We start from the raw sequence: 49,489 nt of genomic DNA, 5'->3' as shown, positions 1-49,489 counted from the left end.
ACCTGTTCCCATGCCGAACACAGCAGTTAAGCTCTTCAGCGCCGATGGTAGTCGGGTTTACCCCCGTGAGAGTAGGACGCTGCCACGTTAACGTAAACCGAAAGCATATGCTTTCGGTTTTTTTGATGGATTTAAATAAAATCTGCATTTATTTCCGTTAGGCAAATGGGATAGAAACCTCATCCTCTGACATCTTAGTAGACTTCTTCTATTAAGTTTTAAACTCTACTATAAAATTTTTAAAAAAATATAGTATAGGATTCATAGATTAGGAGAGACTAAGAGTATAGTAAGCTTGTCTTATAATAGACAGCGTGAGGAGGCTGGAGAATGAAAAGTACAGACTGTTGCAGCATTTGTTCAAAACAGACAGACGATGGCATTTATTTACTCCGTATTTATATTTGTTCTTCTTGTGAAAATGAAATGATTCATACTTCGACGGAAGATCCTAAATATAAGTTTTATATTGAACAAATGAATAAAGCTCATCGAGCGATAATTTATTCATAGTTTCTACCTTCCACTTCTATAAAAATAGGAGTGGTTTTTTTTTGTTTCCTTCGTGTAGCATATAGAATAGATAATGAAAGTAGAAGGTGATGGCTATGCAACATAAAGGACAGAAAACTCCACTATACGATCGGCTGATGGAACATATAAAGCAAGATCCTCTATCGTTTCATGTTCCGGGGCATAAGTTCGGTGAAATATTTCCTTTAAAAGAAAAGAACACGTTTAAAGAAATTCTTTCTATCGATGCGACGGAGATTACGGGTATGGATGATTTACATGCGGCCGAAGAAGTAATCGATGAAGCTCAACAGTTAGCTGCCGATTTTTTTGGTGCTGATGAGACTTATTTTTTAGTGAATGGAAGTACATCAGGAAACTTAGCTGCTATTTTAGCATCGTGCCGGCCCGGGGATCACGTACTTGTCCAACGTAACTGCCATAAGTCTATTATGCATGGGATTGAATTAGCAGGAGCACATCCTGTTTTCTTTACTCCGGAATATGAGCACGAAACGAAACGTTATACGTGGATTGATGAAAGTATAATCCAAGAAGCATTACATCATCATCCGCGAATGGCTGCCGTCATATTAACGTATCCTGACTATTTTGGTCGTACCTATCCGATTGAAAAAGTGATAGAGGCCATTCATGCGTACAATATTCCTGTTATTGTAGATGAAGCTCACGGAGTACACTTTTCGTTAGGAGCTCCTTTTCCTAAGTCTTCATTACAGGTGGGAGCTGATATTGTCGTGCAGTCTGCTCATAAAATGGCGCCCGCTATGACCATGTCTTCTTTTTTACATACGCTTGGCTCTCGTGTAAATAAATCTCGTTTAACGTATTATTTACAAGTATTTCAATCGAGCAGTCCTTCCTATCCGTTAATGGCTAGTTTAGACGTGGCACGGGTGTTTTTAGAATCATTTAAAGAAAGAGAGAAAGAAAAGCTGCTTCCTTATATAGCTGAAATAAGGGAAGCTTTCAATGAAGTAGAGGCTCCTTTCCGCGTGCTTCCTCTAACAGAATGGGATGATATATTAAAACTCACTCTTGAGACGAAAGAAGGCTGGACGGGCTTAGAAGTGGCAGAAGTGTTGGAAGCTGCCGGCATTTATCCCGAGCTTGCTACTACTGAACATGTTCTGTTAGTTTGCGGACTTGCTCCAAGCTTTGAGATAGGGCTTTTAAAGAAACGGTTGGAAGAGGTGAATTGGCAATTAAAAATTGATAAGGAGCATGATACAATAAAGAAAGAACAACTTTCATTTCCAAAGCTTCAAGCCTTGGATTTAAGTTATCAAGATATGCAGCAGGCCGCCCCTGAATTTGTAAACTGGTCTGCAGCTGCTGGACGCATCTGTGCAGAGGCTGTGGTACCTTACCCTCCAGGAATTCCTTTTATTTTAAAAGGAGAGCGCATGACGGAGCAGCAGGTGAGAAGCGTTCGTGCATTATTAGAGCATAACACACGCTTCCAGAACACATATATTAAACAGGGGACTTGGGTGTTTTAAAGGAGAATGGTTTAGTGAAGGGACTTTTTGTGACATTTGAAGGCGGCGATGGAGCCGGTAAATCTTCTATTTTAAAAATCATAGGCGGAGAATTAAGAAGACAAGGGTTATCCGTGTTAGAAACGAGAGAGCCGGGCGGCATTCACATTGCTGAACGAATTCGCCAAGTGATTCTAGATAAAACGCACACAAGCATGGATGGGCGAACAGAAGCTTTATTGTACGCAGCAGCGAGAAGACAGCACCTTGTTGAGAAGGTGATTCCTGCTTTGAATGAAGGCAAAGTTGTCTTATGTGATCGATTTATAGATTCTAGTCTAGCTTACCAGGGGCATGCTCGCGGTTTAGGTATGGAAGAGGTTTATCGCATTAATAAGTTTGCTATTGAAGATCGGATGCCGGATATCACCTTATTCTTCAATATTGAACCTTCCAGGGGACTTCAACGTATTGCCAGTAATGAGGAAAGGGAGAAAAACCGACTGGATTTGGAGGAGCTCGATTTTCACGAGAAGGTGTACGAAGCGTATTTACAACTGCTTCAACAGTACCCTGAGCGTATGAGATCGATCGATGCTGATCAACCTATAGATAGGGTGAAAGAAGCTGCAATGACCGAGCTTCAGCCATTTTTATCAAATAACTAAGTTTGATATAATAGTAAAAAAATCCTATAGGAGGTTTTCTTCTCATGAAGATGATCATTGCGATTGTTCAAGATAAAGATAGTAACCGTCTGACAGATGCTCTATCAGAGAATAATTTAAAAACCACCAAATTATCAACTACAGGCGGTTTTTTACGAGAAGGAAATACAACGTTTATGATTGGCTGTGAGGATGGGGATGTAGATGATGCGTTAGAGATCATTCGTAAAAATTGCAGCCAGCGTGAACAAATGGTGGCTCCGATTTCTCCCATGGGCGGCAATGCTGATTCCTACATTCCGAAGCCGGTGAAAGTAGAAGTGGGCGGAGCTACAGTATTCGTCCTGCCAATCGATTCATTTTTTCAGTTTTAAAAAGGAGTTCACTTATGAAAATCACGCAGGATGTACGGGCGCAACTCGAAGGAACGAAACAGCAATCTCAAGTAAACAATAGAGGACGGCAAAGCTTTGACTCTATGGTTCATTCTCAAACGAAACAGCTTCAAGCGAATCAATTGAACCAGTTAATGCAGAGTATTTCAACCCAGGGAGAAAAGGTTGCCCGCTTTCGTTCGTTTCGTGATTTAGCTAAGTACAAACGATTGATAAAGGATTTTCTTGAAGAGGCTGTACAATATGGCTATCACATAAAGCAAAGCCACAGCTTTAATATCGAAGGCCGCGGTCGAAAATTAACGATTGTCGAATCAGTCGATGATCGTTTGGCTGAATTGTCTGAAGCTGTAATGGACCAAGAAAGAAATTCCATTGATCTACTCGGCATTATCGGAGAAATTAAAGGGTTGTTAATTAACTTGTACACGTAAGGACGGAAAGCTAATGTCAACATGGACAGAAATAAAAGAAGTACAGCCTTTAGTTACTCAAATGCTTACGAACAGTTTTAAAAAAGATCGAGTCTCGCATGCGTACCTTTTTCAAGGTGACCGAGGGACAGGAAAGCGTGAAATGAGTACCTTATTTGCGAAAAGTATTTTTTGTAGAAACAGAGACGGCGTTGAGCCTTGCCAGCATTGTCTCGAATGTAAGCGGATTGATTCAGGCAACCACCCTGATCTGCATTGGGTGGAGCCTGACGGTCAATCCATAAAAAAAGAACAAATCCTTAATTTACAAAAGGAATTCACATATACTGGACTTGAATCCAATCGAAAAGTTTATATTATAGTTGATGCTGATAAAATGACAACCAATGCTTCTAATCGTCTGCTTAAATTTTTAGAGGAACCGAGTCAGCAGACAACGGCCATCCTTTTGACAGAAAACAGCCAGGCGATGTTGAACACGATTCGCTCCAGATGCCAGCTGCTTGCCTTCCAGCCTTTACATCCTGAGCGAGTCGAGCATCAGCTTGAGGAGCAGGGGGTCTCGCAATCCAATGCTAGAATTCTTGCTGCTTTGACAAATAATTTAGTTGAAGCTCAAGAATTAAATAACGATGAGTGGTTTGCTAATGTGCGAAAATTAGTGATACAATTAGTTGAAGTGCTTCTTCATAAACCTAACGAAGGACTTTTATTTATCAACCATCAGTGGATGCCTCACTTTAAAGAAAGAAAACAGTTACAGATAGGCTTAGATGTTCTGATGCTTTGGTTCCATGATATCATTCATTATAATTTGGACCGGGAACAAGCGATTGTTTTTCAGCAAGAGAGAGAAAAAAGGGAACAAGCCTCATTACACTGGTCACGACAATCTGCTGCTCATTCTTTAGCTTTAATTTTAGAGGCGAAACGAAAAATAAATCAGAATGTCCATCCAACACTCGTGATGGAGCAACTTACACTTCAACTGCAGAGGTGATTATATAGTGATCGAAGTTGTAGGTGTCCGATTCAAACAGGCGGGAAAAATATATTATTTTGATCCTGGCACACTTCAATTAACGACAGATGATTATGTTATTGTAGAAACAGTGCGCGGGATCGAATTTGGTAAAGTCGTTATAGCTAATCGAGAGGTAGACGAAGAAGATGTCGTTCTGCCTTTGAAAAAGGTTATGCGTACAGCCGATGAGAAAGATAAATTGTCAGTAGACGAAAATCATGAGATTTCTCAAGAAGCTTATCGAGTTTGTGTAAGTAAAATTCGTGAACATAAATTAGACATGAACTTAGTGGATGTAGAATATACGTTTGACCGTAAGAAAGTGATTTTTTACTTTACCGCAGACGGTCGAGTAGATTTTAGAACATTGGTAAAAGATTTAGCATCTGTATTTAAAACGCGGATCGAATTGCGGCAAATTGGAGTACGTGACGAAGCGAAAATGCTGGGAGGCATCGGCCCTTGTGGACGAATGCTTTGCTGTTCTACTTTCTTAGGTGATTTTGAACCTGTATCCATAAAAATGGCAAAGGATCAGAATTTATCATTAAATCCAGCTAAGATCTCCGGTCTATGCGGCCGTCTCATGTGCTGCTTGAAGTATGAAAACGATGAGTATGAATCCGCTAAACGAGATCTTCCAGACATAGGGGAAAACATAGCCACTTCTTACGGTAAAGGTAAGGTTGTAGGTCTTAATATGTTAGAGCGTCTTGTTCAAGTTGAATTTCGTGAACAGGAGCGGACGCTGGAATATTCCTTACAGGAGCTGATCGATGAAGGTATCGTTCAAACCGAAGCCACAGAATGACGGGGTGGAGTCAAGCGTGAACAAGAAAGCCATATTTGAACAAGTATCTCATTTAGAAACGCAGATTGGCGAGCTCTATGAACAATTAGGTGATTTAAAAAAGCAGCTTGCTTATTTACTAGAAGAAAATCAGCACTTGTCGCTTGAAAATCATCATTTACGTCAACGTTTAGACCGGGAAAATGAAAGTGTTCAACAGGATGATTCTAAAGCAAAAAGCGAAAAGGGGGCCGTTGTCGGCGAAGGATATGACAATTTAGCCCGCTTATACGAAGAAGGCTTTCATATTTGTAATTTGCATTTTGGCAGTCCACGTGATGAAGATTGTTTGTTTTGCCTCTCCTTTTTGAACAAGAAATAATAATTTTGGTCCAAGCCTTTCCTTAAGCATCATGAGGAAAGGCTCTCTTTTTCGGTAAAATACAGATTAAATAAGGATATTAGTAGTAATTAGTAGTAAACACAATTAGAAAAAAGGTTTCGTTATTCTTGAATAGCGAACGATCTAGATTGCTCTTTTTATGATTGTAATCACGTATGTAGGCTGCTATTTCCTGCGGCAAGCATCCACCGAAAAGCGATTCATGAGGCTTTTTAATATTAGATAAGACTTTTTCAGTTGCCTCAATCGTTCCTCCTTCTCCACACAAACTTAAGTAACAAATAGAAGACCGTTAACATTAAAGGAAGTGCAGATTTATGGTGAATTTAAAAGGCGATGAGCGTATTGACTTTTTATTAGCAGAAGAGAATATGAGGATTATCCAGAGTGATCAAGTTTTTGCATTTTCCATTGATGCCGTATTGCTGGCTCGGTTTACTTCCGTACCTAAAACACGTGGGAAAATATTAGATCTTTGTACGGGCAACGGTGTGATTCCATTATTTTTATCAAGAAGGTCCTACGTTTCCATAACAGGTGTAGAGATTCAAGAACGTCTGTATGATATGGCTGTTCGAAACATTGAACTAAATCAGCTGGAGAATCAGTTGGATATGGTCCATGGGGATCTTAAAGATATGCCTAAGAGGCTGGGCAATGGGAAATACGACCTTGTTACTTGTAATCCTCCTTATTTTCCAACGCCAGCGAACGATAAACGAAACAGCAACGAGCATTTAGCTATTGCGCGTCATGAAATTTACTGCTCCCTGGAAGATGTGGTTAAGGCATGCAGCCGCCTGTCTAAATCAGGAGGAAAAGTTTCAATGGTTCATCGACCGGGAAGACTTGCGGATATTATTCATTTCTTTCGAAAGTATCAGCTGGAACCGAAGCGTATTCAACTGGTTCATCCTAAACAAGGAAAAGAAGCGAATGTAATTTTAATTGAGGGAACTCGTGATGGAAAACCTGATTTAAAGATTTTACCTCCTTTATTTACCCATAAAGAAAATGGCGAGTATAGTGAAGAATTCAGGGAGATTCTATATCATGGAAAGTAATTATTATGTTTATATCATTCGTTGTAAGGATCAATCCCTCTATACAGGCTATACAAATGATATAGCCGGCCGCCTGCAGAAGCATGCGCAAGGTAAAGGAGCAAAGTATACAAGAGGGCGCGGGCCATTTATCTTGGAATATTGTCAGACCTATGAAACAAAGGGTGAAGCCATGAGGCAGGAATATCGGATTAAACAGTTATCTCGTCTAAAGAAGGAAGCCTGGATAAGAGAACAGGAGGGAGGTTTACAGCATGAATATTCAAAAGAGCTATACGAATCATGAGGGTGTGGGAACCTTGTATATTGTTCCTACACCCATAGGCAATTTGGATGATATGACTTATCGGGCAGTTGCAGTTTTACATGAGGCAAAAGCTATTGCAGCAGAAGACACACGAAATACAAAAAAGCTTCTTCATTATTTTGAAATAACAACTCCGCTCATCAGCTACCATGAACATAATAAACAAGCGAGAGGAGCTCAGCTGATCAGCCGTCTGCACGAAGGAGACGATTTAGCGGTGGTCAGCGATGCAGGAATGCCGGGAATATCTGATCCCGGATCTGATCTTGTACGAATGGCGACGGAAGAAAATGTGCCGGTCGTAGTTCTTCCCGGTGCAAATGCTGCGCTTCCTGCCCTCGTAGGATCAGGACTTTCGACTGATCAATTTTTATTTTGTGGCTTTTTGCCACGTAAGAAAAAAGAGCGGCTGGCCGTCTTAGAATCATTGCAAAATCATGAAGCTACGCTTATCTTTTATGAATCTCCACATCGATTAAAAGAGATGCTGCAGCACGTACATCAGCAACTTGGAAACCGTCGCGGGGCACTCGTCAGGGAGTTGACGAAAAAATACGAGGAATATATCCGCGGCACGCTCGAAGAATTAGTACAATGGTCGGTTAAAGAAGAAATTCGAGGAGAATTTTGTGTCATTGTTGAGGGAGCGGAGGAAGTCGAAGAAAAAGATGCATTCTGGTGGACTCATTTATCTATTGAAGAGCACGTAGATTATTATGTGAAAATTAAAGATTTAAAGTCCAAAGATGCGATTAAACAAACGGCGGTCGATCGTAAAATGCAGAAACGTGAGGTTTATCAGGCGTATCATGTTGATTAAAAAAGATGCCCTTACTGCTTGATGCAGTAAGGGCTTTTGTCCGAGCATATGTCAAATGAATGTAATTATTAATTAACCAGTAGTGTTATAGAATCTCTTTATTTATTGTCTAATTGACCTTGAATTTCTTGAAGAAGCATTTGGGCTCCTTCTTTGCTTAATACAAGATTGCCATTGGCAAGCTTCAAGTTTTCGTCAGACACTTCCCCAGTGACGTGACAAGTCATGTTCGGCTTATATTTTTTTAGAACAATGCGGTCATCGTCAACGTAAATCTCTAATGCGTCTTTTTCGTTAATTCCTAGTGTGCGACGGAGTTCAATCGGGATTACTACGCGACCTAACTCGTCGACCTTACGTACAATACCTGTAGATTTCATTATTTTTGTCTCCCCTCAATCAAAAGTTATTCGTCAAATATCGACATATGTCTCGCACTTTATAGTACCAACGTTTCCCAAAGCTGTCAATTCACATATTTTCCAAAACGCCTTTTAAAAATATACCGTTACAGGTATATAAAAATGGATACAAAATCACTTTGGAGAAGATTAAATTCTATCTCTGTTAGTTTCATACATTCCATAAATGGTTTATATATCCAGTGGAATATATGTGTAGTTTACCAGATTATTACTTATCTTTATACAAATATGCACCATTAAAATGACAGATTTTTTGACATTTTCGTGAAGGATTCGGTATATTTTAGAGTTAGATATGGATATACAGAAATTAACCAAAAAGAATGGTACAATACACTGTATGAATGTTGAAAACAAGGAGGGCACATGATGTCAGAAGAGAAAAAGACCTTTTACATTAGTACACCAATATATTACCCAAGCGGTAACTTGCATATAGGCCACGCATACACTACAGTGGCGGGAGACGCAATGGCACGTTATAAGCGTCTACGTGGATATGATGTCATGTATCTGACTGGAACGGACGAGCACGGACAAAAAATCCAGCGAAAAGCTGAAGAGGCCGGAGTGACCCCGCAGGCTTATGTGGATGATATTGTATCAGGCATTAAGAACCTTTGGGACAAACTTGATATCTCTTATGACGATTTCATCCGTACCACTCAGGATCGTCATAAAAAAGTAGTCGCTAAGATCTTCGATTATTTATTACAGAAAGGCGATATCTACCTGGATGAATATGAGGGATGGTATTGTACGCCTTGTGAATCATTTTTTACGGAAAGACAGCTGGAGGATGGGCATTGTCCAGACTGTGGAGGTCCAGTAGAAAAAGTTAAAGAAGAATCCTATTTCTTTAAGATGAGCAAGTATGTCGACCAGCTTCTCGAGTTTTATGAAAATAACCCGACGTTCATTCAGCCGGAAAGCCGTAAAAATGAAATGATTAATAACTTCATTAAACCTGGATTAGAAGATTTAGCGGTCTCTAGAACGACGTTTGATTGGGGCGTGAAAGTTCCATCCAATGAAAAACACGTGGTCTACGTGTGGATTGATGCACTGAGTAACTATATCTCTGCCTTAGGATACGATAGTGAGAACGACGAACTTTATCAAAAGTACTGGCCCGCAGATGTACACCTCGTAGGTAAGGAGATCGTTCGTTTCCATACGATTTACTGGCCTATTATGCTGATGGCTCTTGATTTGCCGTTACCGAAAAAAGTGTTTGCCCACGGCTGGATTCTTATGAAAGACGGTAAGATGTCTAAGTCAAAAGGGAATGTAGTAGACCCTGTTCAACTAAGCGACCGTTACGGTCTTGATGCGCTGCGTTACTACCTGCTGCGTGAAGTACCGTTTGGTTCTGATGGTGTCTTTACCCCTGAGGCCTTTGTCGAACGTACGAATTACGACTTGGCGAACGACTTAGGAAACCTTCTAAACCGAACCGTAGCCATGATAAGTAAATATTTTGATGGAGAAATTCCAAAGCTTACTTTGTCTGAGGATGAATACGACAAAAACTTAGAAAACTTAGCCGCAGAGACGAAGGCAGCTGTTGTAAGCTCGCTTGAACACATGGAATTCTCCGTGGCTCTTGCAGATCTTTGGAAATTTGTAAGTCGAACAAATAAATATATTGATGAAACACAACCATGGGTGTTAGCAAAAGATGAAGCGCAAAAAGATCGTTTAGGAAATGTGATGGCTCATCTTGCTGAATCACTTCGCCATATCGCGGTTATGCTTCAGCCATTTTTAACAGAGACGCCAGAGAAGATCTTCTCTCAACTCGGCATTTCTGACGCTAAGGATAAAGAATGGGGCAGCATTGCAGAGTTTAACGGCCGTCCTGCCAACGTTCAAAAGGATCAACCCATCTTTCCACGGCTAGAGGCTGAAGAAGAAGTGCAAATTATTAAGGATATGATGAAGAAGCCTGCAGCACCTGCGCCGGAAAAGAAAGCAGTAGAAAAGAAAGCTCAGCCGGAAGAAGTAACGATTGATGACTTCATGAAGCTGGATTTCCGTGTGGCAGAGGTTACTAAAGTGGAAAAAGTTAAAAAGGCGGACAAGCTTCTTAAGCTTCAGCTGGATCTCGGTGAAGAAAAACGTCAGGTGGTTTCGGGCATTGCCGAGCATTACGGAGAAGAGGAGCTTACAGGTAAAAAGGTGATTTGTGTGACAAACTTAAAGCCTGTAAAACTGCGTGGAGAACTTTCCCAGGGCATGATTTTAGCTGGGCAGGATGATCAAGGGAAGCTGGCGTTAGCTTCTATTGACCAAACCCTTCCAAACGGTGCAAAAGTTAAATAATAAAGCCTGTGAAAACAAAAGGGGAAAAGCGAGCATAAAGCTTTTCCCTTTTCTTATCATGTGAATGAGGAGGATAATCATGTTATTTGATACACATGTACATTTAAACGCCGATCAATTTGCTGACGATTTAGAGGAAACAATCGCAAGGGCCCATGAAGCGGACGTGAAGTATATGACCGTCGTTGGCTTTGATCGAAAAACCATCCCATTAGCGATTCAAATCGCTGAAGATTACGATCATATCTACGCAGCCGTAGGCTGGCACCCAGTAGATGCGATCGATATGACAGAAGAGGATTTACAATGGATTGAAGAATTGTCTTCTCACCCTAAAGTTGTTGCTATTGGAGAAATGGGGCTCGACTATCATTGGGACAAATCACCAGCAGACGTGCAAAAAGAAGTATTCAGAAAACAAATCCAACTCGCTAAAAAGTTAAAGATGCCCATCATTATTCATAACCGCGAGGCAACGGATGATATTGTAGAAATTTTAAAAGAAGAAAACGCAGCTGAAGTTGGAGGCATCATGCATTGCTATAGCGGACCGGTCGAAACGGCAAAGGAATGCATCGATATGAATTTTATGATTTCCCTTGGAGGACCTGTAACCTTTAAAAATGCGAAGCTGCCTAAAGAAGTAGCAGAGGCCGTTGATTTAGAACATTTGCTTGTCGAAACCGACTGCCCCTTTTTAGCTCCACATCCTAATCGCGGCAAACGTAACGAGCCTGCCTACGTTAAGCTTGTGGCTGAACAAGTTGCTGAACTTAAAGGATTAACGTATGAAGAAGTAAGTAAACGTACAACAGAAAATGCACTGAAATTTTTCCGAATTAAGTCGTAAATTGGAGGACTTTAGCACTAATGTTACAGCTCCCCTTTCATCTGTATAGGAACTGTAACATGTCTGTTATGTTAATCGTCTAGGTAAAAGTGCATAATATTAAGAGTCAGCAGTTGAATGCTGACTCTTTTTTATTTGAAAGAAACAAGTTGAAAAATGACTGTCATATTTTTAGTAAAACGTGGACGAAAGAAAGGAGGAAAAGGAACTATGAAAATTATGAAAAAGACGAAAGCAGTAGCAAGTTCTATGATACTGTGGACATTTATAATTTCAGCCTTTACGATTACTTTTCTAGGATTCGTTACGTATGAAGCAACGAAAGCTTCGGTTAAGGTGACACAAAACGGGGAAACTCAAGTAATTCGCACTCATGCCCATACTTTTAAAGATTTATTACAAGAACTTGATGTAAACCCGAAAGCACATGACCGCCTTTCACACGAATTGTCTGAACCCATCGAATACGGAATGGATGTCGAATACATAGCATCTAAATCCATCAATGTAGCTATAAATAACGATACTAAACAATTTCATACGACCGCTTCCACGGTTGGAGAATTCTTTGATGAACAAGGATTCGAGTGGAAAGCGCATGACGAAATCTCGCATGCATCAAATGCCCCGATCGAGGATGATATGGGGATCTCGATCAACAAAGCCATGCAAGTGACAGTAAATGATGGCGGCGATGAAGAGAAAGTGTGGACAACCGCTTCCACAGTAGCTGAATTATTAGAAGAAGAGGGTATCCAACTTTCTAAACTGGACGAATTAAATAAAAATGAACAAGACTCTTTAAAGCAGGATTCTCACCTGACGATTACTCGAATCGAAAGAAAGACAGAAACGATAGAAGAGGACGTAGAATATAAAGTTGTTAAAGAGAAGGACGACTCTTTGTTAAGTGGCGAAGAAAAAGTAGTTACTTCTGGAAAAGACGGGAAGGTAACGAAAGAATATGAAATTACTTTTAAAAATGGCGAAGAATCTGAGCGGAAACTGGTTAACGAAGAGGTAGAAAAAGAAAGTATTGATGAAGTTGTTGCCTTAGGCACTAAAAAGGAGCAGTCAGAGTCTGAACCTGAACAGCCAGTTGCTGACAAACCTGATGAATCCGATTCGTCTAAACCTACTCTCGTTTCAACTTCTTCTAACTCTAAATCTTCAAATGATACAGTATCAAGAGGAGAAGAAAAAAAATCTGAGACATTACACATGAAAGCAACTGCTTATACTGCGGATTGCACGGGATGTTCCGGTAAGACCGCAACAGGCGTTGATTTAAATGCGAATCCTGATAAAAAAGTAGTGGCTGTAGATCCAAGTGTTATTCCTTTAGGGAGTAAAGTTTGGGTAGAGGGGTATGGTACAGCAGTTGCTGCAGATACTGGCGGTGCAATCAAAGGAAATAAGATTGACGTGCATGTTCCTTCTACTGCTGAAGCTCAAAGCTTTGGAAGTAAAACGGTTGAAGTAAAAGTGTTAGATTGAGATGAATGATATGTAAGCAGAGGAAGGGCGTTTCCTCTGCTTTTTTTCTATGCTATGCTATGAAAGATTATATGAGTTTTTTGGAGGAAATACGATTGAAAATAAAAGAAGTAATCGTTGTGGAAGGCCGGGATGACACGGCAAGGATTAGACAAGCTGTAGAAGCGGATACCATAGAAACCAACGGCTCTGCTATTGATGAAGATGTGTTAGAAAGGATTGCTATCGCTCAGCAAAAAAGAGGCGTCATTATATTTACGGATCCTGATTTTCCAGGGGATCGGATCCGCCATATCGTATCAGAGTACGTTCCTGGATGTAAGCACGCTTTTTTACCTAAAGAATTGGCGAGAGCCAGACGAGATAAAGGGGTCGGTGTAGAGCATGCCGGTATTGAAGATATAAAGCAGGCTTTACAGGGCGTTTATGAGTTGACGGATGAGGAAGAGGGAACAATAGAAAAAGAGGAACTCATCGCCTATGGCTTGATCGGCGGCCCTAAAGCAGGCCAGCGCCGTGAGAAACTCGGAGCCGCTCTTCGAATAGGTAAAACGAATGGCAAGCAGCTTTTGAAGCGCTTGAACATGTTTCAAATATCTAAAGAGCAGTTAAAAGAGACAATGAATCAAATAGTTCAGGAGGAAAAAGATGAAAAATAAAGCAGTGGCTACCCCGACACGGACGAAAGAAATTCTTGAAACGTACGGCTTTGCGTTTAAGAAAAGCTTAGGACAAAATTTTTTAATCGACGTCAATATTTTAAAAAATATTATCGATCACGCAGGCATCGATCAAGAGGCCGGTGCTATTGAAATCGGTCCAGGTATTGGGGCTTTGACGGAACAACTGGCGATTCATGCCGATCGAGTAGTGGCGTTTGAAATTGATCAACGTCTTCTCCCAATCTTAGAAGACACACTAGCTGATTATGATAATGTAACCGTGATTAATAAAGACATTCTCCAAGCTGATGTCAATGAGGTAATCGCTGCCCAATTTAACGAAGGACAGCCTATTAAAGTTGTCGCTAACCTTCCCTATTACATTACTACCCCAATCTTGATGAAACTGTTAATGGGACGACTGCCGGTTGAAAGCATTACAGTTATGATTCAAAAAGAAGTGGCTGAGCGGATGGCTGCTTCTCCAAACACAAAGAGTTACGGGTCTTTATCGATCGCTGTGCAGTATTATACGGAAGCTGAAGTCTCTATGAACGTGCCTAAAACCGTGTTTATGCCTCAACCTAATGTAGATTCTTCAGTTTTACACTTAAAGATGCGCAAGGAGCCGCCTGTCCAAGTCGAAAATGAAGAATTTTTCTTTAATGTTGTGCAGGCTACGTTCGGACAAAGAAGAAAGACTTTAATGAATAACTTAGCTCGCCACTTTAAAGATACAATGGATAAGCAAGAGATTAGAAAGCTTATCGAAGCCGCTGAAATCGATCCAGGCCGTCGAGGAGAATCGTTATCCATAGAAGAATTCGCCGTACTCGCTCGCCACTTTTACGAAAAGTAACAGGAAGAGAACTCCCACATAGACTAATGTAGTGCTTGCTGTAAGGTGGGATGCGGGTGTTAACACATGGAGACCTAGTAACAAGAAAATCTTATAATCACGACGTTTTATTTCGAGTGTTCTCTATAGAAGGCTCGACGGTTAAATTAATTGGTGAAGATATACGTCTTCAAGCAGATGCTCCTTTAGAGGATTTAAAAAAAGTCTCAGGATCTGAATACGAAGAGAGAAAATCACATATAAATAAACAAGAGGCTTGTTCTTATCGTCTCTTTCGTCAAGACTACCGCCTTCTTAAGGAAAAGCGGGAGGTGGAAGCAGGAGGCGGGTATGAAGAACTTGAAGAAAAATCAAATTATTTTCAAATCTCCCCAAGAATCCTTCACATTGACGGTGATCCGTTATTTCTAAAGAAATGCGTTCAATTGTATGAGCAGCTCGGTCTACAGGTTCATGGGCAGTACATTCAAGAAAAGAATATGCCTTCTGAAGTTCCTGCTCTCGTACAGAAAATTCATCCCGAAATTGTGGTGTTAACAGGTCATGATGCCTATTCAAAGGCAAAAGGTTCTGTAAGGGAACTGGACTCTTATCGCAACTCCAAGTACTTTGTTGAAGCGGTACGCAACTTAAGGCAGGACTATCCTCATTTTGACCACTTAGTAATATTTGCAGGCGCATGTCAATCTCATTTTGAGTCCATTATTAAAGCAGGAGCAAACTTTGCAAGCTCGCCGGCAAGGGTCAATATCCATGCTATTGATCCAGTATATGTAGCAGCACGTGTTGCTTATACGTCTTTTATGGATCATATTAATATTTGGGAAGTTGTGCGAAATACCATTAGCGGAGAAAAAGGCTTAGGTGGTCTTCAAACCAGGGGACTTCTTAGAATAGGAATGCCTTATTCAGAGGATGTCGAAAAGTAGCGCAATATGACGGAGTTTAAAGGGTAATACCGACGATTGTCTACTGACAAAAGAATTTACTGTAAAAATTTATAAATAACCTCCAATCCATGAACTATTGTATTGACATTGAATTTAGCATACTGTTATAATTAAATATTTTATTTGACTTTGGCTGGAGAAAATGATATATTTATCATTAGTGAGGTGGAGTATAGTGGCTAAAACGTTAGTAGAAATCAAACAATCCCTTGAGGGGCAAATTGGAAAACGTTTAACATTAAAAGCGAATGGCGGACGCCGTAAGACCATTGAACGTTCTGGTGTTCTTGCTGAAACATACCCAGCCGTTTTTATTGTTGAATTAGACCAAGACGAAAATGCTTTCGAACGTGTATCATATAGTTATGCAGATGTACTCACAGAGACCGTCGAACTTAGCTTTGACGACCTATCAACAATGGCTATGGAGCAGTAAACCTACGGGGTTGCTGCTTTTTTTCTTTTTAGCTTTCATTTTAAAGAAAAGAATAAAAGGTTATTTCTTCTAACATTAAATGAGCATTTGGGTACCAGGTACCGGAATACATACATTTGCTTTCTAAACCACATTTAGCTTTCCGGTACCTGGTACCCTGAGCACCAACCAATGATAGAGAAGGTACCCTGAGCGCCCACCAATGATGGAGAAGGAGCCATGAGCAAATAAACCTCCCTCTCTTTCCTTTTTCTACATCACATTAAATTTTCATTCATTCACATACTAACCGTGTCGTAGCTAAGTGATGGCGAAAGGAGCTGAAGGCGGTGGGACGTAGAAGTATGATGTCCGATTCGTTGAAAGAAGAAATCGCAAAAGAACTTGGGTTTTACGACAAAGTCGAAAAAGATGGCTGGGGCGGCATTACAACTCGTGATGCCGGAAATATGGTGAAGCGTGCCATTCAGATGGCTGAAGAGCAAATGATGAAAGATCAGCAGTAAAAGAAGCAGCTCAGCGAAAGGTTTTCGCTGAGCTGTTGTTGTGCGATTTTAACTCTCTTTATTTAAAGGGAGGACAACGAGGTACCAGGTACCGGAATACATATATTTGCTTTCTAAACCATTTTCAGCTTTCCGGTACCTGGTACCACAGAGCACACACCATAGGAAGAGAGACCATTGAGCGCTACCTCTCTTCATTTATAATGTGGTACAATGCTGAAAGAGATAATGAGAGAAGGGGGTGTCCGTGTGGTTGTTTTAGAGAAGGCACCGGCCAAAATTAATTTGTCACTTGATGTGTTACATAAAAGAAATGATGGATTTCATGAAGTGGAAATGGTAATGACTACTGTCGATCTTGCCGACCGCATTGAATTAACACTGTTAGATCAGGACGAAATTAAAGTCGTTTCTGAGAGCAGATTTGTACCTAATGATGAACGAAACTTGGCATACAGAGCGGCAAAGCTGATGAAAGAACACTTTCAAGTAAAACAAGGTGTAAGAATCTTTATTGAGAAAAACATACCTGTAGCGGCTGGCTTAGCTGGCGGAAGTAGTGATGCAGCTGCAGTACTTCGTGGAGTCAACAAACTGTGGCGTCTTGAAGCTGACTTTGATGAGCTTGCTGAATTAGGGGCAGAAATAGGCTCAGACGTATCATTTTGCGTGTATGGAGGAACTGCACTGGCAAAAGGACGAGGAGAAAAAATAACGCATTTACCTTCTCCACCACCTTGCTGGGTCGTTTTAGCCAAGCCGGCAATCGGGGTTTCCACTCAAGCGGTTTATCAAAAATTGAATATTAAGCGAGCGGAGCACCCTGATACACAAGCGATGATTAAAGCGTTAGAAGAAAAAGATTTTACAAGCATTTGTACACACGTCTCCAACACATTAGAAGGAGTCACCACCAGGCTTCACCCGGAAGTAAATCAAATAAAAGAAAAAATGAGCGAGGCCGGTGCGGACGCTGTATTAATGAGTGGCAGTGGTCCCACAGTTTTTGCACTCGTGGCTCAAGATGCAAGGGTTCATCGCATTTATAATTCGTTAAAAGGCTTTTGTCCGGAAGTTCATATTGTACGAATGTTGGGAAATCGAGAAACCACTTGCTAAAATCCGTACAAATCTGATATATTTTAATAATAACATTCGGATTTCGGGGTGTCTTTTTTATGAAAAGAAGTGAACGATTAGTAGCGATGACCCATTATGTGCTCGAGCGGCCTCGGGAATTAATTTCTCTGCCTTTCTTATCAGAGAATTACCAAGCGGCTAAGTCTTCTATTAGTGAAGATTTAGGAATTGTGAACAAAATCTTTCAGCAAGAAGGTGTCGGGTATTTAGAAACTGTTTCTGGAGCAGCAGGTGGAGTGAAATATATACCTGCTTTTTCTACGGACTACAGCGAACAATTCGTCCTTGAATTATGCCGACGTTTGGAAGATCCAGAAAGGCTCCTTCCGGGCGGGTATTTGTTTATGAGCGATTTACTTGGCGAACCGGATACCATCAGAAATATTGGTCGTTTGTTAGCCTCTGCATTTGCCGACAGAGAAATTGATGCGGTAATGACAGTAGCCACAAAAGGCATTCCTCTTGCTTATGCCGTGGCCTCATATCTAAATGTTCCAGTCGTCATCGTGAGACGGGATCCAAAAGTGACAGAGGGTTCAACAGTAAGCATAAATTATGTGTCTGGTTCAACAAGAAAAATTCAAACGATGGTTCTGACTAAACGGTCTTTAAATGAAGGGTCTAAAGTTTGTATTATAGATGATTTTATGAAAGCCGGGGGCACCATTAATGGGATGAAGAGCCTCCTGAAAGAATTCAACGCAGAAGTAGCGGGGATCGGTGTTTTAGCTGAAGCAGAAGATGAAGAGGAAGACCGGGTGATTGACGATCACGTGTCCCTCGTTCAAATCATGAACGTAGACGATCGAAAATCAAAGATAGAGGTACATCCGGGCAACTTTTTAAAGGAAATAAAATAAAAAATATAATAAATTCTTCCAATAAAAGAAAGCCGTGAACCGTTGGTGTAAAGGCTTTCTTTTTGCGTATCTAAAGACTTGTAATACTTCAAAAATCCTGATCGCTAATTTTTTTTGGAAATTAAGCAGGAATTTTTGGTGGTTTGTGGAATTTATTTAGTAAGTTCTTTTTGGGAAAAGGTGGTGAACTTTTAATGGAAGTAACTGACGTAAGACTGCGACGCGTAAATACCGAAGGAAGAATGCGAGCAATTGCTTCTATTACCTTGGATCAGGAGTTTGTTGTCCATGACATTAGGGTGATTGATGGCAACAACGGCCTGTTTGTAGCTATGCCAAGTAAACGTACTCCTGATGGGGAATTCCGTGATATCGCACACCCGATTAATTCGGGGACGCGTGGTAAGATTCAAGATGCTGTTCTTGAAGAGTACCATAAAGTAGGGGAATCGGAATCAGAAGTTGAATATGAAGAAGCAGGCGCTTCGTAACCGCTTGTCAAATAGAAGTCTGACCTTCAAGGGGGGGTCTGGCTTCTTTTTTTGTATACATAAAAGATACCGGACATGAGAATTTTTGCCTGCTTGCTTTTAAAGGGATGTTTGTTGAAATTACGCCTGTTTTAAGATATTATTCATAGTGGATAAATAGGATGGAGGTTGCTTCATGACCCAAAAATATGCAGTTGTATTAGCCGCTGGCCAAGGGACGCGAATGAAGTCGAAACTATACAAGGTTCTGCACCCTGTTTGCGGCAAACCGATGGTTGAACATGTGGTTGATCAATTAAATAAGCTTGAATTAGATGAATTAATTAGTGTTGTAGGTTTTGGCGCTGAAAAAGTCCAGGATCAGCTTGGTGATAAAAGTCAGTATGTCGTGCAAAAAGAACAGCTTGGTACAGGCCATGCGGTTCAACAAGCAGAAGACATTCTGGCAAATAAAGAAGGTGTAACGATCGTTGCTTGCGGTGATACTCCTTTACTAACAAAGGAAACACTGCAAAATATGATGAATCATCACATTGAAACAGGAGCTAAGGCAACGATACTAACCGCTCATGCTGAAGATCCAACTGGATATGGCCGTATTATTCGCGGCGGCAATGGACAAGTAGAGCGAATTGTTGAGCAGAAAGATGCTTCTGAAGATGAGCAAGCCGTTCAGGAAATTAATACAGGGACGTATTGCTTTGATAACAAGGAGCTATTTGAATCGCTTCAAAATGTGTCTAATGATAACGCTCAAGGAGAATACTACCTGCCAGACGTTATTCAAATCCTTCAAAGTCAAGGCGAAGTTATCAGTGCCTATCAGACAACTGATTTTTCAGAATCATTAGGGGTAAATGACCGTGTAGCACTGTCAAAAGCTGAGAAAATGATGAAACAGCGTATTAACGAAACGCATATGCGTAATGGTGTATCGATCATTGATCCAGATAATACTTATATTGGACCTGACGTCACATTTGGCCAAGATGTGACCGTGTATCCTGGTTCTATTGTTGATGGGGATAGTCATATTGAAGATGATGCCATCATTGGACCACATTCGAACATTACCCAATGCAACGTTGGGGAAGGTACGGTCATTAAACAAAGCGTAGCTGCAAACAGCAGAATTGGAGCTCGTGTTCAGGTTGGACCATTTGCTCACATTCGCCCAGATTCTGACTTAGGGAATGATGTGAAAATCGGTAACTTTGTAGAAGTGAAAAAAGCTGAATTCGGCGATGGAAGTAAAGCCTCTCACTTAAGCTACATTGGTGACGCTAATGTAGGCTCCGGCGTGAACATTGGGTGTGGTACAATAACAGTGAACTACGACGGCCATAATAAATTTTTGACGACAATCGAAGACGATGCGTTTATTGGATGTAACTCAAACTTGGTGGCTCCGGTCACTGTAGGCAAAGGAGCATATGTTGCAGCGGGATCTACGATTAATCAAGACGTACCTGCAGAGGCTTTGTCCATTGCCAGGTCTCGTCAGACAAATAAAGAAGGCTATGCTACTAAATTCCAGAATAAAAAAGACTAACGGAGGGTTCAAATCCATGGCAACTGGATACAAGGATTCAGCATTAAAAGTATTCTCTCTTAACTCAAACCCTGAGCTTGCTAAAGAAATTGCTGAAAATATAGGGACAGAATTAGGAAAGTGTACAGTCACCAGCTTCAGTGATGGGGAAATTCAGATTAATATCGATGAAAGTATTCGTGGATGCGATGTTTATGTCGTGCAATCGACATGTGCTCCGGTCAATCAACACATAATGGAACTTTTAATCATGATTGATGCGTTAAAACGTGCATCTGCCAGGTCGATTAATATTGTTATGCCTTATTACGGATATGCAAGACAGGATCGAAAAGCAAGAGCGAGGGAGCCTATTACAGCGAAACTTATCGCTAACTTGCTTGAAACGGCTGGAGCTTCCCGAGTGATAATGCTGGATCTGCATGCCCCGCAAATACAAGGATTTTTCGATATGCCAATTGACCACCTTGTAGGTGTACCCATCTTATCCGATTACTTCAAGTCGAAGAACTTCGATGATGTGGTCATTGTATCACCAGACCACGGTGGAGTAACGAGAGCCCGTAAAATGGCTGACCGCTTAAAGGCTCCAATTGCCATTATTGATAAGCGGCGCCCTAAGCCTAACGTAGCTGAGGTTATGAATATTGTAGGTAACGTTGAAGGAAAAACGGCTATTATGATCGATGATATTATAGATACGGCGGGAACGATTACGCTCGCAGCCAATGCTTTAGTGGAAAATGGAGCGAAGAACGTGTATGCTTGTTGTACACACCCTGTTCTTTCAGGTCCTGCACTGGAGCGAATTGAAAATTCTAAGATTAAAGAGTTAGTTGTAACGAATACAATTCCACTCGGAGAAGAAAAAACAATCGATAAAATTACAGCACTCTCCGTCGCTCCGCTCATTAGTGAGGCGATTATCCGTGTGCACGAGCGTCAATCTGTAAGTATCTTGTTTGATTAAGAAATACTTTTGTAATGAAAAATGTTTAACTTCTGTTAGAAAAGGGAACCTGAATATAATGAATGGTTAATTAACTGGAGGAGATTATTTTGGCAATTACATTAAAAGCAAATCAAAGAAAAGATCTAAAACAATCAGTGACACGTGAACTGCGACACGAAGGAAACGTTCCTGGTGTTGTATATGGTAAAGATAAAGAACCTGTAAACGTTGCAGTCAATAGTCTTGAACTGTTAAAGACAGTACGTGACGAGGGTAAAAACGCAATTATATCACTAGATATTGATGAAGGATCTACAGTTAATGTTATGCTTCATGAGTATCAAATCGACCCGTTAAAGGACGAGCTTATTCACGCTGACTTCTATATTGTCAATATGTCCGAAGAGATGGATGTAGAAGTACCAGTACGCCTGGAAGGTGAAGCAGCAGGAGCTAAGGAAGGCGGCGTTGTACAACAGCCGTTATATGATTTGGCTATCCGTGCGAAGCCGGGCGACATTCCTGAAGAGATCGTTGTAGATGTTTCTGAATTAAACATTGGAGACGCTGTTATGGTAGGGGATCTCAAAGAATCTCGCAAGTATGAGATTACAGAAGATGAAAATACAACGATTGTTTCTGTAACTCCGCCGGAAGAAATGCCGGAAGAGCCAGACTTGGATAACGCAGATGCTGAACCTGAGCGTGTCGGTGAAGAAGCCGATGATGAAGGCTCTGATAATGAAGAAAACAGTGAAAACGACGATAAATAATCTTATAATAGAAGCATAGGGCGTAGCCGATGGTTGCGCTCTTTTTTTACGTAAACAGCATTCTGACAATTTTTTTATCATAGGTTTGTTATAATGAAGCGAATATGAATGACAGGATAAAGGAAGATCATATATGAAGTGTATTGTTGGATTAGGAAATCCAGGTAAAAAATATGATAAAACGCGTCACAATATCGGTTTTATCATTCTCGATGAATTAGCGAAACAAAACCACTGGACCCTCTCTCAAGATAAGTTTAAAGGGCAATATACGATAGAGCATGTAAAAGGAGAAAAAATTCTTTTGCTGAAGCCTCAAACGTATATGAATTTATCTGGTGAGTCGCTTCGTTTATTCATGGATTATTATGAAATAGAGGAAGAAGATATACTTGTCGTATACGATGATTTAGACCTGCCGCCAGGAAAAATCAGGCTTCGTCAAAAAGGTGGACATGGTGGTCATAATGGCATTCGTAATATTATCACTCACCTTGGGACGAAAGATTTTAATCGTCTACGCGTAGGTGTTGGACGGCCGGGCGGCTCAACGACAGTAGTTGACTATGTACTTAGTCCATTCAGCGAAGAGCAGCAAGGTCCTGTAAGTGAAGCGATTACACAATCTGTCAAAGCTTGTGAATCCTGGATGGGGCAGTCTTTTAATGAAGTAATGAATGACTTTAATGTAAAATAAGAACTGTATAACCTTGCAAAAAGCCGGCAACAATAGTGACATGTACTGCTAACAAGGAGAGTGTATGTATGCTAATTAACTATATATGCCGGCATTGTCAACGCCAAGTAGGAAAACTAGATCGTGAAAGGGTCGAGGTTTCTGAGCTTGGCTTAGAGTGTTTGTCTGAAGATGACCATAGAGAAATGATTACGTATGATCGTGAAGGGAATATGAACATCAAGACGATATGTGATTCGTGTGAGCGATCCCTTCAACAGCATCCTCATTATCATGAGTTAGACTTTTTTATTCAGTAAACCAGAACGTCTCCACTTAAGAGCGTTCATGGTGGTGGAGGAGTATGTTATGGACGGTATTAAAGAGTATTTGTATCCTCAAGATGATATTCATTCGGTGGTCGAAGGTTTTCAATCTGGTATGAGAGAGCAAATGGTGGCTGGTTTGTCAGGAGCTTCTCGAAGTGTGATGATTTCATTGCTTCGCGAATCGTTAGAACGTCCTGTATTAGTTGTTACCCATCAGCTGATTCAAGCTCAACAACTATATGATGATTTAGCGGAGCTTAGCGATAAAGAAGAAGTTTCTCTTTATCCAGTCAATGAGTTGATCGCCTCTGAAATTGCAGTAGCTAGTCCCGAGTTAAGAAGTCAGCGGATTGAGGCTTTAAGTCAATGGCTTCACCAGGACTCCGGCATTCTCATTGCCCCTGTTGCCGCTTTAAAACGGATTATGCCGCCAAAACATTATTGGGAGCACAACATGCTCCCTTTTCGTGTTGGTGAAGAAATTGATCTGGATGAATATTTAAGTCGTTTTGTCAGTATGGGCTATGAACGTACGGATATGGTGGCCAGTCCAGGCGAATTCTCTATTCGTGGAGGCATTATAGATGTCTATCCATTAACAGCGGAATATCCATATCGTATTGAACTGTTTGATACCGAGGTGGACTCGATTCGAACGTTTGATTCGGAAACGCAGCGATCGCAGGAAAAATATGATTTTGCGCACGTAGGACCTGCAACTGAAATGTTGTTAACCGAAGAAGATTTTACAAGAGCATCTCATAAATTAGAGGAAGCGCTTAGTCACTCTTTGCAAAAGCTGACAAAATCTGAAGCTAAAGAAACACTGACTTCATATATTGAGCGTGATATAGAGCAATTGCAGCACCGGGAAAGATTTCAGGAAATGTATAAATACATTGGTTATTTTTATGAAAAACCTGTTAGTTTACTAGATTACTTACCAGAGAATGGGTTAATTGTTCTCGATGAAATGAGTCGGATTCAAGAAACAGCTGGGAGACTTGATCACGAAGAAGCGGAGTGGCACAATAGTCTGCTTGAGGTTAATCAGATGGTTCGTGACCTTCGTATATCTTTTGACTGGCATGATACGTGGGCAAACATGCAGCAGACAAAGCTTTATTTATCTGTATTTATGCGTCACATACCTAATACTCAGCCGCAGAATATCGTTAACATCTCCAGCCGTCAAATGCAGCAGTTTCATGGGCAGATGAATTTGTTGAAAACCGAAATGGACCGCTGGACGAAACAGGGATATAGTGTAATCATCTTAGCTCCTGACGACCAGCGGGCAGAAAAAATTCATTCGGTACTGGATGATTACCAAATGGAAGCAGTGGTGGCTAAACAGCAGCCTAAGCTTCCAGTTAACATTCCAACTATTGTAAAAGGAAATATCAGCAGTGGATTTGAATGGCCGATGCATAAATTAGCCGTGCTGACTGAGAATGAACTGTTCAAGAAACGTACCGCAAAGCCTAAAAGGCGGCAGAAACTGTCGAACGCCGAACGAATTAAGAACTATCAAGAGTTAAAGGTCGGCGATTATGTTGTTCATGCGAATCATGGAATCGGGAAGTACATCGGAATAGAAACTTTAAAAGTGGGCGACAGTCATAAGGATTTTCTTATGGTGAAGTACTCTGGAAATGATAAACTTTTCGTTCCCATTGATCAGATTGATCTTATCCAAAAATATGTCGGCTCTGAAGGGAAAGAGCCCAAAGTATATAAGCTCGGCGGCAGTGAGTGGGCGAAGGTTAAGAGCCGTGTTCAATCCTCGGTTGAGGATATTGCAGATGACCTCATTCAACTCTATGCTGAACGAGAAGCTTCTAAAGGACACGCTTTCGGTGACGATGGTGAAATGCAGCGTGACTTCGAAGCTGCCTTCCCCTATGAGGAAACAGAAGATCAAATCCGCTGTATTGAAGAAATTAAAGAAGACATGCAGAGAATACGCCCGATGGACCGTCTGCTTTGTGGAGACGTGGGATACGGGAAGACAGAAGTTGCGATTCGGGCAGCCTTTAAAGCAGTGGAGAATGGAAAACAAGTCGCACTGCTTGTGCCAACGACAATTTTAGCGCAGCAGCATTTCGAAACGATGCAGGAGAGATTCCAGGATTTCGGGATCAATATTGGCCTGCTTAGTCGGTTCCGCACGAAAAAGCAGCAGAAAGAAACGACAGACCGCTTACGTAAAGGACTTATCGATATTGTTGTAGGAACGCACCGCATACTATCGAAGGATATACAGTTTAAAGATTTAGGCTTGCTTATTGTGGATGAGGAGCAGCGTTTTGGGGTGAAACACAAAGAAAAGATTAAACAATTGAAGTCTAATGTAGACGTGTTGACCTTAACAGCTACGCCTATTCCAAGAACCCTTCATATGTCAATGTTAGGTGTAAGAGATTTATCTGTCATTGAAACACCGCCTGAGAACCGCTTCCCCATCCAGACCTATGTTCTTGAATATAACCCTGTATTTATGAGGGAAGCTGTGGAGCGTGAGATGGCAAGGGATGGGCAGGTATTCTTCCTGTTTAATCGTGTAGAAAATATCGAAAGAATGGCCCAGGAAATATCCGCTCTTGTACCTGAAGCAAGAGTGGCATTTGCTCATGGACAGATGAATGAAACGGAGCTTGAGAATGTGATGTTCTCCTTCCTTGAAGGGGAGTTCGACGTTCTCGTCAGCACAACGATTATTGAAACAGGGGTGGATATTCCGAATGTAAACACCCTCATCGTATTTGATGCTGATCGAATGGGTCTTAGTCAGCTCTATCAGCTAAGAGGGAGAGTTGGACGTTCCAACCGCGTCGCCTACGCCTATTTCACTTATCAAAAAGATAAAGTGTTAACCGAAGTAGCGGAGAAACGGTTACAGGCCATTAAAGAGTTCACAGAACTGGGATCCGGTTTCAAAATTGCGATGCGTGATTTGTCTATTCGAGGAGCTGGGAATTTGTTAGGTGCCCAGCAGCATGGCTTTATTGATTCTGTAGGGTTTGACATGTATTCTCAAATGTTGAAAGACGCGATTGAAGCTAAACGTCAAGGTATAGAACCCGAAGCTGTGAAGCCATTCCAAACAGAACTTGATCTCAACATAGATGCGTATATTCCAGAAGAATATATTTCGGATGAAAAACAAAAAATCGATATGTATAAGCAGTTTCAAGCGATTGAATCCGTGGAAGATATCCACGATTTACGAGATGAACTGATCGACCGCTTTGGTGATTATCCGGACGAAGTAGAAAACTTATTCCGTGTCTCTACGATCAAATACTATGCCAAGCAAGCCCGGATTGAATCTATATCCGAGAAAAAGAGAAAAATTGAAATGCTGATGGAGTCTAATCAAAGTCAGCAAGTAGATGGGGCAAAATTATTTGAAGTCGCTAATGAATATGGCCGGATGATTCAACTGGGAACCGAAGATGGTCAATTGAAAGTAACAATTACCTGGGACCGTCAGTCGGCATTGAAGCGTTATAATGTAGTGGAAGAATTTCTAGAGAAACTCCCACAATTAACGCGCGAAGCGACAAGTGCATAAAAGAAATAGGACGGGAAAAAACTGAATAAAGTATAAAATAATCCGAACGATTTTATAAAAATCAGTTCGGATTATTTAGGTTACATATAATGTACGCCGCTCCGTTCAATGGCACGGGCTCAGCCTCAGTCTCAGCTTCTTAAAGAGAACTAAGACTCTGTTCAAGCTGGTATTCTTCTCACCGGGAGACCGTCTTTTTGAAATTAAAAATGCAACAAGTAAATATATACTTGAACGAAAGTTATAAAAGCTTACAACTGCTGCTCCCGCTACTTTTTAATTTTTATGCATAGGTTTTTTATGGTGTATCATACTATATTTATCACCCGTTTATTCTGTATGGGAAATTTGTCAGGATAATGCAGGTTGTAGCATCATGAAAGGGAGGCAGCAATTGAATGAAAGCAACTGGTATTGTTCGTCGTATCGATGACTTAGGCAGGGTTGTAATACCTAAAGAAATTCGTCGTACTTTGCGTATTAGAGAAGGCGATCCATTGGAAATTTTCGTTGATCGTGAAGGTGAAGTTATTTTGAAGAAATACTCTCCAATTAGTGAACTTGGCGATTTTGCCAAGGAATATGCGGAAGCCTTACACGATTCTTTGAAAGTGCCGGTACTTATTTGTGATCGGGATGAATTTATTGCCGTCGCAGGCGAGTCGAAGAAGTCCTATTTAAATAGGCAGATTGGGACGCTTATGGAACAGGTTTTGGACAAGCGGACTGCAGAGTCAGAAAAGCATCCGCAGCCTGTAGAAATCGTGCGTGATCAGGAAGAGGACGTTATTTCTTATATTATTTATCCTATCATAGCGCAAGGTGATCCCATTGGGTGTGTGGCTGCTTTTAACAAAGAAGGTTCACCGATTGAAGAAGGTGCTCGAATAGCTGTTGAGACAGCTGCACATTTCTTAGCCAAGCAGATGGAATAGCTCGAAAGCCAGGTCTATCAAGAGATCTGGCTTGTTTTGTGCTATAATGGAACCACTTATTTTATGAATGGGAAAGGGTAAACCATGGAACAAACCAATGCGTCAAACCGGCTGATTAAAGGGGCCCTGTTACTGACAATGGCAGGGTTAATCGGCAAAATTTTAAGTGCCGCTTACCGGATTCCTTTACAAAATATCGCTGGTGATCTCGGCTTTTATATATATCAACAAATATATCCCGTATTAGGGATGGCCCTCATGCTTTCGCTGTACGGATTCCCGGTTGCCATTTCCAAGCTGGTGTCCGAGCTTAACGATCAAGGGGTAAAGCTGACACTCCGATCTTTTTACATACCTGCTTTTGCTTGGTTGTTTGTCATTTGTGGAGGGATTTTTCTGCTTGGGTATACTCAAGCAGGCCAATTGGCCGCGGTTATGGGTGATGAGCAATTAACTTCTTCGTTGCAGGCTGCTTTTTGTGTGTTTCTGCTTCTTCCGTTTTCTTCGCTTATACGCGGGGTCTTTCAAGGAAAAGGGATAATGGAGCCAACGGCGGTTTCTCAAGTAAGTGAACAGCTCGTCCGGGTTTTTGTCATTATAGGAAGTGCCATTTATGCAGCAAGGGCAGATAATCTCTACCAGATCGGGATTGGCGGAGCACTATCTTCTATTCTCGGGGCTGCAGCAGCAGCATGTGTTTTATTCGTATTTTGGCTGAGAAACGGAAAGGTACCTGCGGGCCAAGAAAATATAAAGCCCGGCTTTTTTGCAAAAACAATCTTTTTTTATGGAGTATTCATTTGTTTGAATTATATGCTGTTGCTGTTTCTCCAATTAATAGATGCTCTTACATTCGTACCCGGGCTGCAAACCGCGGGTATTGGATTAGAAGAAGCGAAAACAGCTAAAGGTGTATTTGATCGCGGTCAGCCGCTTATTCAATTAGGGACGGTATTAGCGTCGTCTCTTGCTTTAACATTAGTGCCCTCTGTGACCAAAGAACGGAAAGAGAAGGAACCTGAACAAGTGAATCGTTATATTTTCGGAGGGATCAAGTATTGTCTCTTAATTGCTGCAGGTGCAACTGCCGGTCTTATCACTCTATTTCCTTATGTAAATGAAGTTTTTTTTCAAAATTCAAAGGGATCTTCCCCGCTCCAGCTGCTTATGCTTGTTATTTTGTTTAGTTCATTAGCAATTACGCTTTCGTCGTTGCTTCAAGGCCTTGGAAAAGTAGTTCATACCGCCGTTGTGGTGATTGCTGCTTTGTTTGTGAAGTGGGGATTGAATATAGGCTTAGTCCCTTTATTTGATGTTTATGGAGCGGCGGCCGCTTCCGTTATTACCGTCATATTTGTGGTAGGGTGTCATCTCATTTTATTACATAAAGAGTACCATTTCATCAATTGGAAACGTCTGCCCTGGCTTGCCTTATTTGGTGCGCTGAGTGGTATGACAGGGGTGCTGATTGTGCTGGAACTCGGAATGACGGGTATCGAACACCGGCTTGCTTTACTGGCATACTTGCTGATCATTATAGCGCTTGGAGCTTCCGTTTATTTGTACTTGCTTATTCGGTTTGGGGCGTTTGAACAAAAGGAATTAGAGCTTCTCCCTTTTGGAGAAGTGTTCGTTAAATTTTTACCGAGAGGAAGGAAAGTATGAATACAATTTCGATCGTTGGACTAGGAGCTGGAGATATAGAGCAGCTCCCTTTAGGAATCTACCGCAAGCTGCAAAAGGTAGAGGGTGCGATTTATGTAAGGACGATGGGTCACCCCGTCATTTCAGAATTACAAAAAGAGGGGCTTGCTTTTGAGAGCTTCGATTCTGTTTATGAAGCACACGATCAATTTGACGATGTATATGAAGCTATTGTACGGCAATTAGTGGAAGCTGCTAAACACCAGCATGTGATCTACGCGGTGCCTGGTCATCCGATGCTGGCGGAACGAACCGTCCAGCTGCTTATCGCTAGTGATGAGGTGAATGTGGAAATAAAAGGCGGACAAAGCTATTTAGATGATCTGTTTACAGCCTTGAAAATTGATCCAATTGAAGGCTTTCAATTTATTGATGCCACTTCTTTCGTACGAGATGAACTTCAGTTACAGCATCATTTAATCTTCTCTCAGGTTTACGATGCGATGATGGCATCGGAAATAAAACTTGTACTTTTAGAAGATTTGCCACCGGAGTATAAAGTGACCGTCGTTACCGCAGCGGGAAGCAGCAGCGAGCAGTTAGTCACGGTTCCTCTCGAGGAGTTAGATCGTGCGGTTGCCGTAAATAACTTAACGAGTGTGTACGTTCCGCCTGTAAAACGGGGAAGTTTAAATCATCAGTTTTTCCGTTTGCGTGAGGTGATTCGTACCCTTAGAGGCCCAGGCGGGTGTCCGTGGGATCAAAAGCAAACGCATGATTCCCTGAGAAAATATTTGATTGAAGAAGCGTATGAGTTTATTGATGCTGTTAATCGTGAAGACGATGAACATATGGTTGAAGAACTCGGAGACGTGCTGTTGCAAGTGATGCTGCACAGCCAGATTGGGGAGGACGATGGCTTTTTCTCGGTTGATGATGTGATCCAGTCGGTTACAGAAAAAATGATTAGGCGTCACCCTCACGTGTTCGGACAGGCTCATGTTGACAATGCCGAGGATGTACTGACAAACTGGGATGAAATCAAGAAACAGGAAAAAGGCGAAGAGCCTGAATCGTTGTTAGATAGCGTACCGACAAGTTTTCCTGCGCTGTTACAAGCTGAAGATTTGCAAAAGAAGGCTTCAAAAGTAGGATTTGATTGGGATAACGTCGAATTAGTTATAGAAAAGGTAGAAGAAGAATGGGAAGAGTTTTTAGAAGCAAAGGAAGCGGATAATAAAGCTGAAATGGAGAAGGAGTTTGGAGACTGGTTATTTGCAATTGCGAATGTTGCCCGTCATTATAAAATTAATGGGGAAACAGCATTGCAGCGAACAAACCATAAATTCAGACACCGTTTTGCCTCTATGGAAAGACAAGCGAACAGCGTAAATCGTACATTAGACGATTATTCATTAGAAGAGATGGAGCAATTATGGGTTCGTGCGAAATATGAGAAGGAGGAAGATAAAGGATGAGATTAGATAAGTTCCTGAAGATCTCAAGGCTGATTAAACGTCGTACGCTGGCTAAAGAAATAGCCGATCAAGGTAGAATTAACATAAACGGCATACCTGGTAAAGCAGCGACAAAAGTAGATGTTGGAGATGAATTGATGATTCAATTTGGGCAAAAGATCTTAACCATCGAAGTGAAGTCACTACGGGAAAATGTAAAAAAAGATGAAGCGGCCACCCTTTATGAAATAAAAAAAGAAGAACCTGTAAAACAATAGCCACATCATTATAATAATTAGAACCATAGTTGCTGGAATGCATAGGCGGATAGAAATGGGAGCATATGGTGCTCTTTAGATTCTTCACTATGTTTGCAGAAAAGGAACAGAAAATTATTTTTAACCAGAAAAACTTTCGAGTAGAGGCCCTGAAGAAAAGGGTCTTTTTCTTTTTTACAGATTGTAATCCGCAAGTTCTAATTAACCCTTTCTCATCATAGCTTGTACTAGAGAAGGAGGCTGTGAAATGGAAGGGTATGATAAGAATATTAGCGGGCGTAATAGTCATATTCATCAAGCTGAACATAATGTTAAGGTGTGGAATCGTCGCAACCTTGAAATATCAGGAGTAAAAGAAGTAGACAGCTTCGACAGTGAAGAATTTCTTCTGCAAACATCAATGGGCTATCTGGTGATCCGCGGGGAAAATCTACAAATGAAAAACCTGAACTTAGACGATGGACAAGTAACTATTAAAGGCAGAGTTTATGAAATGACGTACTTAGATGAAAATCATGGGGAGAAAGCTAAAGGTTTATTTAGCAAGCTGTTCAAATGACGTTAACGACTCAATTTATGACCATGATTTCAATGATTGCAGGTGGAATCTATATTGGGGCAGCCATGGACACCTTTGAACGTCTATTTCATAAAAGAAACAAGAGAAGCTGGCTTGAGTATGGATGGCAGTCTGCCTTTTGGATCACTCAGGCTGCTTTTCTTTTTTTTATTCTGTATTCCGTAAACTATGGGGAGATACGGGTATATATATTTGTCGCTTTACTGTGCGGTTATGCTGCTTACCGTGCCTTATTTCAGCGAAGCTATAACCGCATATTAGAGTTTAAGATTCGAATTTTTGTAAGTATATTTCGTTTCCTGAAGCGTCTTTTTGACATTTTCATCGTTTGGCCCCTCACAACTTCAATCATAATATCGAAAAATGTACTATTATGGGTTTATCGATTTTTATATAAGGGTATATTTATAGTGTTTACTGTCGTTTTCTATCCTATTTTGTTGCTTTTCCGTCTCATTTGGAAGCTGATACCGGAAAAAATAAAAAAATATTTACTCCATTTAGCAGGATTTTACGATACAATAAAGAATATTATAGTTAATAAATGGAATAGCAAAAACAAAGATGAATAAAGCCGGTGTTTGAGAGAGGACAGGCGATGAGGATCTGCACATACTATAAATAAGGGGGCCAACGGAAATGGCAAATAAGTCGTCAGTTACTCGCATGGATTCTACATACATGAAGAATTACGATGCTCACATGGAACGCCATGCTAGAAAAAAGAAGCGGTTAATGCGCCGGATTATGCTGTTCAGCCTTTTAGTTATTATTGTAGCAGGCTCTATGGCTTTTTATCACTTCCAGCAGCGAGCACTTCATGCAGAGAAAGTAGAAGAGTACAAGCAGCTGCAAGCCGATATGGATGAATTGCAGCAGGAAGAGAAGAACTTGAATGAAGAGATTGAGTTATTAAATAACGAAGAATACGTCCTGCAAATTGCCAGGTCGAATTATTTCTTCTCAAAAGACGGGGAAATTATCTTTAAAATGCCAAATGATGCCCCTTCGTATTGACACTCTTTTCCCAGCTTATATATAATAGTAAAGAAGGATATTTTTATCGAAATCTAAGGAGGAGCATTTTTTTTATGTCAATTGAAGTAGGCAGCAAGCTACAGGGTAAGGTAACGGGTATCACTAATTTCGGAGCATTTGTCGAGCTTCCAGATGGGAAGACAGGTCTGGTCCATATTAGTGAAGTTGCCGATAACTACGTGAAAGACATTAATGAGCACCTCAGCCAAGGTGACGAAGTTGAGGTAAAGGTTATTAATGTTGGAGATGATGGAAAGATCGGTCTATCCATCAAAAAAGCAAAAGAGAATTATGGTCGTCGTGCCCCTAAGAAGCCACGTAAACCTGCAGAATCATTCGAGCAGAAAATGAGTAACTTCTTAAAGGACAGCGAAGACCGTTTAGCATCACTGAAAAAGCAAACTGAGACCAAACGTGGAGGTCGAGGTGCTAAAAGAGGATAGCTTGCTGTCTAGGACAATGAGTAAAAGATGCGCGTTTATATAAAAACAGACCTGCTTATTAGCAGGTCTGTTTTTTTTTAGATTACCAAAGGGGTGAGTGATGGTGTCAGCGTTACTATTATTTCTGCTTGCAGGATTAGCAGAAATCGGCGGTGGTTACCTGATTTGGATATGGCTGAGAGAAGGGAAACCTTTTTATTTTGGGATTATGGGAGCTTTATTATTAGCGTCTTATGGAGTGGTGGCTGCTTTTCAAACATTTCCTGCTTTCGGCCGTGTATATGCAGCTTATGGGGGAGTGTTCATTGTTTTATCCGTTCTATGGGGCTGGAGTGTAGATCGTAAGGTGCCTGACATGTATGACTGGATAGGTGCTTGTATTTGTTTAGTGGGAGTCGCCGTTATGTTATGGGGGCCGAGAGGTTGATTATGTTCCATGAAGAGGCTTTTCTTTATTATATAAAAAAAGAATGATTGAAAGTAAAATAAGCTGGCAAATAAGTAAAGCAGTGGTAACAAAAACGAATATTCGTATAAACGCAGATCTTTTACGTAGTCAAAATGCAAAAACTTCGATGGAAACAGCGTAAATCGAAGATCCTGCAGGAAAGCGAGAGATTTTGCCGGGACGGCGTACATTAAATGAAACAAAAATAATCCGAACTGATTCCATTTGAATCGTTCGGATTATTTTATGCTTTATTCAGTTTTATCCCGGCCTGTTTTACTTTATGACCCGTACGGGATTCGAACCCGTGATACCGCCGTGAAAGGGCGGTGTCTTAACCACTTGACCAACGGGCCTCGTTCATATGTATGGTGCGACTTAGCGAACTAAGAAAGCACTTGTGTTATCCGGCTTCATGGCTTAGATGCTCGCGACATAAGTCAATCATCTGAATGGTCAAAGATCAGACCATTCCAGCTGCTTGTCTTATGCGAGTCGCATCTTTCAAAGCCAATCAGCACTTGGTAGTAGCGGCGGAGGGGATCGAACCCCCGACCTCACGGGTATGAACCGTACGCTCTAGCCAGCTGAGCTACACCGCCATGTTGTGATTTAAGGCACAAGAAATATAGTACACTATGAAAAAAAACATGTCAACTTAAAATAAAATTATGAGAGTAGTCTGTTAATTTCGATAGAGAATATTGGATGATTTTGGATAAGTAACGACTCACGTGAGTGTTATTTTGTAGAATGGAGCTCCGTTTGTATGAAAACCATCGAAGTTTTTGTTGCGGCACCTCTGTTGTTTTGACAAAATGATCCGCTTTGATGTGATTTAATGGTTCTAACAAAAAGGAGTGGTGAATATTATGTTGGGGACGGTTATGAAACGAGCAGGGCGAGAAGCAATGTGGAGAGAGTCATCGTTAAATCGAGGAATGGAAAAGATGGCATTATCGGTGGTTACTTTTTTAGCGGCTAAAGGTGTCTTCCATATGGCTCTCAGTTTATTACTTGGACGAGCTGTCATCTTGTCGTCTATGGCACCGTTCGGCGTTGCTTTCTTAGCAGTGATCTGGTGGTTTAAGCGTCCGCTCATCATACCGGCAACAGTGATGATGGCTATCGGAGCTGCTACATATAGTTATGGACATGCTGGGTTTATTGCCGGAGCGGCGGTTTCTATTCTTCTATTAAGTGCTTTATTAAATAAGCTTCACCAACCGCAGAAGTGGCTGCCGGTTATAGCGGCATTAGCGAGTATGATTCCGCGAACCGTAAGCCTTGCGGTGTTGGACCGCTGGCAATTATACGAAATCTTTCTCCTCCTTTCTGAAGGAGTGCTGGCTTTTATACTCGTACTTATCTTTATGCAAAGCTTACCGCTTTTATCACCGCAACGATATCATCCTACTTTGAAAAATGAAGAGATTGTTTGTTTTATCATTTTACTAGCTTCTGTGTTAACAGGGATGATCGGATTTGAATTTCAAGATGTAGCGATGGTCGATGTGTTTTCTCGTTATTTAGTTATATTGTTAGCTTTTATAGCCGGAGCGGCTATTGGATCGACAGTGGGGGTGGTTACGGGGCTTGTCCTGAGTCTGTCCCAGGTGGATCACCTTTATCAAATGAGTTTGCTTGCCTTCTCGGGGTTGTTGGGCGGCTTATTAAAAGAGGGAAATAAACTGGGAGTTAGTGCAGGACTTTTTGTAAGTACCATATTAATGGGATTTTATACGGGAGATGGTTTGTCTGCTTCCTTATGGGCATCTTTCTTCGCGATCATTCTGTTTTTTCTGACGCCTGAACGCTGGGTGAAGAGGTTATCACGCTTCGTACCTGGTACAGATGAACACCGTCAAGAGCAACAGAAGTATTTACAAAAGGTTAGAGATGTGACAGCTGTTCGAGTGGGAAAGTTTTCTGATGTGTTTGAAGCTTTGTCAAAGAGCTTTCATCATATTGATCATTCACAAAAGGAGGCAGATGATACCCAGGAGGTAGATTATTTCTTAAGTCATGTGACAGAGAAAACGTGCCAGGCGTGTTTTAAGAAGGAAAAATGTTGGATTAATCAATTTGATGAGACTCATAATCTTATGACGGATTTAATGGTGGAGATCGATGAGAAGGAAGACGTAAGCCGCATGATGCGGAAAAATGTGGATCAATATTGTGTGAAGTCTCAAAAGCTGATCGATACGATGAAGCATGAACTCTCTTTTTATCATGCGAATAAACAGCTTAAACAGCAGGTTCAAGAAAGTCGAAAGTTCGTAGCAGAGCAGCTTCATGGCGTTTCAGAAGTAATGAATAATTTTGCAAAGGAGATTGTGAAGGAACGAGAGCATCATGAACAAAAAGAGCACATCATTCATGAAGCATTAGAGAGGTTAGGTTTAAATGTGGCTAAGCTTGAAATCTATACGCTCGATGCTGGAAATATCGATTTAGAAGTGATCATTGAGATCGACCAATATAGAGGGGAAGGAGCAAAGTTAATAGCACCGCTGCTTTCTGATATTTTACAGGAAACGATCGTTGTTACGATGGAGGATATCTCACCTTATCCCCATGGGCGTTGTTTAATGACGTTTGGTTCAGCCAAACACTACACGATTGAATCTGGAGTGGCTCATGCTGCTAAAGGGGGAGGGTTTATATCGGGAGACAGCTATTCCATGATGGAATTAGGAAGGGGGAAATATGCCTTAGCCATCAGTGATGGAATGGGTAATGGGGAAAGAGCTCATGAGGAGAGCGTAGAGACGTTAAGGCTGCTTAAACAAATCTTACAATCTGGTATTCAAGAGTCTGTGGCCATTCAGTCTATCAATTCCATTCTCTCTTTAAGAAGCAACGATGAGATATTTTCAACATTAGACTTAGCTGTGATTGACCTTCATTTTGCGACTTCGAAGTTTATTAAAATTGGAAGTACACCAAGCTTTATAAAAAGGGGAGATCAAATTTTCTCAGTAGAGTCAGGTAATCTGCCGATGGGCATTATACCTGAAGTGGATGTCGATACGACGAGTGAGCAGCTGGAAGCCGGGGACCTTTTAATCATGGTGAGTGACGGCATCTTAGAGGGACCAAAACACGTCGAAAATGTGGAGGTGTGGTTAAAGAGAAAGATTAGAGAAATTAATGAACAGGACCCGCAAGAAGTGGCCGATATTTTATTAGAAGAGGTGATACGGGCTCAATCTGGAGGAATTGATGACGATATGACAGTGCTTGTGGCCCGCATTGACCATTACATGCCAGAATGGTCGGCTATTAAGTTTCATAAAAAACAAGCTTAGCTTCACGTATATTCCTCCTCATTTTCGGCGAAAATGGTCGTAACAAATGAGGAGGGAAGCTCGATGAAAGCAGGTCGATTGAAACAAATTCTATTGTTAACTGATGGGTGTTCGAACTACGGTGAGGATCCTGTTGCTGTCGCTGCATTAGCGAGGAATCAGGGGGTAACGGTCAATGTCATCGGTGTGCTCGATGACCAGCAGACAGGTGAAGTCCAAGGGCTCAAAGAGGTAGAGTCAATTGCAGAAGCCGGGGGCGGGGTTAGTCAGATCGTCTATCAAAAGAACTTGTCCGAAACTGTGCAGATGGTAACAAAACAAGCGATGACTCAGACAATACAAGGGGTGGTGAATAAAGAGCTTCAGCATATTCTTGGTGAAAGCAAAACCATTGAAGAGCTTCCTCCTGAACAAAGAGGCGAAGTTGTAGAGATCGTGGACGACCTGGGAGAGACCTGTAAGTTGGAAGTCCTTGTTTTGGTTGATTCAAGTGCAAGTATGCACCATAAGCTTCCTACAGTGAAAGAAGCTCTTGCTGATTTGTCGCTAAGTCTTAATGCGAGAAGCGGTTCCAATCAGTTTAGTGTTTATTCTTTTCCGGATGTCAAGCACACGATTAAGCAGCGAGTGAACTGGACATCTGAGCTTAGCGCTATGCATAACTTATTTTCTAAGCTTTCAAGCGGAGGGTATACTCCAACAGGACCGGCTTTAAAAGAAGCTCTTTACGCATTTACACATAAATCAATATCAAGAGATGAAAGCAGGGTGGATCCATATGAAGAAACCGGTTTTTAATGTAACCAATGGTACTCTTGTGCGTGGAAAATGGAACCATCATGCATACCATATTGTAAACAAGCTAGGCGAAGGGGCTTGTGGTGTTGTTTATTTGTGTGAGAAAAACGGAGTTCAATATGCGCTGAAAGTAGGGACCGAGAGCTCAAGGCTCATGCTTGAAGTGAATATGCTTAAGAAGTTCAGTAAGGTCCAAGGAGTAAAGCTTGGGCCTTCTTTTGTGGATGTTGATGATTGGGTGGCCTCCAATGGGCAGACCTACCCTTTTTACGTCATGGAATACATTAAAGGCGATTCATTTTCGACTTTTCTTCGGGGAAAGAAAAAAGAATGGGTTGGGATTTGTGCGATGCAGCTGCTCAGTGACTTAGAGCATCTGCATCAAGCGGGGTATGTATTTGGAGACCTTAAAACGGATAATTTATTAATTGCTGATTCTAAGGTGCAATGGATTGATGTCGGTGGAGTGACAGGCATCGGGCGGGCGATAAAGGAATATACAGAGTTCTATGATCGTGGATATTGGGGGTATGGTTCACGACGAGCAGAGCCAGGGTATGACTTATTTGCGGTGACAATGATTATGCTGGAGACTGTATATCCCGCGCGTTTTACAGCGCATAGAGATGCGAAGAAAACATTGCAGGACAAACTAAAACAAGCCTCACTGCCAGGAGAGTATAAGCGGGTGATAACGGATTGCTGGCAAGGAAAATATCACTCAGCCAGAGATATGAAAGAAGCACTGGGTCAAATTCTTATGAAAAGAGTACAGCCTCCTAAGCGCTTAACTCGTAAAAGCCTTCATCACGAAGCGTCAGAGTGGGGAGAAATGCTTGGTGTGAGCTTTATTGCATTAGTGTTCTATGGCATTTCTGCATGGAACTTATGGATGTAATGGAAAGCTTTGCAGGATAAGGCTCTCGAGTGGTACGATGGGAAGAGATGCGATGGGAGGTAGCGTGGCAGGTGAAAGACGTGGAGAATTTTATAAAAAATCATGAATTGGTTCAACCTAACGATACAGTCCTTTTAGCTGTATCCGGAGGACCAGACTCTCTCGCCCTTCTTCATTACTTTTTTCAATTAAAAGATAAATATGATTTAACACTTGTCGTCGCTTCCGTTGATCACAGTCTGCGGGGAGAGGGATCAAAGCAGGATCTTGACTATGTCAGGTCCCTCGCTAAGGAGCGGGGGCTGCCATTTTACGGAACGACAGTTGATGTCCCTTCGTTTAAGGAAGAGACCGGCATGGGTACACAGGAAGCTGCGAGGACCTTGCGTTATCGTTTTTTTGCTGAAGTAATGAAAGAGGTCGAAGCTGATAAGCTGGCATTTGGCCATCACGGGGATGATCAGACGGAGACGATGCTCATGCAATTCACGAGAAGTGCGCTCCCAGAAGCCGTGCATGGAATGCCGGTAAAACGTTCGTTTGCTTCCGGATGTATTATTCGTCCTTTTCTTTGTTTAGAGAAAGAAGACTTAGTACGATACTGCACGGCTCATCAACTGCAGCCGCGGCATGACCCATCTAATGAAGAAACAGATTATACGCGGAATGCTTTTCGTAAAAAGATCCTCCCCTTTTTAAAAGCCTCAAACCCTAAGATTCATCAGCACATGCAGCGAATGAGCGAACGATTCTCAGAAGATCGGAACTTCATTGAGCAGAAGGCTGAAGAAGTCCTTCAAGACATAAAAATGGAGGGTGGAAAAGGCGGCTTCACACAATTTTCAAAAACTGTTTTTCAAAAGCAGCCGCTTGCTTTACAAAGAAGTGCCTTTCATCTAATATTAAACTATCTGTATGGTAATCAAATTGAAGAAATCTCCTATTTACATGAGGAGATGTTTTTTCACCTTTTAGATGAACAAAAACCTAATGCAAGCCTGGATTTTCCAAGAGGGTTAAAAGTGGTGCGTGCTTACGATGACATAATGTTTACTTTTAACTTTAAAAAGGAAGCATCCGTTTTGTTTAAATCATTATACATAGGAGAGCAAGTTTCACTTCCGGATGGATCAACTCTCTCGCTGACGGTGGGGGAAGACTCTTGGGAGCAGGGAACACATGAATATGTTTGTGATTCACATCACGTATCTCTGCCGTTAATTGTGCGAAATCGAAAACCAGGAGACCGAATGATACTTAGAGGAATGAATGGGTCTAAGAAGGTAAAGGATATTTTTATCGACCAAAAGATCCCTGCACAACTTCGTGATACTTGGCCGCTTGTTACGGATCAGGATGGTCAAGTCCTATGGCTGGTTGGTTTGAAAAAAGGTGAGGGGTGTACTAGGAACCCTTCCGGTACATGGCTTCGATTACAATATAAAAAATAATTGAGAACGTAGGAGGAGCTTTCATGCACAACGAAATTGAGAAAATCTTGATTTCTGAAGAAGAGATTCAAAGCAAATGTAAAGAACTTGGAGCACAGCTGACTGAAGAATATGAAGGACGTTTCCCTTTAGCAATCGGCGTACTTAAAGGAGCTATGCCGTTTATGGGTGACCTTTTAAAAAGAGTGGAAACACACTTGGAGATGGACTTCATGGATGTATCCAGCTATGACGGAGGAATGCGCTCTACAGGAGAAGTAAAGATTGTTAAAGACTTAGATACTTCTGTAGAAGGCAGAGACTTAATTATTGTGGAAGATATCATTGATAGTGGATTGACATTAAGTTATTTAGTGGACTTATTTAAATATCGTAAAGCAGAATCCATTAAAATTGTAACGTTGCTTGATAAACCTGAAGGCAGAACTTCTCATATTAAAGCCGATACGGTTGGTTTTGAAGTGCCTGATGAATTCGTCGTTGGATATGGTTTAGATTACAACGAAAAGTACCGTAACCTTCCATATATCGGGATCCTTAAACCAGAAGTGTATGGTGGCTGATGGAATCCAATTTGCGACTTCAAACAAAGGTGCTGGATGTAAGGGCAATTAGTTGTGTGTTTCGTTTTTTGTGTGATAACATTTACTATAGTTTTTCTCGCTTGGGAGGAGGTAGGAAATGAACCGGATATTTCGTAATACAATCTTTTACTTACTAATCTTCCTCGTAGTTATCGGCATAGTCGGTCTATTTAGAGGTCAAGGTGAGCCAGAACAAACATTAAATGTGAACGAATTTTACGATAGATTGAATAATGGTGAAATCGAAGAAATGACGATGCAGCCCACTAATGGTGTCATTCGTATCACAGGTTCAGTAGCTGGCAGTGAAGAAGGAGAAACGTTTACTGCAAACATTCCAGCTAACGAAGAAATCGTTTCTAATGTAACTGAAGAAGCTCAACAGCAAAGCATTTTAACCGTTGAAGAAGAAGAACAGCCGAGTGTATGGGTGACGGTGTTAACATCTATCATTCCGTTTGTGATTATATTTATCTTGTTTATCTTCTTACTTAATCAAGCTCAGGGCGGCGGAAGTCGTGTTATGAACTTTGGTAAGAGTAAGGCGAAGATGTACAATGAAGAGAAGAAAAAGGTGCGTTTTAAAGACGTTGCCGGGGCGGATGAAGAGAAGCAGGAGCTTGTGGAAGTAGTAGACTTCTTAAAAGATCCTCGTAAGTTCTCGGCAGTAGGTGCCCGTATTCCAAAAGGTGTCCTGCTTGTAGGACCACCAGGTACAGGTAAAACATTACTAGCGAGAGCCGTAGCAGGAGAAGCGGGAGTTCCATTCTTCTCCATCAGTGGTTCCGACTTCGTAGAAATGTTTGTCGGTGTCGGTGCTTCCCGTGTCCGTGACTTGTTTGAAAATGCTAAGAAAAATGCTCCTTGTATCATTTTCATTGATGAAATTGATGCAGTAGGACGTCAACGTGGGGCCGGTTTAGGCGGCGGCCACGATGAACGTGAACAAACATTGAACCAGCTGCTAGTTGAAATGGATGGTTTTGGAGCTAATGAAGGAATCATTATGATTGCAGCTACAAACCGTCCGGATATTCTTGACCCAGCCTTGCTGCGTCCAGGCCGTTTTGACCGTCAAATTACGGTGGACCGCCCTGATGTAAAAGGTCGTCAAGCTGTTCTAGGGGTGCACGCTCGTGATAAGCCTCTATCTGATAACGTGGACCTTAAGACAATTGCTCTTCGTACCCCAGGGTTCTCTGGTGCCGACTTAGAGAACTTGCTTAACGAAGCAGCACTTGTGGCCGCTCGTTCAGACAGTAAAGAGATCGATATGATCCATGTCGACGAAGCGATTGACCGGGTTATAGCAGGTCCTGCTAAGAAGAGTCGTGTTATTTCTAAAAAAGAACGCAACATTGTGGCGCATCACGAAAGTGGACATACAGTTATCGGTATGGTCTTAGATGATGCAGATATGGTTCACAAGGTTACAATTGTACCACGCGGCCAAGCAGGCGGTTACGCAGTCATGCTTCCAAAAGAAGACCGTTACTTCATGACAAAGCCGGAATTGCTTGATAAGATCACAGGCTTACTTGGTGGTCGTGTTGCTGAAGAAATTATGTTTGGTGAAGTGTCTACCGGAGCTCATAACGACTTCCAGCGTGCGACTTCCATTGCACGTAAGATGGTCACTGAATATGGAATGAGTGAAAAGCTTGGACCGCTTCAGTTCGGACAAAACTCCGGAGGTCAAGTATTCCTTGGCAGAGACATTCAAAATGAACAAAATTATAGTGATCAAATCGCATATGATATTGATACAGAAGTTCAAAGGTTTATTACCGATTCTTATGATCGTGCGAAAACGATTCTTACAGAGAATAAAGATAAACTAGAACTGATTGCGAATACGTTGTTGGATGTTGAAACATTAGATGCTACTCAAATCGAATCCTTATTTAAAAAAGGACGCCTTCCAACTGATGAAGAGCTAGAAGAAATTGCGATTGAAAATAATAAGCAGCTTCGAGCGAATCAAGAAGAGCAAAAAGAGATTGATGAGCGTCAGGAAAACAATGAGAATGTACGCGTGAATCTAAAATCAAAAGACGAAGAGCATGAAACACCGAATGATAACGCTTCTCCTTCTAACGAAGAACAAAAAGGTTCAGAAGATCAAGACGATAACCAAGATCGTCAAGACCGTTCATAACTCATATAAAAAAGTCACATTTCCGAAACAGGGGATGTGACTTTTTCCTGTCTTTGTTCAAAACTCTTCATCCCATTCCTATCTTTACTTGTGATATGATGGAAGCCGAAGGAAAAGAAACAGGGGGCTTTGCATATGATTTTTGTCCTGGATGTGGGGAATACGAATACTGTGCTCGGCGTATTCGAGAACAATAAGCTGAACTATCAATGGCGCATTAAAACGGATCGGTATAAAACAGAAGATGAGTACGGGATGCTGATTAAATCACTTTTTGAACATGAAGGTCTTACTTTTCAAGATATTAATGGAGTCATTATTTCATCTGTTGTGCCACCCATAATGTTTGCACTTGAACGGATGGCTCGTTATTATTTTAAAAAGACACCGATGATTATCGGAGATCAGGAAATAGATGCGGGTTTATCGATGAAGTACCCGAATCCTAAAGAAATAGGAGCTGACCGAATCGTAAATGCTGTGGGAGCGATTGAAGAGTATAATACTCCTCTCATTATTATCGATTTTGGTACAGCCACCACTTACTGTTATGTGAATGAAAAAGGGGAATATGTCGGGGGAGCGATTGCGCCGGGTATAAATATCTCCATGGAAGCTTTATATGCAAAAGCCGCAAAACTACCAAAGATTGAAATTAAGAGCCCGGAACGAGTCGTAGGGTCATCCACCGTTGAAGCAATGCAGTCTGGGGTTTTTTACGGCTATGTGGGTCAAGTCGATGAAGTGGTTCGCAGAATGAAGGAAGCCGCTGAGTCCATGCCTACTGTAGTAGCAACAGGAGGACTAGCTTCTTTGATAGGGGATGAGTCACGCACCATCGATGTGATCGATCCTTATTTAACATTAAAAGGGTTGAATAAAATTTATCAAAACAACAAAGATAATAAAGCATTCAAAGGAGAAGGATGATTTATGTCAGATTATTTAGTACGTGCTATTGGCTTTAATGGGCAAGTGCGCGCTTACGCTATACAATCAACTGAAACAGTAGAAGAAGCCCGCCGCAGGCAGGATTCCTGGGCTACAGCTTCTGCTGCCTTAGGTCGTACACTTACGATTAGTGCGATGATGGGAGCTATGCTGAAGGGCGAAGACAAATTGACGGCAAAACTAGAAGGCAACGGTCCGGTGGGAGCGATTATTGCGGATGCTAATTCAAAAGGAGACGTCCGCGGTTATTTAAAAAATCCTCACGTCGATTTTGATTTAAACAATCAAGGTAAACTTGATGTGGCCCACGCTGTAGGAACGGATGGTACCTTAAGTATTGTAAAAGACCTTGGGATGAAAGATCACTTTACAGGACAGGTTCCAATTGTATCTGGAGAAGTCAGCGAAGATTTCACGTATTACTTTGCCAATTCAGAACAAGTGCCTTCAGCTGTAGGAGCAGGTGTACTCGTTAACACCGACCATTCCATCTTAGCGGCAGGTGGTTTTATCATTCAAATGATGCCGGGAGCCGACGATGAAACAACTGCAGCAATAGAAAAACGTCTGACGGAAATTGCTCCGATTTCTACTATGGTTCGTGAAGGTAAAACACCGGAAGAAATTTTAGAGGCTTTAGTTGGCGAGGAGAACCTTCAAATTCTTGATTCCATGCCGGTCCAATTTAAGTGCCGCTGCTCTAGAGAGCGAGTGGAAATTGCGATTTCAAGTCTAGGAGACGAAGAAATTCAGCGCATGATCGAAGAAGATCAAGGGGCGGAAGCAAAGTGTCACTTTTGCAATGAAGCCTACAACTTTAATGAAAAAGATTTAAAAGAGTTACAATCCAATCCATCCTAAGGAATTGAGCGAAACGAGATAAATATCCGTTTCGCTCTTTTTAATTATGGGAACACTTTTGATGAAAATGATAGAAGTGTTTGACAATGGCCCAGAGATTGCGTACATTAGTATTAAATCCTATTAAAATACTTGGTTTTAGGAGTGAAGTTATGAGAATTGCAAATAGTGTGAGTGAATTAGTGGGGCAGACCCCTTTAGTAAAATTGAACAAAAGCGCTGATGAAAACAGTGCAGACATTTATTTGAAGCTTGAGTACATGAACCCGGGCAGCTCGGTTAAAGACCGTATTGCTCTTTCAATGATTGAAGCTGCTGAAGAAGCTGGCGACCTAAAAGACGGCGATACGATCGTTGAACCGACGAGCGGGAATACGGGAATTGGGTTAGCGATGATCGCAGCGGCCAAAGGGTACCGGACCGTTCTGGTCATGCCGGACACAATGAGTCAAGAGCGACGTAACCTTTTACGTGCTTATGGTGCTGAATTAGTTTTAACGCCTGGAGCGGATGGAATGAAAGGAGCTATTAAAAAAGCTGCTGAACTTCAAGATCAGCATGGTTACTTCATGCCTCAACAATTCAATAATGAGGCGAACGTAGCGGTTCACGAAAAAACGACAGGACCTGAAATTGTTGAGCAGATGGGCGATCAGCTTGACGCCTTTATCTCAGGTATTGGTACAGGTGGAACAATCACTGGTGCAGGAAAAGTCTTAAAAGAAAAGTATCCTGAAGTTAAAATTCACGCTGTAGAACCTGAAGGATCTCCTGTTTTATCAGGCGGTCAGCCAGGGCCTCACAAAATTCAGGGGATCGGAGCTGGGTTTGTTCCAGGAATTTTAAATACTGAAATATATGATGAGGTACATCAAGTAACAACAGAAGAAGCTTATGATTCAGCCAGAGAAGCTGCTAAAAAAGACGGCATCTTAGGCGGCGTCTCTTCAGGAGCTGCCATCCACGTGGCGAAAAAGGTAGCCAACCAATTAGGAAAAGGTAAAAAAGTAGTAGCTATTATCCCGAGTAATGGTGAACGTTATCTTTCTACCCCTCTTTATCAATTTGAAGAAGAATAAAATTAGAAGCTGTGCACCTTAAAAGGGAGCACAGCTTTTTTGTTTTTCAAAGGGGAGATGGTGTAAAATAAAGAAATAATAAACGTGGGAAATGAGGATTTATCATGAGTTTTCAACTAGTAACAAAGAGCCGCTCTTATGAATTATCCGAGCAGACGCTCGTGATGGGGATTTTAAACATAACACCTGATTCTTTTTCTGATGGCGGCCATTTTAATCAAATAGAGAACGCTGTAGCACGTGCCGTGCAAATGGAACGGGAAGGGGCGCATATCATTGATGTTGGAGGGGAATCGACCCGCCCGGGGCATCGTCCTGTGTCTGAACAGGAAGAAATTGAGCGTGTAGTTCCTGTTATTGAAGCGGTAAAAGAACAAATTTCGATTCCAATTTCTATAGATACGTATAAAGCAGAAGTAGCAAGACAAGCCTTAAAAGCTGGTGCTGAAATTGTGAATGATGTCTGGGGTGCGAAAAAGGAACCAAGCATTGCAGAAACGGCAGCTGACTTTGATGCACCGATTATATTAATGCATAATCGGGAAGAGAAAAATTATAACTCTTTAATTGTAGACATGAAGCGGGACTTGCAGGAGAGCGTTAAAATTGCTAAAGAAGCAGGAGTAAAAGACCACCACATTATTCTTGATCCAGGTGTTGGTTTTGCAAAGACCATCGATGACAATTTAGAGGTCATGCGCAATCTTCATCAATTTCATGAACTTGGTTTCCCTTTGTTACTTGGAACCTCTCGCAAATCATTTATCGGCCATATTTTGGATCTCCCGGAAACGGAGCGAATGGAAGGAACAGGTGCGTCTGTTTGTTTAGGCATTTCTAAGGGCGTTCAAATCGTAAGAGTGCATGATGTTAAAGAGATGGCACGGATGACTAAAATGATGGATGCAATGATAGAGAGGAGAAGTTAAATGGATCAGATTCAATTAAATGGGATGGAATTTTGGGGGTATCATGGACTTTTTCCAGAAGAAAATAAACTTGGTCAGCGTTTTTATGTGGATTTAGAACTAGAGATGGATTTACAGCCGGCCGGCCATTCTGATGATATGACCCTCTCCATTGATTACGGTGAGGTCTATCAAATAACTAAGCGGGTCGTAGAAGGAGAAACGCGTAACTTAGTAGAGGCGGTTGCTGAACATTTAGCGGACGAGTTACTACAGTATTTCAGCCAGCTTGAGGCGTGCCGGGTAAAAGTAACTAAGCCAGATCCTCCAATACCGGGGCATTATCAATCGGTGGCAATTGATATCTACAGGAGTAAGCATAATGAATAAAGCGTACATTGCCTTAGGCTCTAACCTTGATGAACGAGAGCAATACTTACTGGAAGCCATTGAAAAAATAGATCGCCATGATGCTATTGAGGTCACCCGGCGTTCAAATATTTATGAAACAGCTCCTGTAGGCTACACGGATCAAAATGATTTTCTTAATATGGTAATCGAAGTCCGTACGACACTTGAGCCATTGAATTTACTCGATTTTTGTCAATCGATTGAAAAAGATTTAGGTCGAAATAGAGTGATTAAGTGGGGGCCGCGCACAATAGACCTTGACATTTTACTCTATAATCAAGAAAATATGAAAGATGAGCGTTTAACGATTCCCCATCCTCATATGCATGAACGTGCTTTTGTGATGGTGCCTCTGGCTGAGTTAAATCCAGACGTTTATATTCCCGCTAGTGGCCAACGGGCTGACGAAGTGGTTGCTCAGCTTCCTGTAAGTGAAGTAAAAGGTGTAAGCATCTGGAGCAGATAAATGTTAAGTATTCCCTTGCAGTAGATATCGAAAAGGCATGAAGGGTTCATAAGCGGTTCTTCGTTGACACCTTTCGAGGACTTTTCTATACTAAACCATAGTTAGAATACTGCCAGTGGCATGCTGGCAGTTTTTCATTTTGTGACAACGTTATAACTTATATAAACTTTTCTAAGAATGGAGTGATGATCATGTCAGAAGAGCTCAATGACCAAATGCAGGTGAGACGCGAGAAATTGAACTCCTATAAGGAACAAGGACTCGATCCATTTGGAAGCAAATTCGAACGTACAGCTCTTGCTAGTGAATTAACGTCGCAATATGACGAATTTACAAAAGAAGAGTTGGAAGAAAAGCAAATTCCGACAACAATTGCAGGGCGTATTATGACGAAACGCGGAAAAGGTAAAGCGGGGTTCGCACATATTCAAGATTTAAGCGGTCAGATTCAGCTTTATGTCCGTAAAGATGCGATCGGTGAAGATGCGTATGCCATTTTCAAATCAGCAGATATTGGGGATATCGTCGGTGTTTCAGGTGAAATGTTCAAAACGAACGTAGGAGAATTATCCGTTAAAGCTAGTGAATTTGAAATCCTAACGAAATCTCTTCGTCCCTTACCGGAGAAATTCCACGGTCTAAAAGATGTGGAACAGCGCTACCGTCAGCGTTACTTAGATTTAATTACGAATCCAGATAGTCGTGATACCTTCGTGTTACGCAGTAAAATCATTCAATCTATGCGCAGGTATCTAGATAACTTGGGATTCTTAGAAGTTGAAACACCGATGATGCATAGTATCCCTGGTGGAGCTTCTGCACGTCCATTTGTTACCCACCACAATGCTCTTGATATGGAACTTTATATGCGTATTGCGATTGAACTTCATCTGAAGAGATTAATTGTAGGCGGTATGGAAAAGGTTTATGAAATCGGCCGCGTTTTTCGTAATGAAGGAGTTTCTACTCGTCACAACCCTGAATTTACCATGATTGAGCTGTATGAGGCATATGCTGATTACCATGATATCATGAGTTTGACGGAGCATTTGATTGCTCACATTTCTAAAGAAGTACTAGGCACCACAAAGGTGGAGTACGATGATCAGGAAATTGATTTAGAACCCGAGTGGGCACGTCTGCACATGGTGGACGCTGTAAAAGAGTACACAGGAGTAGACTTCTGGAAAGAAATGAGCGATGAAGAAGCAAAAGCGCTTGCTAAAGAGCATGGAATTGAAATTCAAGAAACTATGACATTTGGTCATATTGTTAATGAGTTCTTTGAGCAGAAAGTAGAAGAGAAGTTAATTCAACCTACTTTCGTATATGGTCATCCAATCGAAATTTCTCCTTTAGCTAAAAAGAACCCTGAAGACGCACGCTTCACGGATCGGTTTGAGTTGTTTATTGTAGGACGCGAGCATGCAAATGCGTTTTCTGAGCTTAATGACCCGATTGATCAACGCGAGCGTTTTGAAGCACAGCTTAAAGAAAGAGAAGAAGGAAATGATGAAGCGCACTTAATGGACGATGATTTCCTAGAGTCATTGGAATACGGCATGCCTCCTACTGGTGGGTTAGGCATTGGGATTGATCGTTTAGTTATGCTGCTTACAAACTCTGCATCCATTAGAGATGTACTTCTTTTCCCTCAAATGAGAAATAGATAGAACTGTATCAATAAAGACTTCCAGCTCCTAATAAAAGCTGGAAGTTTTTTTGATTTTAAGAGCAATCGTCAGAATTTACTTTTATTTTAATTTGTACTTGATGTGCTCTTTTAACCGTGGTATATTAATAAACGTCGCATCAAGAGATTGTGGCATCGCAAGAAAACAAATTAAATATCATGAAAAAAAGTTATTGACTTCAACTTGAACACATGATATATTAATTAAGTCGCCATTTTGAAGCGGCGAACAAATTTGATCTTTGAAAACTGAACGAACCAACCAGTACGTCAAGATTTCTTTCTATAGTATAGAAGGAAGTAAAACAAGCACA

The 49,489-nt window shown here is 41.4% G+C and carries 51 protein-coding genes, 2 tRNA genes and 1 rRNA gene; 51 read left to right on the top strand and 3 right to left on the bottom strand.

Annotated features, from left to right (window positions below):
* From rrf to rsmI, 12 genes are all read left to right on the top strand, one after another.
* A 5S ribosomal RNA gene (gene rrf, locus ACGTNH_RS21035) occupies positions 1-88 on the top strand; the annotation flags it as partial.
* Between the two features lie 242 nt (positions 89-330).
* Positions 331-513, top strand: coding sequence for a sigma factor G inhibitor Gin (locus ACGTNH_RS21030; RefSeq protein WP_394589044.1), 183 nt, complete (start codon positions 331-333; stop codon positions 511-513).
* A 95-nt stretch (positions 514-608) separates the two neighbouring features.
* Positions 609-2,036: an aminotransferase class I/II-fold pyridoxal phosphate-dependent enzyme gene (locus ACGTNH_RS21025; RefSeq protein ID WP_394589043.1), complete on the top strand. Its 1,428-nt coding sequence runs from the start codon at positions 609-611 to the stop codon at positions 2,034-2,036.
* 14 nt (positions 2,037-2,050) lie between these two features.
* Entirely contained in the window at positions 2,051-2,683 is a 633-nt protein-coding gene (gene tmk / locus ACGTNH_RS21020) for a dTMP kinase (protein ID WP_394589042.1), read from the top strand.
* Positions 2,684-2,727: 44 nt separating this feature from the next.
* Positions 2,728-3,057, top strand: coding sequence for a cyclic di-AMP receptor DarA (darA, locus tag ACGTNH_RS21015; RefSeq protein WP_394589041.1), 330 nt, complete (start codon positions 2,728-2,730; stop codon positions 3,055-3,057).
* Positions 3,058-3,071: 14 nt separating this feature from the next.
* A complete protein-coding gene (locus ACGTNH_RS21010) occupies positions 3,072-3,512 on the top strand; it encodes a YaaR family protein (RefSeq protein ID WP_394589040.1) in 441 nt (146 codons plus the stop codon).
* A gap of 13 nt (positions 3,513-3,525) precedes the next feature.
* Positions 3,526-4,512, top strand: coding sequence for a DNA polymerase III subunit delta' (holB, locus tag ACGTNH_RS21005; protein ID WP_394589039.1), 987 nt, complete (start codon positions 3,526-3,528; stop codon positions 4,510-4,512).
* Between the two features lie 7 nt (positions 4,513-4,519).
* Positions 4,520-5,347, top strand: a complete 828-nt coding sequence (locus tag ACGTNH_RS21000; RefSeq protein WP_394589038.1) for a PSP1 domain-containing protein — start codon at positions 4,520-4,522, stop codon at positions 5,345-5,347.
* A gap of 16 nt (positions 5,348-5,363) precedes the next feature.
* A complete protein-coding gene (yabA, locus tag ACGTNH_RS20995; RefSeq protein ID WP_394589037.1) occupies positions 5,364-5,708 on the top strand; it encodes a DNA replication initiation control protein YabA in 345 nt (114 codons plus the stop codon).
* 338 nt (positions 5,709-6,046) lie between these two features.
* Positions 6,047-6,793 (top strand): tRNA1(Val) (adenine(37)-N6)-methyltransferase, encoded by a 747-nt coding sequence (locus ACGTNH_RS20990; protein ID WP_394589036.1) that lies wholly within the window; start codon positions 6,047-6,049, stop codon positions 6,791-6,793.
* Positions 6,783-7,079, top strand: a complete 297-nt coding sequence (locus tag ACGTNH_RS20985; RefSeq protein WP_394589034.1) for a GIY-YIG nuclease family protein — start codon at positions 6,783-6,785, stop codon at positions 7,077-7,079. The genes ACGTNH_RS20990 and ACGTNH_RS20985 overlap by 11 nt, the downstream gene beginning before the upstream one ends.
* Positions 7,048-7,920: a 16S rRNA (cytidine(1402)-2'-O)-methyltransferase gene (gene rsmI, locus ACGTNH_RS20980; protein ID WP_394589033.1), complete on the top strand. Its 873-nt coding sequence runs from the start codon at positions 7,048-7,050 to the stop codon at positions 7,918-7,920. Before ACGTNH_RS20985 ends, rsmI begins: the two co-directional genes overlap by 32 nt.
* Before the next feature lie 98 nt (positions 7,921-8,018).
* On the opposite strand, the gene abrB is transcribed toward rsmI, so the two are convergent.
* Entirely contained in the window at positions 8,019-8,300 is a 282-nt protein-coding gene (gene abrB, locus ACGTNH_RS20975) for a transition state genes transcriptional regulator AbrB (protein ID WP_394589032.1), read from the bottom strand.
* A 414-nt stretch (positions 8,301-8,714) separates the two neighbouring features.
* On the opposite strand from abrB, the gene metG reads away from it, so the two are divergent.
* The 26 genes from metG (at position 8,715) to ACGTNH_RS20845 (ending at position 33,582) form a co-directional block, all read left to right on the top strand.
* On the top strand, positions 8,715-10,670 hold the full coding sequence (gene metG, locus ACGTNH_RS20970; RefSeq protein ID WP_394589031.1) for a methionine--tRNA ligase: 1,956 nt from the start codon (positions 8,715-8,717) through the stop codon (positions 10,668-10,670).
* Positions 10,671-10,749: 79 nt separating this feature from the next.
* Positions 10,750-11,520 (top strand): TatD family hydrolase, encoded by a 771-nt coding sequence (locus ACGTNH_RS20965; RefSeq protein WP_394589029.1) that lies wholly within the window; start codon positions 10,750-10,752, stop codon positions 11,518-11,520.
* A gap of 210 nt (positions 11,521-11,730) precedes the next feature.
* Positions 11,731-13,017 (top strand): ubiquitin-like domain-containing protein, encoded by a 1,287-nt coding sequence (locus tag ACGTNH_RS20960; RefSeq protein WP_394589028.1) that lies wholly within the window; start codon positions 11,731-11,733, stop codon positions 13,015-13,017.
* A gap of 95 nt (positions 13,018-13,112) precedes the next feature.
* Entirely contained in the window at positions 13,113-13,676 is a 564-nt protein-coding gene (gene rnmV, locus ACGTNH_RS20955) for a ribonuclease M5 (RefSeq protein WP_394589027.1), read from the top strand.
* Positions 13,666-14,538 carry a 16S rRNA (adenine(1518)-N(6)/adenine(1519)-N(6))-dimethyltransferase RsmA gene (gene rsmA / locus ACGTNH_RS20950; protein ID WP_394589026.1) on the top strand — a complete coding sequence of 291 codons (873 nt, stop codon included), beginning with the start codon at positions 13,666-13,668 and terminating at the stop codon, positions 14,536-14,538. Before rnmV ends, rsmA begins: the two co-directional genes overlap by 11 nt.
* A gap of 50 nt (positions 14,539-14,588) precedes the next feature.
* A complete protein-coding gene (gene yabG, locus ACGTNH_RS20945) occupies positions 14,589-15,467 on the top strand; it encodes a sporulation peptidase YabG (protein ID WP_394589025.1) in 879 nt (292 codons plus the stop codon).
* A 196-nt stretch (positions 15,468-15,663) separates the two neighbouring features.
* On the top strand, positions 15,664-15,924 hold the full coding sequence (gene veg / locus ACGTNH_RS20940) for a biofilm formation stimulator Veg (protein ID WP_101847154.1): 261 nt from the start codon (positions 15,664-15,666) through the stop codon (positions 15,922-15,924).
* A 344-nt stretch (positions 15,925-16,268) separates the two neighbouring features.
* Positions 16,269-16,430, top strand: a complete 162-nt coding sequence (locus ACGTNH_RS20935; protein WP_394589046.1) for a small, acid-soluble spore protein, alpha/beta type — start codon at positions 16,269-16,271, stop codon at positions 16,428-16,430.
* 249 nt (positions 16,431-16,679) lie between these two features.
* Entirely contained in the window at positions 16,680-17,549 is an 870-nt protein-coding gene (gene ispE / locus ACGTNH_RS20930) for a 4-(cytidine 5'-diphospho)-2-C-methyl-D-erythritol kinase (RefSeq protein ID WP_394589024.1), read from the top strand.
* A gap of 59 nt (positions 17,550-17,608) precedes the next feature.
* Positions 17,609-18,430, top strand: a complete 822-nt coding sequence (gene purR, locus ACGTNH_RS20925; protein ID WP_394589023.1) for a pur operon repressor — start codon at positions 17,609-17,611, stop codon at positions 18,428-18,430.
* Positions 18,431-18,624: 194 nt separating this feature from the next.
* The gene (gene spoVG, locus ACGTNH_RS20920) at positions 18,625-18,921 is read left to right on the top strand and encodes a septation regulator SpoVG (protein ID WP_394589022.1); all 297 of its coding nucleotides are present in this window, start codon (positions 18,625-18,627) and stop codon (positions 18,919-18,921) included.
* 175 nt (positions 18,922-19,096) lie between these two features.
* A complete protein-coding gene (gene glmU, locus ACGTNH_RS20915) occupies positions 19,097-20,473 on the top strand; it encodes a bifunctional UDP-N-acetylglucosamine diphosphorylase/glucosamine-1-phosphate N-acetyltransferase GlmU (RefSeq protein ID WP_394589021.1) in 1,377 nt (458 codons plus the stop codon).
* Between the two features lie 16 nt (positions 20,474-20,489).
* The gene (locus ACGTNH_RS20910) at positions 20,490-21,443 is read left to right on the top strand and encodes a ribose-phosphate diphosphokinase (RefSeq protein ID WP_394589020.1); all 954 of its coding nucleotides are present in this window, start codon (positions 20,490-20,492) and stop codon (positions 21,441-21,443) included.
* An 89-nt stretch (positions 21,444-21,532) separates the two neighbouring features.
* Complete coding sequence (locus ACGTNH_RS20905; protein WP_394589019.1) at positions 21,533-22,198, top strand: 50S ribosomal protein L25/general stress protein Ctc; 666 nt, start codon at positions 21,533-21,535, stop codon at positions 22,196-22,198.
* Between the two features lie 133 nt (positions 22,199-22,331).
* Positions 22,332-22,895, top strand: coding sequence for an aminoacyl-tRNA hydrolase (gene pth / locus ACGTNH_RS20900; protein ID WP_394589018.1), 564 nt, complete (start codon positions 22,332-22,334; stop codon positions 22,893-22,895).
* A gap of 68 nt (positions 22,896-22,963) precedes the next feature.
* On the top strand, positions 22,964-23,194 hold the full coding sequence (fin, locus tag ACGTNH_RS20895) for an anti-sigma-F factor Fin (RefSeq protein ID WP_394589017.1): 231 nt from the start codon (positions 22,964-22,966) through the stop codon (positions 23,192-23,194).
* A 49-nt stretch (positions 23,195-23,243) separates the two neighbouring features.
* Positions 23,244-26,780, top strand: a complete 3,537-nt coding sequence (gene mfd, locus ACGTNH_RS20890) for a transcription-repair coupling factor (protein ID WP_394589016.1) — start codon at positions 23,244-23,246, stop codon at positions 26,778-26,780.
* Positions 26,781-27,178: 398 nt separating this feature from the next.
* Positions 27,179-27,715 (top strand): stage V sporulation protein T, encoded by a 537-nt coding sequence (gene spoVT, locus ACGTNH_RS20885; RefSeq protein WP_394589015.1) that lies wholly within the window; start codon positions 27,179-27,181, stop codon positions 27,713-27,715.
* An 84-nt stretch (positions 27,716-27,799) separates the two neighbouring features.
* A complete protein-coding gene (locus ACGTNH_RS20880) occupies positions 27,800-29,380 on the top strand; it encodes a putative polysaccharide biosynthesis protein (RefSeq protein ID WP_394589014.1) in 1,581 nt (526 codons plus the stop codon).
* Positions 29,377-30,837, top strand: coding sequence for a bifunctional methyltransferase/pyrophosphohydrolase YabN (gene yabN, locus ACGTNH_RS20875; protein ID WP_394589013.1), 1,461 nt, complete (start codon positions 29,377-29,379; stop codon positions 30,835-30,837). The genes ACGTNH_RS20880 and yabN overlap by 4 nt, the downstream gene beginning before the upstream one ends.
* A complete protein-coding gene (locus tag ACGTNH_RS20870) occupies positions 30,834-31,094 on the top strand; it encodes an RNA-binding S4 domain-containing protein (RefSeq protein WP_394589012.1) in 261 nt (86 codons plus the stop codon). Before yabN ends, ACGTNH_RS20870 begins: the two co-directional genes overlap by 4 nt.
* A 247-nt stretch (positions 31,095-31,341) precedes the next feature.
* On the top strand, positions 31,342-31,653 hold the full coding sequence (yabP, locus tag ACGTNH_RS20865) for a sporulation protein YabP (RefSeq protein WP_394589010.1): 312 nt from the start codon (positions 31,342-31,344) through the stop codon (positions 31,651-31,653).
* On the top strand, positions 31,650-32,246 hold the full coding sequence (gene yabQ, locus ACGTNH_RS20860; protein WP_394589009.1) for a spore cortex biosynthesis protein YabQ: 597 nt from the start codon (positions 31,650-31,652) through the stop codon (positions 32,244-32,246). The genes yabP and yabQ overlap by 4 nt, the downstream gene beginning before the upstream one ends.
* 67 nt (positions 32,247-32,313) lie before the next feature.
* Positions 32,314-32,691, top strand: a complete 378-nt coding sequence (locus ACGTNH_RS20855) for an FtsB family cell division protein (RefSeq protein WP_394589008.1) — start codon at positions 32,314-32,316, stop codon at positions 32,689-32,691.
* A gap of 74 nt (positions 32,692-32,765) precedes the next feature.
* Positions 32,766-33,155: a S1 domain-containing RNA-binding protein gene (locus ACGTNH_RS20850; RefSeq protein ID WP_101847121.1), complete on the top strand. Its 390-nt coding sequence runs from the start codon at positions 32,766-32,768 to the stop codon at positions 33,153-33,155.
* A gap of 100 nt (positions 33,156-33,255) precedes the next feature.
* On the top strand, positions 33,256-33,582 hold the full coding sequence (locus ACGTNH_RS20845; protein WP_394589007.1) for a YnfA family protein: 327 nt from the start codon (positions 33,256-33,258) through the stop codon (positions 33,580-33,582).
* 305 nt (positions 33,583-33,887) lie between these two features.
* Here the strand turns inward: ACGTNH_RS20845 and ACGTNH_RS20840 are convergent.
* Positions 33,888-33,959 (bottom strand) — tRNA-Glu (locus tag ACGTNH_RS20840).
* Positions 33,960-34,131: 172 nt separating this feature from the next.
* Positions 34,132-34,205, bottom strand: a tRNA-Met gene (locus ACGTNH_RS20835).
* A gap of 270 nt (positions 34,206-34,475) precedes the next feature.
* On the opposite strand from ACGTNH_RS20835, the gene spoIIE reads away from it, so the two are divergent.
* From spoIIE to lysS, 13 genes are all read left to right on the top strand, one after another.
* Positions 34,476-36,917, top strand: coding sequence for a stage II sporulation protein E (gene spoIIE, locus ACGTNH_RS20830; RefSeq protein WP_394589045.1), 2,442 nt, complete (start codon positions 34,476-34,478; stop codon positions 36,915-36,917).
* Positions 36,918-36,950: 33 nt separating this feature from the next.
* Positions 36,951-37,715, top strand: a complete 765-nt coding sequence (locus ACGTNH_RS20825) for a VWA domain-containing protein (RefSeq protein ID WP_394589006.1) — start codon at positions 36,951-36,953, stop codon at positions 37,713-37,715.
* Entirely contained in the window at positions 37,696-38,613 is a 918-nt protein-coding gene (gene prkT / locus ACGTNH_RS20820) for a serine/threonine protein kinase PrkT (protein WP_394589005.1), read from the top strand. Before ACGTNH_RS20825 ends, prkT begins: the two co-directional genes overlap by 20 nt.
* Positions 38,614-38,684: 71 nt before the next feature.
* Positions 38,685-40,064 (top strand): tRNA lysidine(34) synthetase TilS, encoded by a 1,380-nt coding sequence (gene tilS, locus ACGTNH_RS20815; RefSeq protein ID WP_394589004.1) that lies wholly within the window; start codon positions 38,685-38,687, stop codon positions 40,062-40,064.
* Positions 40,065-40,087: 23 nt separating this feature from the next.
* Positions 40,088-40,627, top strand: coding sequence for a hypoxanthine phosphoribosyltransferase (gene hpt / locus ACGTNH_RS20810; RefSeq protein WP_394589003.1), 540 nt, complete (start codon positions 40,088-40,090; stop codon positions 40,625-40,627).
* A gap of 118 nt (positions 40,628-40,745) precedes the next feature.
* Positions 40,746-42,806, top strand: coding sequence for an ATP-dependent zinc metalloprotease FtsH (gene ftsH, locus ACGTNH_RS20805; RefSeq protein ID WP_394589002.1), 2,061 nt, complete (start codon positions 40,746-40,748; stop codon positions 42,804-42,806).
* Between the two features lie 135 nt (positions 42,807-42,941).
* The gene (locus ACGTNH_RS20800; protein ID WP_394589001.1) at positions 42,942-43,736 is read left to right on the top strand and encodes a type III pantothenate kinase; all 795 of its coding nucleotides are present in this window, start codon (positions 42,942-42,944) and stop codon (positions 43,734-43,736) included.
* A 3-nt stretch (positions 43,737-43,739) separates the two neighbouring features.
* Entirely contained in the window at positions 43,740-44,618 is an 879-nt protein-coding gene (gene hslO, locus ACGTNH_RS20795; RefSeq protein WP_394589000.1) for an Hsp33 family molecular chaperone HslO, read from the top strand.
* A 152-nt stretch (positions 44,619-44,770) separates the two neighbouring features.
* Complete coding sequence (gene cysK / locus ACGTNH_RS20790; RefSeq protein ID WP_394588999.1) at positions 44,771-45,697, top strand: cysteine synthase A; 927 nt, start codon at positions 44,771-44,773, stop codon at positions 45,695-45,697.
* A 104-nt stretch (positions 45,698-45,801) separates the two neighbouring features.
* A complete protein-coding gene (folP, locus tag ACGTNH_RS20785) occupies positions 45,802-46,626 on the top strand; it encodes a dihydropteroate synthase (protein ID WP_394588998.1) in 825 nt (274 codons plus the stop codon).
* The gene (folB, locus tag ACGTNH_RS20780; protein WP_394588997.1) at positions 46,627-46,995 is read left to right on the top strand and encodes a dihydroneopterin aldolase; all 369 of its coding nucleotides are present in this window, start codon (positions 46,627-46,629) and stop codon (positions 46,993-46,995) included.
* Positions 46,988-47,482, top strand: a complete 495-nt coding sequence (gene folK / locus ACGTNH_RS20775) for a 2-amino-4-hydroxy-6-hydroxymethyldihydropteridine diphosphokinase (protein ID WP_394588996.1) — start codon at positions 46,988-46,990, stop codon at positions 47,480-47,482. Before folB ends, folK begins: the two co-directional genes overlap by 8 nt.
* 191 nt (positions 47,483-47,673) lie before the next feature.
* Positions 47,674-49,155, top strand: a complete 1,482-nt coding sequence (gene lysS, locus ACGTNH_RS20770) for a lysine--tRNA ligase (protein ID WP_394588995.1) — start codon at positions 47,674-47,676, stop codon at positions 49,153-49,155.
* The last annotated feature ends 334 nt before the right edge of the window (positions 49,156-49,489 follow it).

It is taken from the genome of Halobacillus sp. B23F22_1 (assembly GCF_043497005.1).
GTDB lineage: Bacteria > Bacillota > Bacilli > Bacillales > Halobacillaceae > Halobacillus_A.
Note: the sequence above shows the minus strand (reverse complement) of the source record. Positions and strands in the feature narration are given on the sequence as shown.

Excerpts from the sequence above, each read along its gene's own strand:
- ACGTNH_RS21030 (WP_394589044.1), top strand. The coding sequence starts at position 331 with ATGAAAAGTACAGACTGTTGCAGCATTTGTTCAAAACAGACAGACGAT.
- ACGTNH_RS21025 (WP_394589043.1), top strand. The coding sequence starts at position 609 with ATGCAACATAAAGGACAGAAAACTCCACTATACGATCGGCTGATGGAA.
- darA (WP_394589041.1), top strand. The coding sequence starts at position 2,728 with ATGAAGATGATCATTGCGATTGTTCAAGATAAAGATAGTAACCGTCTG.
- ACGTNH_RS21010 (WP_394589040.1), top strand. The coding sequence starts at position 3,072 with ATGAAAATCACGCAGGATGTACGGGCGCAACTCGAAGGAACGAAACAG.
- holB (WP_394589039.1), top strand. The coding sequence starts at position 3,526 with ATGTCAACATGGACAGAAATAAAAGAAGTACAGCCTTTAGTTACTCAA.
- ACGTNH_RS20990 (WP_394589036.1), top strand. The coding sequence starts at position 6,047 with ATGGTGAATTTAAAAGGCGATGAGCGTATTGACTTTTTATTAGCAGAA.
- ACGTNH_RS20985 (WP_394589034.1), top strand. The coding sequence starts at position 6,783 with ATGGAAAGTAATTATTATGTTTATATCATTCGTTGTAAGGATCAATCC.
- rsmI (WP_394589033.1), top strand. The coding sequence starts at position 7,048 with ATGAATATTCAAAAGAGCTATACGAATCATGAGGGTGTGGGAACCTTG.
- abrB (WP_394589032.1), bottom strand. The coding sequence starts at position 8,300 with ATGAAATCTACAGGTATTGTACGTAAGGTCGACGAGTTAGGTCGCGTA.
- metG (WP_394589031.1), top strand. The coding sequence starts at position 8,715 with ATGTCAGAAGAGAAAAAGACCTTTTACATTAGTACACCAATATATTAC.
- ACGTNH_RS20965 (WP_394589029.1), top strand. The coding sequence starts at position 10,750 with ATGTTATTTGATACACATGTACATTTAAACGCCGATCAATTTGCTGAC.
- ACGTNH_RS20960 (WP_394589028.1), top strand. The coding sequence starts at position 11,731 with ATGAAAATTATGAAAAAGACGAAAGCAGTAGCAAGTTCTATGATACTG.
- rsmA (WP_394589026.1), top strand. The coding sequence starts at position 13,666 with ATGAAAAATAAAGCAGTGGCTACCCCGACACGGACGAAAGAAATTCTT.
- yabG (WP_394589025.1), top strand. The coding sequence starts at position 14,589 with ATGCGGGTGTTAACACATGGAGACCTAGTAACAAGAAAATCTTATAAT.
- ACGTNH_RS20935 (WP_394589046.1), top strand. The coding sequence starts at position 16,269 with ATGATGTCCGATTCGTTGAAAGAAGAAATCGCAAAAGAACTTGGGTTT.
- purR (WP_394589023.1), top strand. The coding sequence starts at position 17,609 with ATGAAAAGAAGTGAACGATTAGTAGCGATGACCCATTATGTGCTCGAG.
- spoVG (WP_394589022.1), top strand. The coding sequence starts at position 18,625 with ATGGAAGTAACTGACGTAAGACTGCGACGCGTAAATACCGAAGGAAGA.
- glmU (WP_394589021.1), top strand. The coding sequence starts at position 19,097 with ATGACCCAAAAATATGCAGTTGTATTAGCCGCTGGCCAAGGGACGCGA.
- ACGTNH_RS20910 (WP_394589020.1), top strand. The coding sequence starts at position 20,490 with ATGGCAACTGGATACAAGGATTCAGCATTAAAAGTATTCTCTCTTAAC.
- pth (WP_394589018.1), top strand. The coding sequence starts at position 22,332 with ATGAAGTGTATTGTTGGATTAGGAAATCCAGGTAAAAAATATGATAAA.
- fin (WP_394589017.1), top strand. The coding sequence starts at position 22,964 with ATGCTAATTAACTATATATGCCGGCATTGTCAACGCCAAGTAGGAAAA.
- mfd (WP_394589016.1), top strand. The coding sequence starts at position 23,244 with ATGGACGGTATTAAAGAGTATTTGTATCCTCAAGATGATATTCATTCG.
- spoVT (WP_394589015.1), top strand. The coding sequence starts at position 27,179 with ATGAAAGCAACTGGTATTGTTCGTCGTATCGATGACTTAGGCAGGGTT.
- ACGTNH_RS20880 (WP_394589014.1), top strand. The coding sequence starts at position 27,800 with ATGGAACAAACCAATGCGTCAAACCGGCTGATTAAAGGGGCCCTGTTA.
- yabN (WP_394589013.1), top strand. The coding sequence starts at position 29,377 with ATGAATACAATTTCGATCGTTGGACTAGGAGCTGGAGATATAGAGCAG.
- ACGTNH_RS20870 (WP_394589012.1), top strand. The coding sequence starts at position 30,834 with ATGAGATTAGATAAGTTCCTGAAGATCTCAAGGCTGATTAAACGTCGT.
- yabP (WP_394589010.1), top strand. The coding sequence starts at position 31,342 with ATGGAAGGGTATGATAAGAATATTAGCGGGCGTAATAGTCATATTCAT.
- yabQ (WP_394589009.1), top strand. The coding sequence starts at position 31,650 with ATGACGTTAACGACTCAATTTATGACCATGATTTCAATGATTGCAGGT.
- ACGTNH_RS20855 (WP_394589008.1), top strand. The coding sequence starts at position 32,314 with ATGGCAAATAAGTCGTCAGTTACTCGCATGGATTCTACATACATGAAG.
- ACGTNH_RS20850 (WP_101847121.1), top strand. The coding sequence starts at position 32,766 with ATGTCAATTGAAGTAGGCAGCAAGCTACAGGGTAAGGTAACGGGTATC.
- ACGTNH_RS20845 (WP_394589007.1), top strand. The coding sequence starts at position 33,256 with ATGGTGTCAGCGTTACTATTATTTCTGCTTGCAGGATTAGCAGAAATC.
- spoIIE (WP_394589045.1), top strand. The coding sequence starts at position 34,476 with ATGTTGGGGACGGTTATGAAACGAGCAGGGCGAGAAGCAATGTGGAGA.
- ACGTNH_RS20825 (WP_394589006.1), top strand. The coding sequence starts at position 36,951 with ATGGTCGTAACAAATGAGGAGGGAAGCTCGATGAAAGCAGGTCGATTG.
- prkT (WP_394589005.1), top strand. The coding sequence starts at position 37,696 with ATGAAGAAACCGGTTTTTAATGTAACCAATGGTACTCTTGTGCGTGGA.
- hpt (WP_394589003.1), top strand. The coding sequence starts at position 40,088 with ATGCACAACGAAATTGAGAAAATCTTGATTTCTGAAGAAGAGATTCAA.
- ftsH (WP_394589002.1), top strand. The coding sequence starts at position 40,746 with ATGAACCGGATATTTCGTAATACAATCTTTTACTTACTAATCTTCCTC.
- ACGTNH_RS20800 (WP_394589001.1), top strand. The coding sequence starts at position 42,942 with ATGATTTTTGTCCTGGATGTGGGGAATACGAATACTGTGCTCGGCGTA.
- hslO (WP_394589000.1), top strand. The coding sequence starts at position 43,740 with ATGTCAGATTATTTAGTACGTGCTATTGGCTTTAATGGGCAAGTGCGC.
- cysK (WP_394588999.1), top strand. The coding sequence starts at position 44,771 with ATGAGAATTGCAAATAGTGTGAGTGAATTAGTGGGGCAGACCCCTTTA.
- folP (WP_394588998.1), top strand. The coding sequence starts at position 45,802 with ATGAGTTTTCAACTAGTAACAAAGAGCCGCTCTTATGAATTATCCGAG.
- folB (WP_394588997.1), top strand. The coding sequence starts at position 46,627 with ATGGATCAGATTCAATTAAATGGGATGGAATTTTGGGGGTATCATGGA.
- folK (WP_394588996.1), top strand. The coding sequence starts at position 46,988 with ATGAATAAAGCGTACATTGCCTTAGGCTCTAACCTTGATGAACGAGAG.
- lysS (WP_394588995.1), top strand. The coding sequence starts at position 47,674 with ATGTCAGAAGAGCTCAATGACCAAATGCAGGTGAGACGCGAGAAATTG.